At 42.9% G+C, this 57671-nt stretch carries 40 protein-coding genes, 1 tRNA gene and 1 pseudogene (1 of these 42 running past the window's edge); 26 read left to right on the top strand and 16 right to left on the bottom strand.

Annotated features, from left to right (window positions below; all coding sequences use genetic code 11):
* The 5 genes in view from pqqB to JMW94_RS09415 are tightly spaced (at most 21 nt apart) and all read left to right on the top strand, a layout consistent with a single transcriptional unit that may run on beyond the window.
* A protein-coding gene (gene pqqB / locus JMW94_RS09435) for a pyrroloquinoline quinone biosynthesis protein PqqB (protein ID WP_087815441.1) crosses the window boundary here: on the top strand, positions 1–63 show its 3' portion. The gene continues 849 nt to the left of window position 1, outside the view; only the last 63 of its 912 coding nucleotides appear in the window; the start codon falls outside the window, past its left edge; its stop codon occupies positions 61–63.
* A gap of 21 nt (positions 64–84) precedes the next feature.
* A complete protein-coding gene (gene pqqC, locus JMW94_RS09430; protein ID WP_087815586.1) occupies positions 85–843 on the top strand; it encodes a pyrroloquinoline-quinone synthase PqqC in 759 nt (252 codons plus the stop codon).
* A complete protein-coding gene (pqqD, locus tag JMW94_RS09425) occupies positions 840–1124 on the top strand; it encodes a pyrroloquinoline quinone biosynthesis peptide chaperone PqqD (RefSeq protein WP_068407047.1) in 285 nt (94 codons plus the stop codon). Before pqqC ends, pqqD begins: the two co-directional genes overlap by 4 nt.
* Positions 1121–2287 (top strand): pyrroloquinoline quinone biosynthesis protein PqqE, encoded by a 1167-nt coding sequence (pqqE, locus tag JMW94_RS09420; RefSeq protein WP_087815439.1) that lies wholly within the window; start codon positions 1121–1123, stop codon positions 2285–2287. The genes pqqD and pqqE overlap by 4 nt, the downstream gene beginning before the upstream one ends.
* A 2-nt stretch (positions 2288–2289) precedes the next feature.
* Positions 2290–3339 carry a dipeptidase gene (locus tag JMW94_RS09415; protein ID WP_087815437.1) on the top strand — a complete coding sequence of 350 codons (1050 nt, stop codon included), beginning with the start codon at positions 2290–2292 and terminating at the stop codon, positions 3337–3339.
* 321 nt (positions 3340–3660) lie between these two features.
* Here JMW94_RS09415 and ppc read toward each other — a convergent pair whose 3' ends face one another.
* The 4 genes from ppc to JMW94_RS09395 form a co-directional block, all read right to left on the bottom strand.
* Complete coding sequence (gene ppc, locus JMW94_RS09410) at positions 3661–6435, bottom strand: phosphoenolpyruvate carboxylase (protein WP_201604163.1); 2775 nt, start codon at positions 6433–6435, stop codon at positions 3661–3663.
* A 270-nt stretch (positions 6436–6705) separates the two neighbouring features.
* Complete coding sequence (lldD, locus tag JMW94_RS09405; protein WP_068408375.1) at positions 6706–7848, bottom strand: FMN-dependent L-lactate dehydrogenase LldD; 1143 nt, start codon at positions 7846–7848, stop codon at positions 6706–6708.
* Between the two features lie 127 nt (positions 7849–7975).
* Positions 7976–9682 (bottom strand): D-lactate dehydrogenase, encoded by a 1707-nt coding sequence (dld, locus tag JMW94_RS09400; RefSeq protein WP_068408377.1) that lies wholly within the window; start codon positions 9680–9682, stop codon positions 7976–7978.
* A 65-nt stretch (positions 9683–9747) separates the two neighbouring features.
* Positions 9748–11451 (bottom strand): L-lactate permease, encoded by a 1704-nt coding sequence (locus tag JMW94_RS09395; protein WP_201604161.1) that lies wholly within the window; start codon positions 11449–11451, stop codon positions 9748–9750.
* A 294-nt stretch (positions 11452–11745) separates the two neighbouring features.
* On the opposite strand from JMW94_RS09395, the gene JMW94_RS09390 reads away from it, so the two are divergent.
* Positions 11746–12651, top strand: coding sequence for a LysR family transcriptional regulator (locus JMW94_RS09390; RefSeq protein WP_201604159.1), 906 nt, complete (start codon positions 11746–11748; stop codon positions 12649–12651).
* 109 nt (positions 12652–12760) lie between these two features.
* On the opposite strand, the gene JMW94_RS09385 is transcribed toward JMW94_RS09390, so the two are convergent.
* Positions 12761–15151: a TonB-dependent receptor gene (locus JMW94_RS09385; RefSeq protein ID WP_087815429.1), complete on the bottom strand. Its 2391-nt coding sequence runs from the start codon at positions 15149–15151 to the stop codon at positions 12761–12763.
* Positions 15152–15714: 563 nt separating this feature from the next.
* Between JMW94_RS09385 and JMW94_RS15000 the strand changes: the two genes are divergently transcribed.
* Positions 15715–15840 carry a hypothetical protein gene (locus JMW94_RS15000; RefSeq protein ID WP_265088312.1) on the top strand — a complete coding sequence of 42 codons (126 nt, stop codon included), beginning with the start codon at positions 15715–15717 and terminating at the stop codon, positions 15838–15840.
* A gap of 35 nt (positions 15841–15875) precedes the next feature.
* Here JMW94_RS15000 and JMW94_RS09380 read toward each other — a convergent pair whose 3' ends face one another.
* Together JMW94_RS09380 and JMW94_RS09375 are read right to left on the bottom strand one after the other, a co-directional pair.
* Positions 15876–16391 (bottom strand): hypothetical protein, encoded by a 516-nt coding sequence (locus JMW94_RS09380; protein ID WP_087815427.1) that lies wholly within the window; start codon positions 16389–16391, stop codon positions 15876–15878.
* A 340-nt stretch (positions 16392–16731) separates the two neighbouring features.
* On the bottom strand, positions 16732–17688 hold the full coding sequence (locus JMW94_RS09375; RefSeq protein ID WP_201604157.1) for a hypothetical protein: 957 nt from the start codon (positions 17686–17688) through the stop codon (positions 16732–16734).
* 239 nt (positions 17689–17927) lie between these two features.
* Here JMW94_RS09375 and JMW94_RS09370 point away from each other — a divergent pair, with 239 nt between their 5' ends.
* The 12 genes from JMW94_RS09370 to JMW94_RS09315 all read left to right on the top strand — a co-directional run bounded on the left by JMW94_RS09370 (position 17928) and on the right by JMW94_RS09315 (position 34149).
* Positions 17928–18941, top strand: a complete 1014-nt coding sequence (locus tag JMW94_RS09370; RefSeq protein ID WP_201604155.1) for a LysR family transcriptional regulator — start codon at positions 17928–17930, stop codon at positions 18939–18941.
* Positions 18942–19227: 286 nt separating this feature from the next.
* Positions 19228–20526, top strand: coding sequence for an NRAMP family divalent metal transporter (locus JMW94_RS09365; RefSeq protein ID WP_413786192.1), 1299 nt, complete (start codon positions 19228–19230; stop codon positions 20524–20526).
* A 354-nt stretch (positions 20527–20880) separates the two neighbouring features.
* Positions 20881–21771, top strand: a complete 891-nt coding sequence (gene prpB / locus JMW94_RS09360; RefSeq protein ID WP_087815419.1) for a methylisocitrate lyase — start codon at positions 20881–20883, stop codon at positions 21769–21771.
* Positions 21772–21864: 93 nt separating this feature from the next.
* Positions 21865–22518, top strand: coding sequence for a DUF2059 domain-containing protein (locus JMW94_RS09355; RefSeq protein ID WP_087815417.1), 654 nt, complete (start codon positions 21865–21867; stop codon positions 22516–22518).
* Positions 22519–22646: 128 nt separating this feature from the next.
* Positions 22647–23786, top strand: a complete 1140-nt coding sequence (gene prpC / locus JMW94_RS09350) for a 2-methylcitrate synthase (protein WP_087815415.1) — start codon at positions 22647–22649, stop codon at positions 23784–23786.
* A 343-nt stretch (positions 23787–24129) separates the two neighbouring features.
* Positions 24130–26763 (top strand): Fe/S-dependent 2-methylisocitrate dehydratase AcnD, encoded by a 2634-nt coding sequence (gene acnD / locus JMW94_RS09345; protein WP_201581786.1) that lies wholly within the window; start codon positions 24130–24132, stop codon positions 26761–26763.
* Positions 26764–27000: 237 nt separating this feature from the next.
* The gene (locus tag JMW94_RS09340) at positions 27001–27678 is read left to right on the top strand and encodes a tetratricopeptide repeat protein (protein WP_087815410.1); all 678 of its coding nucleotides are present in this window, start codon (positions 27001–27003) and stop codon (positions 27676–27678) included.
* A gap of 13 nt (positions 27679–27691) precedes the next feature.
* Positions 27692–28933, top strand: a complete 1242-nt coding sequence (gene prpF / locus JMW94_RS09335) for a 2-methylaconitate cis-trans isomerase PrpF (protein ID WP_201581320.1) — start codon at positions 27692–27694, stop codon at positions 28931–28933.
* Between the two features lie 14 nt (positions 28934–28947).
* Entirely contained in the window at positions 28948–29886 is a 939-nt protein-coding gene (locus tag JMW94_RS09330) for a 5'-nucleotidase (RefSeq protein ID WP_087815406.1), read from the top strand.
* Between the two features lie 22 nt (positions 29887–29908).
* Entirely contained in the window at positions 29909–31762 is a 1854-nt protein-coding gene (locus JMW94_RS09325) for an ABC transporter ATP-binding protein (protein ID WP_227681708.1), read from the top strand.
* A gap of 71 nt (positions 31763–31833) precedes the next feature.
* Positions 31834–32460 (top strand): GNAT family N-acetyltransferase, encoded by a 627-nt coding sequence (locus tag JMW94_RS09320; RefSeq protein WP_055125822.1) that lies wholly within the window; start codon positions 31834–31836, stop codon positions 32458–32460.
* Positions 32461–32604: 144 nt separating this feature from the next.
* Positions 32605–34149 (top strand): bifunctional 2-methylcitrate dehydratase/aconitate hydratase, encoded by a 1545-nt coding sequence (locus JMW94_RS09315; RefSeq protein ID WP_201581319.1) that lies wholly within the window; start codon positions 32605–32607, stop codon positions 34147–34149.
* Positions 34150–34266: 117 nt separating this feature from the next.
* Here JMW94_RS09315 and JMW94_RS09310 read toward each other — a convergent pair whose 3' ends face one another.
* Positions 34267–35058 (bottom strand): SDR family oxidoreductase, encoded by a 792-nt coding sequence (locus JMW94_RS09310; protein WP_087815398.1) that lies wholly within the window; start codon positions 35056–35058, stop codon positions 34267–34269.
* A 240-nt stretch (positions 35059–35298) separates the two neighbouring features.
* On the opposite strand from JMW94_RS09310, the gene JMW94_RS09305 reads away from it, so the two are divergent.
* Together JMW94_RS09305 and JMW94_RS09300 are read left to right on the top strand one after the other, a co-directional pair.
* Positions 35299–36663 carry a DUF2868 domain-containing protein gene (locus JMW94_RS09305; RefSeq protein WP_087815396.1) on the top strand — a complete coding sequence of 455 codons (1365 nt, stop codon included), beginning with the start codon at positions 35299–35301 and terminating at the stop codon, positions 36661–36663.
* Positions 36664–36792: 129 nt separating this feature from the next.
* On the top strand, positions 36793–38436 hold the full coding sequence (locus tag JMW94_RS09300) for a DUF3482 domain-containing protein (RefSeq protein WP_201604153.1): 1644 nt from the start codon (positions 36793–36795) through the stop codon (positions 38434–38436).
* 41 nt (positions 38437–38477) lie between these two features.
* On the opposite strand, the gene JMW94_RS09295 is transcribed toward JMW94_RS09300, so the two are convergent.
* The 3 genes from JMW94_RS09295 to JMW94_RS09285 form a co-directional block, all read right to left on the bottom strand.
* Entirely contained in the window at positions 38478–39503 is a 1026-nt protein-coding gene (locus tag JMW94_RS09295; protein WP_201604151.1) for an ArsA family ATPase, read from the bottom strand.
* 33 nt (positions 39504–39536) lie between these two features.
* Positions 39537–39830: a cory-CC-star protein gene (locus JMW94_RS09290; RefSeq protein ID WP_193007426.1), complete on the bottom strand. Its 294-nt coding sequence runs from the start codon at positions 39828–39830 to the stop codon at positions 39537–39539.
* Between the two features lie 112 nt (positions 39831–39942).
* Positions 39943–41622 carry a carbon starvation protein A gene (locus JMW94_RS09285; protein ID WP_201604149.1) on the bottom strand — a complete coding sequence of 560 codons (1680 nt, stop codon included), beginning with the start codon at positions 41620–41622 and terminating at the stop codon, positions 39943–39945.
* A 296-nt stretch (positions 41623–41918) separates the two neighbouring features.
* On the opposite strand from JMW94_RS09285, the gene JMW94_RS09280 reads away from it, so the two are divergent.
* On the top strand, positions 41919–42587 hold the full coding sequence (locus JMW94_RS09280) for a hypothetical protein (protein WP_055125814.1): 669 nt from the start codon (positions 41919–41921) through the stop codon (positions 42585–42587).
* A gap of 102 nt (positions 42588–42689) precedes the next feature.
* Positions 42690–43253, top strand: a complete 564-nt coding sequence (locus JMW94_RS09275) for a hypoxanthine-guanine phosphoribosyltransferase (protein WP_045447249.1) — start codon at positions 42690–42692, stop codon at positions 43251–43253.
* Positions 43254–43333: 80 nt separating this feature from the next.
* Here JMW94_RS09275 and JMW94_RS09270 read toward each other — a convergent pair whose 3' ends face one another.
* The 4 genes from JMW94_RS09270 to JMW94_RS09255 all read right to left on the bottom strand — a co-directional run bounded on the left by JMW94_RS09270 (position 43334) and on the right by JMW94_RS09255 (position 55294).
* Complete coding sequence (locus tag JMW94_RS09270) at positions 43334–43852, bottom strand: MepB family protein (RefSeq protein WP_083475789.1); 519 nt, start codon at positions 43850–43852, stop codon at positions 43334–43336.
* Positions 43853–43889: 37 nt separating this feature from the next.
* Complete coding sequence (gene recD / locus JMW94_RS09265; RefSeq protein WP_201604147.1) at positions 43890–46100, bottom strand: exodeoxyribonuclease V subunit alpha; 2211 nt, start codon at positions 46098–46100, stop codon at positions 43890–43892.
* A 74-nt stretch (positions 46101–46174) separates the two neighbouring features.
* Positions 46175–50704, bottom strand: coding sequence for a UvrD-helicase domain-containing protein (locus JMW94_RS09260; protein ID WP_201581313.1), 4530 nt, complete (start codon positions 50702–50704; stop codon positions 46175–46177).
* A gap of 69 nt (positions 50705–50773) precedes the next feature.
* Positions 50774–55294 (bottom strand): exodeoxyribonuclease V subunit gamma, encoded by a 4521-nt coding sequence (locus JMW94_RS09255; RefSeq protein WP_201581312.1) that lies wholly within the window; start codon positions 55292–55294, stop codon positions 50774–50776.
* Positions 55295–55750: 456 nt separating this feature from the next.
* On the opposite strand from JMW94_RS09255, the gene JMW94_RS09250 reads away from it, so the two are divergent.
* The 3 genes from JMW94_RS09250 to JMW94_RS09240 all read left to right on the top strand — a co-directional run bounded on the left by JMW94_RS09250 (position 55751) and on the right by JMW94_RS09240 (position 57282).
* The gene (locus JMW94_RS09250; protein ID WP_201581311.1) at positions 55751–56272 is read left to right on the top strand and encodes a hypothetical protein; all 522 of its coding nucleotides are present in this window, start codon (positions 55751–55753) and stop codon (positions 56270–56272) included.
* A gap of 69 nt (positions 56273–56341) precedes the next feature.
* The gene (locus tag JMW94_RS09245; RefSeq protein ID WP_201581310.1) at positions 56342–57139 is read left to right on the top strand and encodes a hypothetical protein; all 798 of its coding nucleotides are present in this window, start codon (positions 56342–56344) and stop codon (positions 57137–57139) included.
* A 67-nt stretch (positions 57140–57206) separates the two neighbouring features.
* Positions 57207–57282, top strand: a tRNA-Arg gene (locus JMW94_RS09240).
* 275 nt (positions 57283–57557) lie between these two features.
* Here JMW94_RS09240 and JMW94_RS09235 read toward each other — a convergent pair.
* A pseudogene (locus tag JMW94_RS09235) lies at positions 57558–57671 on the bottom strand (IS5/IS1182 family transposase); the annotation flags it as partial.

Below are 57671 nucleotides of genomic sequence, written 5' to 3'. Positions count from 1 at the left end.
GCTGCTGAATTAAAAAGACACGGTGTTGAAGTGGCTTTTGATGGTATGCAGCTTGAACTGTAAGGCGAAGATAATATGAACAGCATGCAAGAAGAGAAGACCGCCCTTAGCGTAGAGGCGTTTGAACAAGCGATTTTGGCTAAAGGTCAGTATTACCATATTTACCACCCTTTTCATATCATGATGCATGAAGGACAAGCGACCCAACAGCAGATTCAAGCGTGGGTCGCCAACAGATTCTATTATCAAATCAATATTCCCTTGAAAGATGCGGCAATCATGGCGAATTGCCCCGATCAGCGGGTGCGTCAAGAGTGGATTCAGCGCATGATTGATCAAGATGGCGTGTATCCTGATGGTGGCGGTCGTGAAGCATGGTTGAGTCTGGCAGAAGCGGTTGGTCTTAGCCGCGAACAAGTGATTTCTGAAGAATTGGTGTTGCCGGGTGTACGTTTTGCAGTCGATGCTTATGTAAATTTTGCGCGTCGTACCTCATGGCGAGAAGCAGCCAGCAGCTCACTGACAGAGCTTTTTGCCCCGCAGATTCATCAATCGCGCTTAGAGTCTTGGCCAAAACATTATCCTTGGATTAAAGAGCAAGGTTATACCTATTTTCGCTCGCGCTTAAGTCAGGCCCGCCGCGATGTTGAGCATGGCCTAACCATTACGCTCGACTCATTCAAAACAGTTGAACAACAAGAGCGTATGTTAGAGATTCTACAATTTAAACTGGATATTTTGTGGACCATTTTGGATTCTTTGAGCTTGGCCTATGTCCATAATCAAGCCCCTTACCAAAGCGTCACTGATGATAATGTCTGGCATAAAGGATTGTTCAAATGAGTTTACCTGAACTAGATCATTCTATCGTCCCAGTATGGCGTCATGGTTATCGCTTTCAGTTTGAGCCTGCACAGAACGCTTATGTGTTGCTGTATCCTGAAGGGATGATCAAATTAAATGAGAGTGCCAGCATCATCGGTCAACACATTGATGGTCAAGCGTCCATTGCTGATATTATTAAAAAGGTGAAGGCTATGTTTGGTGATATACCTGAAATCGAGCAAGACATTATCGAATATATGTTGGTGGCTCAACGTGAACATTGGATTGATTTAGTATGACTGCACCCGTCGGACTGCCGCTATGGTTACTCGCTGAGTTGACCTATCGTTGCCCCTTACAATGCCCGTATTGCTCCAATCCCATTGACTATGCTCAGTACAAAGAAGAGCTGACGACAAAGGAATGGTTTGATGTGTTTGATCAGGCGCGGCAAATGGGCGCGGTGCAGCTTGGGTTTTCTGGCGGTGAGCCACTGGTGCGTCAAGACTTAGAAGAAATGGTCGCTTATGCGCACAAGCAAGGTTTTTATACCAACCTCATCACCTCAGGTATGGGACTTACTGAAGCTAGAATCGCGAGTCTAAAAGAAGCAGGCCTTCAGCATATCCAAATCAGTTTTCAAGCCAGTGATCCATCGGTAAACAATCTCTTGGCAGGTTCGAAACATGCTTTTGAGCAAAAGTATGAGATGTCACGTCTGGTCAAACAATACGACTATCCGATGGTGCTTAACTTTGTGATTCATCGGCAAAACATTGATCAGATTGACCAGATTATTGATCTGTGTTTAGAGCTGGAAGCGGATACGGTCGAGCTGGCTATTTGTCAGTTTTATGGTTGGGCTTTTGAAAACATAGAGGGTTTGCTACCAACCAAAGCGCAAGTAGTCAGTGCAGAACGCATTACCAATGAATATCGTGAAAAAATTGAAGAACGTGGTATCAAATGCAAACTTATTTTCGTAGTGCCTGACTATTATGAAGAACGTCCGAAACCTTGTATGGATGGTTGGGGCAAGATTTTCTTAACAGTAGCACCTGATGGCACAGCGCTACCTTGCCATGCTGCCAGACAAATGCCAATACAGTTCCCTAACGTACGCGATACCCAGCTGTCAGATATCTGGTATGAGTCTGCGAGTTTTAACCAGTTTCGCGGTGACGATTGGATGCCCGACATCTGCCAAAGCTGCCCAGATAAAGAGCGGGATTACGGTGGCTGTCGTTGCCAAGCGTTTATGCTGACTGGAGATGCAAAAAACGCCGATCCTGTGTGTGGCAAATCACCTTATCATTATCTGATCGAGGAAGCGCGTATCAATAGCGAGACGCCTGTACCTTTTGAGGAATTACGTTTTCGTAACCCTAAAAACTCTAAGCGGCTAAGTAACAAACAGCTGAATGAAGAACAACTGATACCTACTCGTACGGTAACGGATTGAATATGAACGCTCAACCTGTAATATTTGATGGACATAATGATCTGTTAACTCGCCTGTGGCTGAGTTCAGCTGTCGATCCTGTGCACGATTTCATTTATGGCACGTTACCGGGACATTTGGATTTACAACGTTGTCAGAAAGCGGGATGGATGGGCGGATTATTTTCTATTTTCCTGCCGCCCTACGCTTATGTGAAAAACAACCATCCTGACAAGTTAGCCAATCCATCACATTCAGACTTCACTCCGCAAGAAATCGTCGATATCTGCTGTGCGCAATTAGCACTTGCACAGCAATTACAGGCAAGATCTGATGGTCAAATCCAGATTTGTACTTCATTAGAACAAATCCAAGCTTGTCAGCAGAATAAGCAACTGGCCATCGTTTTGCATTTGGAAGGTGCTGAGTTTTTGGCTATACAGCCTGAACTGCTGGATGTGTTTTATGATGCAGGTCTTAGAAGTATAGGGCCACTCTGGAATAGAAAAAGCCTCTTTGGTGATGGCTTAAATGCCTCCTTTCCTCATTCTCCCGATACAGGATCTGGTCTCACGGATCAAGGTAAAGACCTCATTCTAAAGTGTCGTGAAAAACATATGCTAATCGATGTGTCGCATATGAATGAGCGTGCTTTTTGGGATACGTTAGAGATTATTGATCAGCCCATTGTCGCGACACACTCTAATGCACACGCGTTATGTCAGCAAGCAAGGAATTTGACTGACCAGCAACTGGCTGCCATTAAACAAAGCGGTGGTATGGTTGGGGTGAACTTTGATGTTGCATTTCTTCGTGCTGACGGTCAACGCAACACGCAAACTTCAGTTGATGTGATTGTCGATCATCTTGATTATCTAGTTGACCATTTAGGCGAAGATCACGTCGGTTTTGGCTCTGATTTTGATGGTTGTCTATTGCCAGATGAGTTATCTGATATCAGTCAAATCTCTATGCTGATTGAGCACATGCAACAACGACATTTCTCCGATCCACTCATTGAAAAGATTACGTCAAAGAATTGGTTCACTGTGCTGGATAGGATATGGCAGTGATAATCGAGCTTTTTGAGAGGCAATATTTTTTTCTAACATCTTGTCTCAATTGCTGCCTAATTAATAGACTGTAGTGGCATAATCAAGCATCTGTTTCACCAAGTTACATACGGGTCGTCTCGATAGCTGGTAGCTGACTGACCCCTACCGTCAAATCCGTATAAAAAAATTCGGGAGATTTTAGTTAGGGAGCCTGACGATAGAAACCCACCCACATCTAAATTAGTTGACCCTTACACCTTTTCAACCTTCTTAATTTAATTAAAGGAAGTCAATGTATTTAGGTCATAAGTTAGATATCTGAACGTAATTCTCTATTAATTAACCCGTATTGCGTAGACCCGCTGCCAAAGCATTGATACTACGGATTAATGGATCTTCAACAGCAAGATCATCGTCATTATCTGTAGCGTCTTTTTGTCTGGCACGTTTTAGCAACTCGATTTGGATGTAATTAATCGGATCTAAATAAGCATTTCGCCATTGCAGTGATGCGGCAAGGTTTTGCTGATGCGCCAATAACGATGTTTGGTTAAGCAAAGAGTTCAAACCTGAGAAGGTTAGATGATGCTCATCGATTACCGCTTGCATAATCTTTTCACGTAATCCCTCATCTTCACATAACTGGCTATAAGCCTGAGCAATGCTCATCTCAGATTTGGTAAACGCCATTTCAATATTGCTAATAAATACGTTAAAAAATGGCCAGCAACTGTTCATCTCCCTCATTAAAGCTTCGTCTTGTTTAACGCTATGAAGAGCACTACCTACGCCATACCAAGCTGGTAGGGTAAAGCGCGCTAAAGACCAACCAAATACCCAAGGAATCGCCCGCAAGGTTGTCTTACTTGGCAGACCTTTGTTGCGGTGCGCTGGGCGTGAGCCGATATTTAATAAAGAGATTTCCTGCACTGGCGTCACTTGTGAATAGAACTGATAAAACCCTTCGGTATGGTCAGTAAGCGTACGATAACTTTGTTCACCCGCATCGGCTAGACGCGCAAAGAGTGCTTCATAATTTGGTAGTTCAGGCGGTTGCACCACAAATCTTGTTGAGCACGCTTTAAGCGTACCAGTGATGCCCATGGTAAGCTCAAATACAGCAGTATCGGTGTTGGCATATTTGGCATAAAGGACTTCGCCCTGCTCGGTGACTTTAATTTCTCCATGCAGTGTCCCTGCGGGCTGAGCGGCAATTGCATTATGCGTTGAGCCACCGCCACGACTGACAGAGCCACCGCGCCCATGAAACAGGCGTGTTTTGATGCCATATTCAGCAGCGATACGATTGATGGTTTGCTGCGCGCTATAAAGCTGCCATGCAGACGTAATAATACCGCCATCTTTTGATGAATCTGAATAACCTAGCATGATTTCTTGAGTATTATCTGAGTGTTGTAGCAACCTTCGGTATAGCGGATTGTCCAACACGGCAGGTAAGATCTTATCGATATTTTTAAGATCTTCGATGGTTTCAAACAAGGGTGCGACGGGTAAGTCAGCAGACAGCTGACCTGCACCATCAACCCTGCACAAGCCTGCAAAACGCATCAGTAGTAAGACTTCTAATAATTGACTGGCATTGTTGGTCATCGAAATCACATAACTGCCGAAAGTATCTTGCCCGACCAGCTTACGTAATGTGGCCACTGAGTTCATCAAGGCTAATTGTTCACGGGTTTTATCCGTTAAATTATCGGTATAGATGAGCGGTGTACCAGGCTTTGCAAGTAAACGCGTCAACCACTCTTGGCGCTCGGTTTCACCCAGCGTTTGATAGTCTGGTAAGTTCGAGGCATTGGCGAAAATATCGGCGATCACTTCGCTATGATAAGACGATTCTTGGCGAATATCGAGCGCTGCTAGATGAAAGCCGCAGGTTTTGACCAGACGAATCGTATCGAGTAATAGCCCTTCGCCATGAGCCTTGTCATGAGTATTGACACTTTTTCGAATGATGCGTAAATCTTCTAACAACTCTTGCGGGTTGGCGTAAGCATCTTTTTCAGCCTCGCTATCACTACCTTTGCTTTGAATATGGCTATTAGTCGATTTTATTTTGGCAAGAATAATCGATAACAGTCTTCGGTACGGCTCATTGTTGTAATCGTCAGTATTGTAATCAAAGACTCGTCTGTCGAGCTCACGATAACTTTCAATTTTTGTATACACGTCAGGTTCGATAGCGACAATTGTATCGCTGTGAATCAGTTCACGACGCAATTTTTTGATTAATACTTGGTAATGGCGCAAAACGGCATCGGCATGCATCAGCACTGCCATTTCTGTGGTGTCATGAGTGACAAAGGGATTGCCATCTCTGTCGCCACCGATCCAAGAGCCAAAGCTCATGAACGCAGGTAATGGATAATCTGTTAACTCTGGATAGATATCAACAATGGCGTCTTTAATATTGCGATAAACCTTGGGAATGGCGTTGAATAAACTGGCATTGAAATAGTGTAAACCATTATTGATCTCGTCATAGACTAAAGGTTTACGCGTCCGTACTTCATCAGATGAGCATAATAAATCAATGGTTTGCGCCGTTTGTTCTTTCGCTTGCTCATAGGCGAAACTGTTTTCAGGAAGATTATTCAAAGCATCGCTATGCTTGAATAAACTCTGCAATAGATTCATCGTCGTACGGCGACGCGCTTCAGTCGGATGGGCGGTGAATACTGGGATAAATTTTAGTTGCTCAATCAGCTCTTGCATTTGGGCGGGTTCAATATTGCGCTCACGACATTCAAGCAGCGTACGCCGAAACGAGCCTTCCCAGCTATGTTCCGATTGCATACGCAAGGCTTGACGTTGTTCTCGTAAGTAATTTTCTTCACTGAGATTGGCTAAGAAGAAATAGATAGAAAAGCTGCGGATGACATTTTTTAAGGTTTGGTTGTCTAACGAGGCAATAAAGTCGATGAGTTGTTGCTGGTTCGCTGCGTTAGGCGCCCGGCGTTGCTGGATAAAACCTTGGCGTAGGGTTTCAATCGTGTTGAGTGTTTGTTCGCCCGTTTGCCGAGAAATCGCCTCTCCTAGAAATGAGCCTAATAAGCTGATGCGTTCACGTAGTACGTCGTTATCAATAGTCATCCTTGATCTCCTGATCAAATTCATTCAAATATAGTCGTGCGGTCTTAAATGTAGGTTTTCTATGGTGTAAGCCATTTAACCTGTTTATGTGGATCTCGAAGCTCTCGCTTCTCATCAGCCAAGACGTTGTCAGCTTTATGTATTAATCATTTATTTTTTGGTGATACTGGGTCAGCCATTCCTGTAATGGTATATCTGTCTATCCCTAGTCAGCCAACAATATTATGAGTTTCATTATTACGATTGATGGCTAAACTAACGGCTTCAAGTTTAATTCTCCAGCTTTACTAAACAGTCAGAATTAATATCAGCAATCGTTTTGGCACCAGTCAAGGTCATTGCGACGCGTATTTCTTTATCTAGCAGTTCTAACAAATTGCTTACCCCTGCACCGCCATCCGCTGCTAAAGCATAAATAAAAGCGCGCCCTAGCATGCAAATATCAGCGCCCAAAGCCAACATACGCACAATATCTAAGCCATTACGTATACCAGAGTCGGCTAAAATTTTAATCTCTCCTTTAACTGCATCGGCAATAGGAGGCAGAGCACGTGCACTGGATAAAACACCGTCCAGCTGTCGCCCACCATGATTCGATACGACTATGCCGTCGGCTCCAAAACGCACCGCATCTTTGGCATCTTCTGGGTCCAAAATACCTTTGATGACCATAGGCCCATCCCAGTACTCGCGAATCCAATCTAAATCTTTCCAAGAAATAGAGGGGTCAAAGTTATTACCTAGCCAGCCTATATAGTCTTCCAATCCTGTTGGCTTACCTAAATAAGTAGAGATATTGCCCAGATCGTGCGGACGGCCATTTAGCCCTACATCCCATGCCCATTGCGGATGCGTCATAGACTGTAAGTAACGGCGCATAGCAGCATTTTTACCGCTCATACCAGAGTGCATATCTCGGTAGCGTGCCCCTGGTACTGGCATATCTACCGTAAAAACCAAGGTCGAACACCCCGCCGCTTTGGCACGCTCCAAGGCATTTTTCATAAAACCTCGGTCCTTTAATACATAAAGCTGAAACCACATCGGACGGTTAATTTTAGGCGCTACTTCTTCAATCGGACAAACCGAAACTGTCGACATGGTAAACGGAATGCCTTTTTGATCGGCTGCCATAGCGGCCTGCACTTCTCCGCGGCGGGCATACATACCTGTCAGACCCACGGGTGACAACGCGACAGGCATAGACAGAGTTTCATTAAATAACTGCGTCTCGAGACTAAGCAGTGACATATCATTTAGTACACGTTGTCTAAGGGCAATTTTCGATAAATCTTCAACATTATGTTTTAAGGTATATTCCTCATAAGCACCGCCATCTATATAATGAAATAGAAATGGTGGCAGTCGGCGCTTGGCAGCAGCCCTGTAGTCGTTTGGAGATGAAATAATCATACGCTTGCCCTTATTCTGTTAAATATCTATGTAATATTTTTGAATCTCTAATTATTTATTGATTAGTGCTAAACGATGGATGCAATTGGCTTATTTTTGAAGCGGCAAGCTCAACCCACACTCACTATTACACACAGCACGAGCAGTTACGTTTGGTTTTCGACATTTTACCGATGCCGGGATTAAAGCTATTGGTTGGGTCTAGGCTTTTATAGAAATTCTGCAAATCAGGCTCTGCTTCGTATAGATGCCCTACATTATGCTCAGCAGGATATTTGGCTCCGCGTGCGCTCAATAGCTCTAACATCATCTTTTTAACAAGGTGTGCATCACTGCCCTTCTTCAAAATATAATCTTGATGAAACACATAGCAAAAGAAGTGTCCGTAATACAGCTTCATCTCTAAGTGTTTTTCAATTTCTTCAGGTAGGGTTTCAAGCCATTCTAATTCATTACGCGGTATGGCAATATCTAATGCCAATATCTCACCAACTTCTTTTTCATGTATGATTTCATAGCGTAATGCGGCACCGGCTGCCGCAAAACGATTTAAAAGCGCGCTTTCTGACTCTTCCTGGCTACATTCAAAATAGTTACCCGTGTCTGAAGCAGCAAAGAAGGTCTTCAGAAAATCCTGCGCCTCTGCTATCCCTTCATCACTCATTTTTAAGATTAGGTGATGCTCATATTGTTCACGATACTCAATCATGCGCTTCGGTAAATGCTTTGGAAATAGAGTAGCGATGAACTGCATGACTTTGTCAGTAAAATGCTTTGGCATCCATGACCACTTATGAAATTTAGCGTCAATAGCGCCTTTGATAGAAAACAATCTAGGTAAGGCATCTGTGCCGAGATGCTTAATACTTAGGAACGTGTCTTTACCGTATTTAGCGGAGACATCAAATATATCACGATGCATATACTCGCCCACTTCAGGGATATTGTCGAAGCTTGATAGTATCTGCCTTCTGAGCTGTGCAAGCTCACTCACACTGTTAGTGCCTATGTAAAAGGTTTTCTCTTTTGCCGCTATTGGATAAGTGTCAAGACGTACTGCAAACACCGCAAGCTTGCCAGCGCAGCCACTGGCTTCATACAGTCTGCGCTTGTCCGCATTAAAGCGACTGGGCGTGCTTGCATCAACGTCTTTTACTCTGGCGATGTACTCTTTGTCAGATGCGAGCTTGCCACTATCAGGTAATTCTCTTTTATCAAAATTACCATTTTGCAAATTAGTCAGTATTTCTTCTGGCGTATCACCTAGCTCTACGTCTAGATGATTAACCAATACCAGCTGTCCTTGTTCGTTTATTTGGGCAAACAACGCAAGCTCGGTATAGGCAGGCCCTCTTTTGACCAAAGCCCCACCAGAGTTATTAGATATACCGCCAATAATAGACGCGCCTAACGTCGAGGAACCGATGACGGAATGAGGCGCTCTATTGACAGCATTAAGCTGACTTTGTAGCTGATGCAATGTCGCACCAGGCAAGCTGATCACTTGCTCGTTGTCATTCACCAAATACAACTGGTTCATTGCAAGCGTATTAATCACCACAACTGGTCTATCGTAGTCATTACCGCTCGGTGTTGAGCCTTCAGTCAGACCTGTCTTAGCCGCTTGCATGATAATGATGCAGTCGCCTTCAACGCATACTTCTAGGCTACGCCAAATCTCCAGCAGTGTTTGCGGAAATAAAACGGCTAAGGCACTGCCACCACCAGAGCGCCACCCCATTCTATAGTGCTCATTTTTCTCTGGATCAGCCTGTACATTACTAGCACCCAGTAATTGTGTTAGCTTGTCTAGTACTTGATCAGGACTAAGCATGCCTTGAGAATCGCGATTTGACGAAGATATATGATGCTCCTTATCTTGTGATTGTGTGTCATTCATCATGCTAAGGGCCCTTGAAAACCAAAAATGTAAATGGCGGCCATGACGATGATGCCACAGAACAACACATAATATAGGGTAGGTAAAATAGTACGACGAAGCGTCGAGCCCTCCATACCAAGTAAACCCACCGTAGCTGATGCCGCCACTACATTGTGTATGGCAATCATATTACCGGCTGCCGCACCAACAGCCTGAGCCGCTATGATTAAAGAGGGTGAAATATTTAAGCTCATCGCCGCTTCATACTGAAATTGACTGAACATCATGTTAGATACGGTATTAGAACCCGCGATAAAGGCTCCTAACGCTCCAATGGTTGGACCAATCAATGGAAAAACATTGCCAAAAGTACCTGAAAACAACTCTGCACTGGCGACTGGCATACTCGCCACATCTGATAAGTTTATGCCGGAATTGATAAAAATTCTAACCATTGGAATCGTAAAGATAAGTACAAAACCTGCCCCTAGTACAGTTTTGCCTGATTCTTTAAAGGCACTGTTTAATGCGCTGACGGACTTTCTAGTTTGAAAAGCGGCGGCAACCAAAGCACTAATTAGTAACAAGCCACCTGGTAAGTATAAAGGACTAAAACTGGCACTGATATCTGTCTCACCTAAAATCGAGGTTAGGTCTACTGCCACACTGTTAAGTAAAGACTGAAAGCCTGTAAATACTCTTGAAAACACCAGTAAAAGGGCAACCAGTAAATAAGGGAACCACGCCATAAGGGTGGACATCTTCTTATCACTCAAGGTCAGCGTAATATCTTCTTTACTGACCACTAACTTACCAAGCCATTCACTCGGCCAGTTTTTTTGCGGTTCAAAATCCCATGTGGTTTTTGGCACCAAAAACCCTCTTTTAGCAGCATTAACAACAATAGTAATACTGACCAAGCCACCGACCAGTGACGGAAACTCTGGCCCTAAAAAAACACCGGTTATCATATAAGGGATTGTAAATGCCAAGCCTGCAAAAATCGCAAACGGCCAAATAGCGAAGCCTTCTTTCCAGCTTTTATTCTCACCAAAAAAGCGGGTGAGCATCATCACCATAAACAGGGGCATAAACGTACCAATGACACCGTGAATAATGGCGACTTGACTGGTAATCAGTTGTAAAAATTCGCCCCACTGTACTCCTTCTTGTGCCAGTTGAGCGCTAATGGCAGCTTTATCTAACCCATCATTTACCCCTATCACAATAGGCGTACCGACCGCACCAAATGATACAGGTGTACTTTGTATCATCATTCCCATCAACACTGCACCCAGCGCCGGAAATCCTACTGCCACCAGCAAAGGCGCTGCAATAGCGGCAGCTGTACCAAAACCAGAGGCACCCTCAAGAAAGCAGCCAAAGCACCATGCAATAATAATGGCTTGCACACGCCTATCTGGCGATACATTGGTAAACCCAGCACGGATAACGGCGATTGCACCAGTATGTTTTAATGTATTCAACAAAAAAATAGCACCAAAGACTATCCACAATACCGAAACCGTAATGACCAAACCCTGAATAATAGATGATGACACTCGGTTAAGCGTCATATCCCATATAAAAATGGCAAGCGCAGCGGTAACCACTAAAATTATTGGCATTGTTTTTTTAGCTGACCATTGCAAACCTATCAGAAAAATACCACAGAGAACGATTGGCAGTAATGCCAAAAGCCCATATATTGTTTGATTCAAAATTACATCCTTTTGATTGTGTGATCTTCCCTGAACCAAGTCATCGAAGCCTTTATTTTGACGAATCTATGATGACTAAGTTGTATTAAATATTCACAAATAGGGACTGCTTATTTACTAAAGCTGTCTTGTAGACAAAGCCGAGCACGACTTGCGACAGTTTATGTCCCAATGTTAAAAACGCCCTGGAATAGTCTACGCCTTGTTAATTCATTGATATATTGCATCAATGGACAATGTTATTTTCCTTTTTTGCTATAATTAGAAACACATTACTGCAATTGGAGAACAAGTGTGACCAAAGCTGACGACATGATTTTATTCGTTCAAGTTGTTGAAGAAGGGTCATTTTCTAGAGTCGCTGAAAAATTATCATTGACGAACTCAGTAGTGAGCAAGCGCATTGCGAGATTAGAAGAGAACTTAAATACACAACTGCTTTATAGAACCACTAGAAAGTTGAGCTTAACCGATGCAGGCAGGGCGCTTTATAACAAAGCTAAAATTGCTAAATCCGCCTTTCAAGAAGCTGAAAATGCTGTCACGGGTTACGGCGAAGATATGAAAGGCCATATACGTATAACTATGCCTGTGGTCTCTGCGAATTTTATATTTAGCGAATCTATTGCCGAATTCTGTAAACAACACCCTGAAGTATCAGTAGAGTTACAAATTACCAATCGATTGGTTGACTTGATAGAGGAAGGATTTGATTTGGCACTAAGGACCGCTGTGCTTGAAGATTCTTCACTCATTGCAAGGCGCCTTATAGATAGCCAGTGGATTATATGCGCGACTCCAGCCTATTTAAAGCAACATGGTACGCCTCAAACTCCTGAACAGTTACAGAATCATGAGTGCTTAGTTTACAAGTTTGATAATACGGCTAACAGTACATGGCCGCTATATATAGACGGCAAAGAGCAATTAATATCTGTCCATGGTCGGTTTCATAGCAATCATCTGAGTGCAATTAAACAAGCCGCGCTTAGCGATTTAGGTATCGCTTTTTTACCACAAGTGTTGATCTATGAGGAGATACAGAAAAATACACTCACGCAGATTTTACAATGTTTTACCAGCAAGAAGCTTGGCCTATATGCGGTTTATCCTAAGGCCAGACAACCGGATCAAAAGTTAAAACTGCTCGTTGCACATTTACGAGACTCATTACATCAAAAACAGGCTTACTACTACTAAGTAATAAGCCTGTTTTTGATGTATATAAAAAAACTAATAAAGCGGTCTTAAAATTAAAGAGATAGTGAAGAGTTTTTTATGGGCAATAAAAACTGGTCTGATATTATTTTTAATAATCCACAGTGTAGCTCAACCCGTAAGTTGTACCCGATGCAGGCAAACGATTCAAATCGCCATAGGTTGTTTGATGATAGACCGTTAGATAATCCTTATTGAGTAAGTTATAAATCCCATAGTCTACTCGACCTACCGGCATTTTGACTTGTCCTAATACATCAAGTGTCATATAACCTGTGACTGGTAATGCACTAGAATCAGGATCTTTTTGTTGATCCTTAAAGGCTTTATTATCACCGCCAATTGCTAATGCTTGTAGACGTACATTGCTGCCTTCATCGAAGTTATATTGTGTAAATGCCGTGCCTTTAAGGGGTGTCAAGCGTACGGCATCAAGCTCCAACCAATCACCATCTTTATCATACTGACCACGAGTATAGGCAACACTGCCACCCAATTGCCATTGATCATCAATATCATGGCTGAGCGAACCTTCTATTCCGTAGACGCGCTCATCAGTATCGACCACTTCTACCGTATAGTCATTGGTAAAGCGTACCGTTTTATCTGATTTATTATAAAAACCGCTCAATCGTGCAGCAGTATTGCCATGCTTGCCCTGCCAGCCCAACTCGTAATTGTCGATTGCGATAGGTTGTACATTGTCTGAGTTGACGACAAAGCCTGCCCGTACATCACGTAGCGCACGCTGAATGTCAGCAGTGGTAAAGCCTTGTGAAAAATTGGCAAATACTTGGTCATTTGGGGTTAATTGATAGCTGGTACCGATATTAAATAGGGTTTTATCGTGGTCTGTATTGCCCTTTTCCACTTGACCAGCCTGATAGTCAATGCCATAAGCATCGCTGACACCACTGATGCGAGGATCATTAAAATACTCTTCGAGCAATTGCTCATAAATGGGCGTGAAAGTAGCCGTTTCTGCTTTCAATTTTTGATAGCGCACGCCAGCACTGGTATGCCATTTATCAGTGATATCTATATCGGCATTGACAAAAGCGCCCCATTTATCAATGGTGGTATCTGGTCCACCATTATAAGATAGTCCGTTGGTTTGAGCGCTCAAACCATTACTAGCAAGAAACGTGTTTAAGTCTTGCCCTTCATAGGTTTGCTCACTTTTTTCGCGTTCAAAATCAGCCCCATAGCTAAACAGTGTCTTTTTACCCGCAATTTCACTATCCGTTTGCATAGCGGCACGCAAACCCATCACCTCAATATCTGCTTCTGATTGAGTGACGAATGTTGCTGCGCTCAACAGCTTACCTAGCGTGTCTTTATCAGTCAGACCATTGGCAGCCCAAACTTCAGCTGCTTGGTCTGCTGCACTTTTCCCAGAAGGGTAAAAACGGCCTTTTTCGTCTCGATAGTACCCTGTGACGCTCAAATTTGAGCCTGCAATATCATCATTATTATAGTTAAGGTTCACTGATGTTTTGGTGGTATAAGGCTCGTTTTCTACTTCAGCGCCATCAATCGCTTTTAAAGATGGTGGTAATTTTTTCGGTTTTAATAATACTTGTAAATTTTTACCATAATCTGGACCATAGTCAGTATCCTGCTCATCATTATAGTAAGTCACTGCCAAATCAAGACGTTGGCTGTCAGTGAGCTCTATACCCAAGCTACCGTTAATACTTAGCGACTCGGTATCTTGTTGGTCAGTTTGATTGACGTCTGGACTGATGCGATTATCGTGGCTATCGAATTTGCCGCCCTTACGATCATAATCCACATCTAGGCGACCATAGACTCGCTCACCGCCATAACCCAATGTTTGCCCCACATGATAACCTAATGAATCTGAGTCAAAATTACGACTGCTACTGACGCCGACTCTGGTTTGCCTGATAGAGCCATAACCTACCATAGATTTTGTGACGAGATTAATCAGACCACCAGCCGCGCCAGCCCCATAAATACTGGTCGCACCAGAGAGCACCTCTACCCGCTCAAGCTGCGCAGGGTCGATACTGTTTAGCTCGCGTGAAAGGCTGCGTGAGCCACTCAATGGCACACCATTCAGCAAAAACTGCACGGGACGGCCATGCATGGTAGTGCCATAGTTACTGGTTGAGCCGCTGCTTGCCCCCAAACTTGGGATCAGCTGAGCCAATATATCTCCAGTAGTACGATTGCCTGTCGCCTGCATTTGTAGCTCATTTTCGGTAATTACCTGTGTGACGGCGGGCATCTCACTAATTTTTTGTGCCAGAGCCGTTCCTGTCCTTGCTTTAGCAGTGACCGTAATGGTATCTAAAGTCACGTTTGGTAACTCACTTGAGGCGGCGTTGACAGCTAAGTCTTCTGAAAGAATCGTATTTGAAGCGATGTCCATAGCACTGACATTGTTTTGTGCATATAGTTGCTGGCTGATACAAAGGGTAAGAAAGGATAGAGCAACTTGATGGTGGCGTTTCATATTCACTTCACTTAATTGGAGGATCAAAGAGTGGTAAACGTTATATTTAGCTAATAATGCTGTGTGTACTAACTTTGTGAACAATATTGTAAATGATAATCATTTTTGTTTCTATAATTATTTACAATATCGAAAACCCCTAGTGCTTCCGAAAAAATACTACTCCAGCGTCACTCAAGATTTGATATCTAAGCGGTATCCATAATTCAATTAATAGCTTTCTATATGGCTCAACACTGATATATTATTCATATCACCCAAGCGCCTGAACAAGGCTTCTTAGAGCATATGATGGCTTTGGTACGATAGAAGATGCCAAACGTACCAGAACGCCAAATGAGATTGAACTGACTATATTGCCGTCCTCTCAAAAGGCAAACTCATTGCTATTTTTATTTCAGTGGCTTTGTTAGTTTGCTTAATTTCGACAACGATTAGCGTAGTAGTCATGAGCTGGATGCTCAAGCTAAGGTGATTGTGATCTTGGGACGAGCGGTGGAAGCTGCTGGCGACATTGTGATCTTGGGACGAGCGGTGGAAGCTGCTGGCGACGTCGATGTACTATGGATTTAGAACAACAATTACCAGAAGTGGCACGCCGTGGTAGTACGCTACTGCTGGTTGCAGATGGTCAGCAGATATTAAGTGTCATTGAAATTAAAAATATGGTTAAGTCCACTATCAATTAGCATTAACCAAAGTGACTGTTAGCCTATAAACTTGATTATTTTTCCTCACGGTATAAGATATTTTTTGCTTCTACTCTAAAATCTTCATGACTAATGGCAGGCTCAATGCTAGCTGTATTTAGGTTCACACGTGAGACAGACGCTTCTGCCTCACGATATAAGATATTCTGTGCTTCCTGTCTAAAATCACCATAACTAATAGCATTCTTGGCTTGAGCATGCTTAGCTTCAACATTAGCCTGATTGTGATTATTTTTAACTTTTGCTAGCTGTGAACTATCTGCTGCCGTCTCGTTGATTTGATGAGTAGCTACCGTAACAGGTACATGAACACTTACCATGGATGTTTGAGGGATTGTTGAAAAAAAACGAGCCGACACGAATATAGTCGTTAACAACAAGACGCCCACTATGGCAAACCATTTTACATGACTCAGCAAACTGCCTTTTGCTAGCTTTGCGGTGTCGGTTGCTAATAGTGGCTCGTTATTAGAATTACTGGATAAGCCAACACTTTTATTGATATCATTTTTATTGTCTGAGATAGTCATAATTCAATACCGAGTCAATCCATGTTATGAACGGCCTATCACCGTATCCTTGATCTTAGGATACGGGCTCTCGGGTATGTTGCAATGATTTTTGGTATGAGCGATAGAATTGACTGATAAGCGGCTTGAAAGCACTATTATTGTATGGCTAGTTGCTGATGAGCAATTTGAAAAATGGTGATAAAAATGAGATGAATTGCAGTCTAATAAGCAAAATAGCACAGGTTATCTCGAGGTATTAAGCAGATATTTAACACTGCTTGGCAAAATTCAGTCCATTTGAATTGAGAATATGCCTTAGATTAAATGACTAGTTGAAATGATGAATGTCCAACAGACCCTAATCATTGGTCTCACGATACAAGGTACTTTGGGATTCTTCTCTAAAGTCATCATAAGTGATGGCTGCCTCAGCTGCTGGCATGGTCGATGGGGCTTCAGTAGTCTCTACCCCATTAGGATTAGTGTCTGGATTCTCAGTGGGGAATTCCTCTGGTTGCGATATCACTGTCGATTTGTCTATCGCGCCTGTATCAGCAGAAGGTTGGTTGTCATCGGTTACTACTGCTTTGCCAGTGCTAACAGCTGGTGCTGCATCTGTCGTTGTTGTTTTCGTCTCTGCACTATCAGGTGCAATCGTTTTCGTTGAGGTCGATAGAACACCGGTGAAAATCAGTGTTGCTACAATAATAGCAATCAATAATGAGCCAAATATCATGCCAATAATAAGCGGTTTTTTGCTACTTACTTGCTTTTCCTTTGATTTTACTAATTGTTTAACAGTGGCATTGTCATTTACAGTCTCGTTATCATTAGATAGTTGTTCGTTTCTAACTTTTTCAGCTGCTAATCTTTCTGAATCTTGACGTTTTAAATCATCAGCATTCGCGCTGTCAGCGATATATAAAGAAGATTTATCGTTACTTGCATCAGAATCTAAAGAGTTGTCAGTATTAGCTAGCGGTGCATGATTTGTCGAAAAACCCTCGTCTTTATCGTCATCAGAAAAATCTACATGAATACCTGTGCTCACGCTTTCTTGCTCTAAATTAGCAAATAATTCTAGCTCTGTGGCGCTTAATGGCTCATACGATGAAAGATGGTTGGTATTCTTTAGTGGTTTTAATGCATTTTCTTTGAAAGCAGGGTTATCCTCATTACTATCAACATTTTCGACACGCGTGATGAAACGCTCGTAGATATTATCTTTACGCATACGCTTACGTGGCTTAGTATTAGCAATTTTGGCTAAATTTGCCTCTAACTGCTCATTAGGGCTATTTTTTTTGTCGCTCATGAAGTAATACCAAACCAGTTTTTACCGCGAAAAAGTAGATAACAGCTAGAATTAAGAATAAAGTTTTTATTGTTTGCTAAATTGTAACACTAACGTTAATAAACAATATAGTAGCTCGCCTCGTTCGCTTCAAGCATAATTTGTCGCTTACTGCTCTTATTCGGATAAAATAATCAAAATAGCCAAGAGAAGATAAGCCACAAGCAACGGTGACATCATAAACAAGTGAGCATAAAGATATGGATTTAAAACAGCTCAACGCTTTTATTGCTATCGCAGATTCACGGAGCTTTAGTGCCGCAGCGACTAAAACTGGATTGTCACAACCAAGCTTGAGTCGTCTGCTTAAACAGCTTGAAACGGATATGGGTGTGGAATTGGTCGATCGCTACCATAGACCGCTACATCTGACCGAAGCTGGTACATTCTTTTACGACAAAATCAGCGCCATATTGACAGAGATTGATACCGTCACCAGCATGACGCAGCGGCTATCTACGCCCAGTAGCATGCTGAATATTGGCTTTGTCCCATCCGTGCTTTATGGATTGCTTCCTGAAATTATTGCCATGCTAAAGCAATCCAGCCCCGATATCGAAGTCAATCTCAAAGACATCAGCTCATATCAACAAATAGAGGCGCTCAAATCTGGTGAGATAGACATCGGATTTGGGCGTTTCCCCCATCAAGATCCATGGATTCAGCAAATACTACTGCGTCATGAACGTTATGTCGTCGCCTTACCAAAAGCCCATCCTTTGGCGCATATAAAGGAGCAGCGATTGATAGACTTAGCAAACAATCGACTGATTCTCTACCATCAAACCCATTTACCGATAGCGACGACCGTAAGATCAACCAGCGCAAAGCTGGATAGTAATACAAAATCCAGACGCACAAGCGCTGAGCAATCCACACTTAGTGCGCCTATTACTGAACCTTTACTACACTTATTCGCACAATACGGTATTTCGCCTTTTATGACTACGACGGTGAGTGACTTGCAAGTAGCGCTAGGCTTGGTGGCGGCTGGCGAAGGCATTACCCTTGTGCCTGCTAGCCTAAAGACCGTGCGTACCGACCAAATCAGTTATCAACGTTTAGTACACGAAAACGTCACCTCCCCTATTTATCTACATACACTCAAAGATTTCGTTCATCCCAGCATTTCTGATTTACTGAGCGCCACCTATCAGGTATATGAGCAGCGCGGCATCACTTATCGGCAGCAAAAATTTGTGTCACAGCCTTAAATTATCAGATATTGGATGGATATTGTGTTATAAAGAACCGCTAAAAAATAATCAGCCTTAATACTTGATATTATCAACTGATTATGCTAACTAAAAAGAATGGCAATGCAAACAAATAGTAATAACAACTAGAATAATCATTCTCCTGACTGGCTTCGGTGTGCTAAAGTCGATACAAGATGAATCGTTTTATATTTAAGCAGTTTATAAAGCGCTTCTCTCATGATCATTGGCAAGCTGACACAGGTAAGTGATAATTTGCCGTTTTAACCATTTAGAGGTATTCATGACCACACAACCACTCAATAACCCACGCACCAACCCAAATGCCACTGACGATACTGCGACCTCGCCGCAAGAAGGCTTTAGCTGGCGCATCTTTGGTCCCGGTATTTTGATGGCAACCGCTGCTATCGGTGGCTCACATTTGATTTCATCGACGCAGGCTGGCGCTATATATGGCTGGCAACTGGCCATTATGATTATTTTAGCCAACGTTTTTAAGTATCCATTTTTTCGCTTTGCAACCGACTACGTCTATGACACTGGCGAGAGTTTAATTGCAGGCTATGCCAAACGCTCAAAAGTATATCTGTGGGTATATTTTATACTCTCTATCCTATCAGCTGTCATTAGTACGGGCGCAGTCTCATTAATAGCAGCGGTTATCTTAGGCTTTATGCTACCCGCCTCTCTTGGTCTTTCGACGATGGCGCTGTCATTAATTATCGTGGCGGTTTCTTGGTTCTTTTTAATTGCGGGTCACTATAAGCTGCTCGATGGTGTGACCAAATGGATTATGATTGCCTTGACGACTGCGACCGTTGCTGCTGTCATCATTGCTGCTGGCAAGCCGACAGTCATGGCTGCTGACTTTGTTGCCGCCTCTCCTTGGAATTTAGCAACTTTAGGTTTCATCGTAGCACTCATGGGCTGGATGCCAGCACCGCTTGAGTTTGCCGCCATTACCTCGATGTGGACATCTGCCAAAGTCAAAGCCGATCACACCACCCATCGCCAAGGTTTGCTTGATTTTAACGTCGGTTACGCCGTCTCAGCAATTTTAGCCTTATTTTTCTTGTCATTAGGCGTGTTTGTACAGTATGGTTCAGGACAAGAAATTGAGCTGGTTGGTGGCGCTTATATCAATCAGTTGATCAACATGTATACCGCAACCATCGGTGAATGGTCACGTCTATTGGTCGCTTTCGTCGCCTTTATGTGTATGTTCGGCACGACGATCACCTGTGCAGACGGTTATGGCCGCGCCAACGCTGAGTGCTGGCGTCTAATAAAAGGAGAAAGCGAAATCAACAAAAAGCAAATCGCTTTTTGGACGACCTATGCTATCGGTGGTGGGTTGATGATTATAACTTTCTTTACTGGACAATTAGGTACTATGCTTAAGTTTGCCATGATATCAGCATTTGTCTCAGCGCCTATCTTCGGCTGGTTGAATTATTCACTGGTGAAAAACCATAAAAAACTGTCTTTTGGCATGAATGCACTCTCTATCGCGGGACTCATCTTCTTAACGGGTTTTGCGCTGTTATTTGTAGCCAATCTTGCTGGACTATTTGGCTAGATATCGGTTTTAAAAATATCTATTTATATCATAAAAGCCCTTTTAGCTTAGCTATTAGGGCTTTTTGGTAAGCTAAAACCATGAATCGATAAAAATAAGCGCAACCGCTATTGTAAATAAATGTAAATCATGGGCTATACGTGTCTTTGCAAATTCAGCAATATGAATAATAGCTTAAGCAAACCATTACTTTATAGATAATGCTATTCATATGGTGAATAATATTAATTTTAATAAACTATTTATTTAAATTATTTAAATTATTGTGCTCAAACAATGCTTTGCACTCACTGATTATTGAGTATAATCGAACACAATAACGATAATACTATCTCTCTATGCAAGGACACTCACATGACTCTATCATCTGCTGGCGCACGCTTTCGCAGTGCCCTCACTCAAAAAAATGATAACAACCAGCCACTACAAATTGCAGGTGCTATCAATGCCTATACTGCAATGATGGCAACCCAAGTCGGTCACCAAGCGTTATATCTCTCTGGTGCTGGTGTGGCAAATGCCTCATTTGGTCTTCCTGATTTGGGTATGACTAGCCTTGATAATGTGCTAGAAGATGCACGCCGTATCACTGACGCAGTTGATACGCCGTTATTAGTCGATATCGACACTGGTTTTGGTGGTGCGTTTAACATCGCCCAGACCATCAGAAAAATGGAAAAAGCGGGCGTGGCAGCGGTACATATCGAAGACCAAGTGGCGCAAAAGCGCTGTGGTCATCGCCCAAATAAAGAAATCGTCAGTATTTCAGAAATGGTTGATCGCTTAAAAGCGGCATTGGATGCCAAAACGGATCCTGATTTTGTGGTCATGGCACGTACAGATGCGCTATCGGTAGAAGGCTTAGACGCTGCTGTCGAGCGCGCCGTTGCCTTCCAAGAAGCAGGCGCAGACATGATTTTTGCCGAGGCGTTAACCGATATCGAAATGTATCGTAAGTTCACTGACGTATTGGATATCCCAGTACTCGCCAACATGACAGAGTTTGGTCAGACCGACCTTTACACCACTGATCAACTGTATAGCGTGGGTGTAGAGATGGTGTTGTACCCGCTATCAGCATTCCGTGCGATGAACAAAGCGGCATTAAACGTTTATCAGCATCTATTGACTGATGGCACCCAAGAAAAAGTTGTTGATACCATGCAAACCCGCATGGAGCTGTATGATTTCTTAAATTATCATGAGTTTGAGCAGACGCTAGACAAGCTATTTGCTAATAAGTAGTTAGGCATTCTTCATTGGCAATACTGAAAAGATAGCTCACCTTTGAGTGTGTTATTTTTTCGAAATCCGTCTTCATTTACTTTTAGGTTATTTATGCCATTTTTTACTGCTAATACTGCTCTTAAAACGTCACTACTGAGCAGCACGCTTGCGGCGCTATTATTCATGACGGGCTGTGATAAAACACCAGAAACCGCTGATGATACGACCAGTGGTGCAAGCACTGCTGAAGTTGATACTACCAAACAGGCTCCTGCACCTGCCACTCAAGATGACTTGGTCATGACGACGATTACGCTAGATACCGTCGACAGTCTATTGTTCGCACCAGTTATCAATAGTGGTGCGCTCAGTGCAGAGCAAGTCAGCTGTCTCGAATCACGCGACAAAGACTTGGGTAAAGCCGAAGTCGATAGCTTCTATAAGAGTCAGTTTACCGATGCAGAGTTACAAGAGTTGGATGACTTTTATACGTCAGAGGTAGGGAAAAAGCTGATTACGTTTGGTAATGAGCAACTGCGCGTCATGAATGGTGAAGAGATTGCAACACCAATGGCTGACCCTACTCCAGAGGAGATGACTGAGATTCAGACATTCATGGAATCACCACTGGGTGTCAAGTACATGAAAATCAATAATGCAGAAGGCGAAGGCAGCGCAATGGAAGTCTTGAACGTTCCTATTGAAGCCGAATTCAAGCGTTGTAATGTCGATTTAGATGGTCCACAGCCTGAACAGCCTGCGTAATACTTGACTGGCGCTATAGTCAGTCATCAACTGACAAATTTATTATTAGAAACTTAGAAACTTAGAAACTTAGAAACTTAGAAACACCGGTTTTCACCCAAAAAGCTACCCACAAAAGGAATTTCATCATGGCAGCACAAAACCCATCAACAAAAGTATTGTCAGGCGCAGGTCTGCGCGGACAAGTAGCTGGCAAGACCGCGCTATCTACCGTCGGCAAGTCAGGATCAGGTCTGACCTATCGCGGTTATGATGTATCAGAACTGGCAGACAAATGCATATTTGAAGAAGTGGCTTATTTGCTGCTATACGGCAACTTGCCAAACCAAACCGAGCTTGATGCTTATCAAGCCAAGCTAAAGACCCTTCGCGGTCTACCACAGTCATTAAAAGACGTGCTTGAGCGTATCCCTGCCGAATCGCATCCGATGGATGTATTACGTACAGGTTGCTCTATGCTGGGTAACTTAGAAACCGAAATGAGTTTTGAGGAAGAAAACGACCAAGCAGATCGCATGCTTGCGGTATTCCCTTCTATCATCAACTACTGGTATCGTTTTACCCATGACAATGTGCGTATCGAAACCGAAACCGATGATGCGACCATTGGCGGTCACTTCTTGCATCTGTTAAAGGGTGAGAAACCAAACGAGCTACACACAAAAGTGATGAACGTCTCGCTTATCCTCTACGCAGAGCATGAGTTTAACGCTTCAACCTTTACGGCACGCGTTTGCGCCTCTACGCTATCTGATATCCATTCTTGTATAACAGGTGCGATTGGCTCATTGCGAGGCCCTCTTCATGGCGGCGCGAATGAGGCGGCAATGGATATGATTGAAGGCTTTAGCTCACCTGATGAAGCCGAAGAAGAAATGATGGGTATGCTGGCGCGTAAAGACAAAATTATGGGCTTTGGTCATGCCATCTATAGCGAGTCAGATCCGCGTAACGTGGTGATTAAAGGCTGGGCTGAAAAACTGGCAGCGGATGTTGGTGATGAGGTGCTATACCCAGTATCAGTGCGCTGTGAAGAAGTCATGTGGCGCGAGAAAAAACTGTTCTGTAATGCCGACTTTTTCCATGCTTCTGCCTATCACTTCATGGGTATCCCAACCAAACTGTTCACGCCAATCTTTGTCTGCTCGCGTCTAACGGGCTGGGCGGCACACGTATTTGAGCAACGTGCTAATAACCGCATCATTCGCCCAAGCGCAGAGTACACTGGCGAAGAATTGCGTCCAGTACCAGATATGAATGCGCGTTAAGCTTATTATTAAGTAGCTGTTATTCAGTTTTGAATGATGATTGTTCAGTGCTTTTTGCCAAATAATTACTATCAGCTAGCAATAGTGCTGGCTGGTAACGATATGATGATTGAGCCTTATTGTCTGTTTGGGCTTAATCGTCATACGCTGTCTTTTTCATATAAACATTTCTTTATATAAACCACGTCTTTTTACTTTTCAATATCGCTTCTTTAGCAAAGCCTATAATAACGAACGATGATTTTGCTAAAGGAATGACTTTTACCTAATATTGACGTTTAACGATTTATTATAATTAGCCAACAGCCAAAGGTGACTTATGGACAACGCCCTCGTACAACAAATGAACGAACAATTCAAAAAACAGCTTCCAGATACTGATCTTTATTACTTTGACACCCGTGAGGCTGTCGAGAGTATCGAAGCTGGTGCTTATGACAAGCTACCATTCTGCTCAAAAGTACTGTGTGAGAACCTAGTACGCCGTTGCCCACCAGAAGAGTTAACCGATGCGCTTAAGCAGCATATCGAAGGCAAACAAGATTTAGATTTTCCTTGGTACCCTGCCCGCGTGGTTTGTCATGATATTTTGGGTCAGACGGCGTTTGTTGATTTGGCTGGTCTACGTGATGCCATCGCTGAGCAAGGCGGTGACCCATCAAAAGTAAACCCTATTGTACCGACTCAGCTCATCGTTGATCACTCGCTAGCTGTTGAGCATGCAGGCTTTGAAGAAAACGCTTTTGAGAAAAACCGTGCTATTGAAGAGCGCCGTAACGATGACCGTTTTCACTTTATCAACTGGTGTCAGTATGCCTTTGACAATGTAAACGTCGTGCCACCGGGTAACGGCATCATGCATCAGATCAATCTAGAAAAAATGTCGCCTGTTGTACAGGTCGTGCACAATAAAGCCGGTGAACAAGTCGCTTTTGCTGACACCTTGGTCGGTACCGATAGCCATACGCCAATGGTTGATGCTTTAGGTGTTATCTCCATCGGTGTTGGCGGGCTTGAAGCTGAGAGCGTCATGCTGGGCAATCCATCGTATATGCGCCTACCGGATTACGTTGGGGTTAAATTAACCGGCAAACTGCAAAAAGGCATTACCGGTACGGATCTCGTACTTGCGATGACTGAGTTCTTACGTGATGCAGGCGTGGTCTCTACTTATATTGAATTCTTCGGTGAAGGTGCACGTCAGCTAAGTGTTGGTGACCGTGCTTCCATCTCTAATATGACGCCAGAATATGGCGCAACCGCGGCGATGTTCTATATCGATGAACAAACCATCGACTATCTACGCCTAACCGGTCGTAGTGAAGATCAGATTAAACTGGTTGAGCAGTATGCCAAGCAAGTGGGTCTATGGGCTGACGGCATGGAAAAAGCCGAATACGCCCGCGTCCTAGAGTTTGATTTGTCAGCTGTCGTCCGTAACATGGCGGGCCCTTCACGTCCACATGCTCGCGTATCAACCACCGATTTGGTAGCAAAAGGTATTGCCCACGGTGCTGATGAAAAATTACCAGAACCCAAAGACGGTATGATGCCAGATGGTGCGGTGATTATCGCGGCTATTACCAGCTGTACCAACACCTCAAACCCACGTAACATGGTCGCTGCAGGCCTCGTCGCCCGTAACGCCAATGCTAAAGGCTTGTTACGGAAACCTTGGGTGAAATCATCTTTAGCACCAGGCTCAAAAACGGTCAAAATGTACCTAGAAGAAGCCGGCTTGATGCCAGAATTGCAAGAAATCGGCTTTGATGTGGTTGGCTTTGCTTGTACCACTTGTAATGGTATGAGCGGCGCACTTGACCCAGATATCGAAAAAGAAATCATTGATAATGATTTGTTCACTACCGCCGTGTTATCAGGCAACCGTAACTTTGATGGTCGTATCCACCCGTATGCCAAGCAAGCGTTTTTAGCGTCGCCACCATTGGTGATTGCCTATGCTATAGCCGGTAATATTCGCTTTGATATCGAAAAAGATTCATTAGGTAAAGATCAAAACGGCAATGACGTTTATTTAAAAGACATTTGGTTTGATGATGACGAAGTGGATGCCATCGTTGCCAAAGCCGTGAAGCCTGAACAATTTAACGCTGTTTATATTCCGATGTTTGACGAAGCCAAAAAAGACACGGGTAAAGCATTAAGTCCGCTCTATAACTGGCGTGAACAGACGACTTATATCCGCCGTCCGCCGTATTGGGAAGGCAAAATGGCAGCGATGAATAAGCTAAAAGGCATGCGTCCATTAGCGGTATTGGGTGATAACATCACTACTGACCATTTATCACCGTCTAATGCGATTTTGGGTGACTCAGCTGCTGGCGAGTACCTTGATACCATGGGTCTGCCAGCAGAAGACTATAACTCTTACGCAACCCATCGTGGCGATCACTTAACGGCGCAGCGTGCTACCTTTGCCAATCCTAAGCTATTGAATGAGATGGTACGTGACGAGAAAGGTGAAGTAATACAAGGTTCGCTTGCTAGAGTAGAGCCTGAAGGTCAAGTCATGCGTATGTGGGAAGCAATCGAGACCTATATGAATCGAGAGCAACCGCTTATCATCATCGCCGGCGACGGCTATGGTCAAGGCTCAAGCCGTGATTGGGCTGCTAAAGGTGTGCGTTTAGCAGGCGTTGAAGTAGTGGTTGCTGAAGATTTTGAGCGTATCCATCGTCAAAACTTGGTCGGTATGGGCGCGCTACCCTTGCAGTTTAAAGAAGGTGTCAATCGTAATACGCTTAATATCGATGGTACTGAAGTATTTGATATCGAAGGCGAAGTGTCTGCCGGCGGTGAGATGACATTGGTCATTAACCGAACAGATGGTACTGTCGATAAAGCCTCAGTGAAATGCCGCTTAGATACCGCTGATGAAGTTAAAATGTATAACGCTGGCGGTATGCTCCAGCGCTTTGCTAAAGAGTTTATCGATGGCACGTTAGATATCGTTTAATAGAAACGAATAAACAACAGCGATAGCTGCCGTACACGTGACAAAAGCCAATGTTATATTTATATGGCATTGGCTTTTTTAGTAGTCTCACAATAGATTCTGATACTCTTTAGTCTTATTAGGCTTCTATCCATTAAATACATTACTTATCGTACTTTATTTAAATGAATTTTCTTAAAAAATAAACATTTGTTTTTCTATTTAGTATAATTGTCATTTTTTATCATAAGAAGTGGCATGAAAAACATCAATAGAACTTTTATTATTTTGATTTCTGTATTGAATCTTAGCGGTTGTAGTAGTCTCACTGATTTATCAATGGTAGACGTCTCTATTTCCATTGTCGTTATTGCTATTATTATTGGTTGTTGGGTTTCTAATGTACGTACCGGCCGCGATATACAAGAATCCGTTGATAGTATTATACAAATTCGACGGGAACAACTTGAAATGGCTAAGTCCGATTTGAGACCTGGCATTGATGAAGGCGACCCAGTTTCGCAGTATCTCTTGGCGCTTAAATTTCATACTGGTGATGGTGTCGGTCAAGACTTAGTAGCAGCGTGTTACTGGTACAGTTTGTCCGCTGAAAGTGGATTTATTCATGCCGTGACAACTTTAGCCCTTATGTATATAAAAGGACGGGGTACCAAGCAAGATTTGACTAAAGCTGCTAAGCTTTTGTCTATTGCCTCAAAAGAAGGCGATCTGCAGGCACAGAACTTTTTAGCAGCAGCCTATTTAAACGGATGGGGTGTTCGAAAAAATGAAGAAAAAGCACGTTATTGGCTGCAACAAGCAGCTGCACAAAGCTCTGAAGAAACCAGTGAGTCTTTAAATATGTTGTCGCCGCAATCTATTGAATCATTAACAATGGTCATTCAAAACGGTGATGAATATATCGTACTAAAATAATAGGAATAAAAAAATGACCCGACCAAACCCTGCTTTTGCCCCACAACTATCTGTCCCCGCCACCTATATGCGTGGCGGCACCTCAAAAGGTACATTCTTTAAACTATCTGATTTACCAAAGCGTTGCCAAGTTGCTGGCGAGTCGCGCGATAAGTTTCTGCTACGTGTCATCGGTAGCCCTGACCCTTATGGCAAGCAAATAGATGGTCTAGGCAATGGCAGCTCTAGCACCTCAAAAACGGTAATCTTATCTGAGTCTTCTAGCTCAGACCACGATGTGAACTATCTGTTTGGACAAGTCAATATCGCCAAACCAATGATTGATTGGGCTGGTAACTGTGGCAATTTAACCGCTGCGGTAGGTGCTTGTGCCATTAATATGGGTTTGGTCGATGCCGATAAAGTGGCTAATAGTATTAATGAAAGTACGGATAACGTCATTTGCGAAGTACGTATTTGGCAAGAAAATATCGGTAAAACGATTATCGCTCATGTACCTGTTTATACTGATGAGCAAGGAAAAGTGCAAGTACAAGAAATCGGCGATTTTGAACTAGACGGCGTCACCTTCCCAGCCGCCGAAGTCAAAATCGAATTTATTGATCCCGTTGATTCATCAAGTGACATGTTCCCCACTGGCAACTTGGTCGATGATTTTGATGTCTCTGACTGTAGTCTAAATACTGATAGCGTCAAGGCAACTTTTATTAGTGCTGGTATCCCAACCATCTTTATGAGAGCAGAAGATTTGGGCTTTACCGGTACTGAGTTGCAAGGCGACATCAATGGCGATGGTGAGCTACTTGCCAAGCTTGAGATGATTCGCGCAAAGGGCGGCGTGGCGATGGGGCTATTTAAAGACGTCAGTGAAGCGCAAACCAGTCAACATATTCCTAAAATTGCTTGGGTTGCCCCTGCACAAAGCTATACCGCTTCAAGTGGCAAAGCCGTTCATGCCAATGATATTGATCTGGTCGTACGGGCGATGAGTATGGGTCAATTGCATCATGCGATGATGGGCACAGCAGCGGTCGCTATTGCCGCCGCAGCGACCACGCAAGGGACATTGGTCAATGAAGCAGCAGGTGCAGGCGAGCTGACCGAGGTGCGTTTTGGTCACCCTTCAGGAACCTTACTTGTAGGTGGAAAAACCGAGCAAGTCGATGGACGCTGGCAAGCCAAAAAAGTCTCGATGAGCCGCTCGGCACGCCGTATTATGGTTGGTGAAGTGTTTGTACCAGCGGATGCTTTTTAGTTAAGGAGACTTAAATGGCTTACGATCTTACAGAAAAACTAGTTATCGGTATTTCATCAAGCGCATTATTTGATCTTAAAGAATCAGATAGTATATTCAGGACAGAAGGCGAGCAAGCCTATAGAGAATATCAGAGAAAGAATCAAGATGATGCTCTTAATACTGGGGTCGCCTACCCTTTTATCAGGAGACTATTGAAGCTAAATGAGCTGCTTAAAGATCCGTTAGTAGAAGTTATTTTATTATCACGCAATGATCCTGACACCGGCCTCAGGGTTATTAACTCAATTGAACATTATAACCTTTCTATTACTCGTGCGGTTTTTTTGCAAGGTCGATCAGCACACGAATATATTCCAGCCTTTGATATTGAATTATTTTTATCTGCTAATGAGGGAGACGTTAAACAAGCAATAGAGGCAGGTTACCCAGCAGGTCAGATTTTACATGGAGATATTTCTGATAATATTGAAGATACGCAATTGAGAATAGCATTCGATTTTGATGGCGTGATAATCGACGATGAATCTGAAAGTGTTTATAAAGAAAATAAAAACCTTGATGAGTTTCACCTCCATGAGTCTACTAAGGTTGATATAGCTCATAATCCAGGACCACTAAAGAATTTTATTGACCGTATTTCTCATATTCAAAAACTTGAAAATGATTATAAGCTTGAAAACCCTAATTATGAACCAATGGTAAGAGTCTCTATCGTCACTGCAAGAAACGCACCTTCACATAAACGTGCAATTAACACAATGCGTGAATGGGGTATTCTTGCAAATGAAGCTTTTTTTATGGGCGGAGTAGACAAATCAAAGGTTCTTGAGATATTAAAGCCTCATATCTTTTTTGACGACCAGATGACACATTTGAAATCATCTGGTGTATTGCCATCAGTTCATATTCCTTTTGGAATCGCTAATAAAGTAGTACATAATGAAAGCTAATTACTAATATTCATAAAAATACATGCCAACATCTCCCCAGCCACGCCATGTGCAGTTAGATAAAAAGCCGCCACTCAAAAAAACGGAGCGGCGGGCTCTACTATGGGATATCCTCAAAAAGCTTGCCGTTTTTGCCGCGCCATATAAAGTTTTAATTATTGCCACACTGATACTAACGGTGCTTGGCTCCTTTACAGCGCAAGTTAATGCCTTTGTGCTGCGCTATGCAGTTGATACCTTGACCGAAATTGCCACGCTTGCCGAGCCGTGGCAGGCAGGCGTGCGTATGCTAGGTATCATCAGTGCCGTACTCTTAACCAAAGAGATACTGTCGATATTTATCTCTTTTGGTCAGCGCTTTTATGGTGAGAAAATTCGTATCAATCTCTCGCGTGATTTATCGCAAAAAATCATTGAGCGCATCCTCACCTACCGCATGGCATTTTATACCAGTAGCGAAAACGACAGCGGCAAGTTGCAAACGCGTATCGATTATGGCGTTAGTAGTCTTACAAGCTTAGTGCAAAACTTCTTTATCGATATGCTACCGCTGTTTGCCAGTGCGATCGTCTCACTCATCATTATGTTTTCGACCAATTTTTGGATAGGCTTGGTCGGTCTTATTATCATTCCCATTTATTTCTTCATCAGCCAAAAACAAGCGCGGCGTCTACAAGGATTCCGTCGGCAGATGCGTGGCTATCGAGAAGCCAAAAGTGGCTTGGTTATCTCCTTGATCAACTCCATCAGCGTGGTAAAATCCTTTGTTCGTGAGTCGATAGAAGCAGAAAAACATTTAACCATTCAAAAAGACATGACTGACAATCAGCTGCGCATTCGCAGTATTGGTTTTATTTATGATGCGATAAAGACCTTTATTGAGCAGATTGGTGTGGTGGTAATCATTCTGCTGACGTCCTACTTTGTTTTAAAAGGCGAGATGACCATCGGTATGATTTTATTCCATGTCATGCTATTCCAAAACGTCGCCGCCCCTATCCGCCAATTGCATCGTATTTATGATCAGATTAATAATGCCCTGACTTACGCTGAAGGCTTCTTTGATATATTAGAAGATGAAGGCCAAGTTGAAGATATCACGGGCAGAAGTAGTAAAAATTTAAAAGGTCATATTGAGCTGAAAAACGTTGATTTCACGTATCCGAATGGCACGCAAGCGCTAAAAGATGTCAGCTTTACTATCAAGCCCAATCGTATTACTGCGCTGGTGGGTTTAAGTGGTGCTGGCAAGAGTACGATTATCAGCTTATTGGTAAAGTTTTATGCGCCAGATAGCGGCACCATATGGCTAGACGGACATAATTTAGCCGACTGCGATACTCATGAATTGCGTCAAAATATTGGCTTGGTACTACAAAGTAATCATATATTTTCCGGTACGATTAGCGAAAATATCCGCTATGGTGATATGAATGCGACTGAGGAAGATATTATCATTGCAGCAAAAAAAGCCTCCATTCATGAGCAAATTATTAATTTAGCAGAAGGCTATGAGAGTACAGCAAAGTCATTGTCTGGTGGTCAACAGCAGCGTATCGCGCTGGCACGGATGTTTTTAAAAGATCCACCCATTGTGTTTTTGGATGAGCCAACCGCTAGCCTCGATGCCATCGCCAGCCAACAAGTGAAGAAAAGTCTAGATCTCATCAAAAAAGATCGTACCGTGATCATGGTCTCGCATAATATTGCCCAAATTATCGATGCGGATGACTTGGTCGTGATAGAAGATGGTCGCGTGGTTGAAACCGGTACGCATGAAGCGCTATACGAGAAACACGGCAAGTATTTTGAGATATTCAATGCCATGTCGGACAGCTTAAATTTGGATAAAATCAGCCAGACTCTAAAGGGTTAGGAATGGTTAATCTGTGCCTAAATCGTTATAATGCCAATCTTTTACCGCCTATATCCAGAAGCTAGCCCACTATGACTTGTGAATTTTCTATCAAAACCTTTGATGAGCTGACCTCAGTTGATCTGTATCATATTTTAAAAGCCCGATCACAAGTGTTTGTGGTTGAGCAAAACTGCGCCTATCAAGATATGGATGAGGTGGACTTTGATTGCCTACATCTTATCGCGCATCAAAACGAGGCGTTGGTAGGCTACTGCCGTATCATTCCGCCTGAATTTAATAAATTAAAATCCAATATATCGGTCGCCGACCCTACGATTAAGACCAATCATACTGCTATGCCTGCCATCGGTAGAGTGTTGGTATTATCAGAGCACAGAGGTGACGGTATAGCACGGCAGATGATGATTCATGCCATAGCGCACTGCCGTAAAAAATATGGTAAGAAGCGCCCAATTATACTCTCTGCACAAGCCTACTTACTTAGCTTCTATGAGTCCTTGGGGTTTGTACCTGAAGGCGATCATTATCTCGAAGATAACATAGAGCATGTGAAAATGGTTCTATACGTTGCCAAGAAAAACAAAGTACAAAAAGAGCGTACTGAGTCTGCCTCCACAACGAACAAAGTATTAAGTTTTCTGCTGTTTATCATGGCGGCTTTATTTGTGTTAGGTCTGCTATATTTGATGATTTAAGCGCGCCACAAGGTTTTAATTTTTAACATAATTCAGTTTGGTTGTTTCATATTGAGTATGCTACTTTTAAATGATGGCTAATTTAAAAAAATGACCGAGATAATGGGTCAAGGAAGTAGCACACTCAAGGAAGAGGAGACAACCATGTCAAATGATAATTTAGATACAACAAATTCAAATAAAAATGATGCAACGGTAGAAAGCAATGTCCGTCCAGAATATGACATTGAGATTCAAAAGATTGCTGATTATGTACTTAATTATTCGATAGATAACGACTCCCCCAATAGCGCAGATGCTTGGAATACTGCGCGTCATTGCTTGATGGATACGCTTGGTTGCGGCCTGCTTGCGCTACGTTTCCCTGAATGTACTAAGCATCTGGGTCCTGATTGTGCCGATCAGCTTACCCCTAATGGCGCGCGTGTGCCTGGCACCTCTTACCGCCTTGACCCTATCAAAGCCGCCTTTGATATCGGCTGTATGGTGCGCTGGCTCGATTATAATGACACGTGGCTGGCTGCTGAATGGGGACACCCTTCGGACAATTTAGGCGGTATCCTAGCAGTCGCCGATTATATCAGCCAACAAAGTGTCAGTCGCAATCATCCGCCATTAACCATGCGTGAGGTGCTTGAGGCTATGATTATGGCGCATGAGATTCAGGGGGTACTTGCACTGGAAAACTCATTCAACCGTGTGGGTCTTGATCATGTGTTTTTAGTTAAATTGGCCTCTACTGCTGTGGTCGCCAAGCTCTATAAATTGCCACGTGAGCGTATCATGGCTGCCATCTCGCAGGCGATCGTCGATGGTCAGGCGTTGCGTACCTATCGTCATGCACCCAATGCCGGTAGCCGTAAATCTTGGGCGGCAGGCGACGCTACCAGTCGTGCGGTACGCTTGGTTGATATTACCCGTCGCGGTGAAATGGGTATCCCTGGGGCACTCTCCGCACCGCAATGGGGTTTTTATGATGTATTGTTTAGCCATACCAACAAAGACTTAGCCCTTAAACCTGCAAACGAGCGTCATTTTACTTTCCAGCGTGAGTTTGGCAGTTACGTGATGGAAAACATTTTATTTAAGTTAAGCTTTCCTGCCGAGTTTCATGCGCAGACTGCTTGTGAGGCTGCTGTTATTTTACATCCACGCATTGATGACAGAATCGACGATATTGAAAAAATTGTCCTGACCACTCATGAATCCGCGATTAGAATTATCTCTAAAGAAGGCACATTGGCCAACCCTGCTGATCGAGATCACTGCTTGCAATATATGGTCGCGGTGCCTTTGCTAACTGGAGATTTAATGGCAGAAAATTATGAAGACGATTATCATGCGCAGCACCATGTTTTGATCGATGGTCTACGCCGCAAAATGATCGTAGAAGAAGATGCGGGTTATTCAAAAGATTACCATGACCCAAGCAAGCGCTCGATTGCCAATGCCATTCAGATATTTTTTAAAGACGGTAGCAGTACCGACAAGGTTGTTGTCGAATACCCTATCGGACATAAGCGCCGCCGCAAAGAAGGTATTCCTGTATTAGAAGCCAAGTTTCGTGCCAGTTTAGCAACGCGTTTTATCGACAGTCGCTGTCAGGATATTTTTGCGCTTTGTAGCGATCAAACCCGCTTAGAGCACACACCTGTACATGAGTTTATGGACTTGTTTATGGCGAATTAAGCATTTGCCTATTTGAAAATTACCTTTATCTTATCAATAACATAGCGCGTGTTATTGTCTTTAATATAATGACAACGACACGCCTTTTTTTATCCATTAATAGCTAGCTTCTAAAAACTACCAAGGTATGGATTCCCCTGCCCAGTCAACAAAGCTTCCTGATTGCAACGCTGTCATACGGTTAAGCACTTCTAATAAGCATTCCACACTATAGGCTGGCGAGAACAACTGACCTTCGGCCACATTACCTTGAAAAGGGGCGGATAGTTGCGTATTTACCGTTCCTGGCTGCATGACAACCACGCACACGTCTTTGAGCGAGCGACTCCATTCAATACTCAGGTTTTTCATACCCATATTGAGTGCCGCTTTACTCATACGATAGCTATACCAGCCGCCCAGTTGGTTGTCACTGATACTACCAACGCGTGCAGATATCGTCGCAAAGATTGCGGGCTTATCATTACTACGCGCAGATTTGGCTAATAGTGGTCTAAAATGCTTGGCAATGAGTAAGCTGGCTAAGGCATTCACTTGCATGTTTTGTAAAAAGAAATCAGTCTCAACCTGACGCAGCGCTTTTTCTGGCTGCTGCGTCGCCGTATGTAATAACCCTGCACAATTGATAATCCAATCAATATGAGTGGTTTGCTGCTGAATAACCTCGGCTGCTTGTTGGATACTCTGTTCGTCGCAGAGGTTCATGGATATCCAATGCAGATTGTCAGCCTCAAAATCAGGTACATTGTGATGATAAGTTGCAAAAACATGAATACCCTGTTTTCCACAATTATCGGTATTCGCATTCTCATCCTCATTGCCACTGGCAGTACCATTTAATAAGTGTTCAATCATCGCTCTACCAATGCCGCCTGTACCGCCAACGATTAGATACGTTCTGTTATTCATGATGATTCCTTTTTTGGATTCTCTTTAACAGCGTTTTTTCACCCTCTGTTTTTTTACACTATTGTCATTATCATTTTGTTCATTATTCATTTTGGCTGATTTTTATTGTCTTTACCATGATAAAAATGCTTAATAAATGTTCATTTTTTAACATTTGGCGAAGGCGTGTCCTCATATATACGCTACAATAATCAAGAATTATCTCCTACATAAACGCCTTTATATGGATGTTATCGCATTATGCTATCACCCCAAGATCAATTGACTGAGTTGGTACGCACGCTTGAGACGCAGCAACATGTCTTTGCCACTGACCCGCTACTTATCACGGAAAAACTACAAGGTGAGGATGGCAAACCCATTCAAAAATTGCACCGCCGAGCCTCACGCATCGATAGTAATGGTGTGCTGGCACGAGTATTGGGCAAAATTGACGGGCGTATCAAAGGCATCATGGTGGTCATGAGCGTGGTGTGGTGTCTCTCGGGATTTTTGGGATTATTCACCTTACTACAGACCAATGTGGTGAATTTCTTTTATGTCTTGGTTTGCTTGCTGGGTTTTCATACTATTATGCTGTTAGGCTGGCTGGTGATGAGCATGATTAATCAAGGCAAGCCGTCTTCGAATTGGTTTGCCAATTTTGTCAGTCCCAATTATCTGATACGTGGCAAGGATGATGTTACCAAGGCGGCAGTCGGTTTGTACGAACGCCAATTACAGCATAGCGGGATGCGCTGGTATTTGGGGCGCTTTAGTCATCAGTTATGGCTGGCAACGTTGACGGGCATGCTGCTGGCGATTATCTTCCTGTTGATTGTGCGTCAGTATAGCTTTAGCTGGGAGTCGACTTTACTATCCGATCAAGCGCTAATTACTTTGACACAGGTACTTGGCTGGTTACCAAGTATGGTTGGGTTTGATGTGCCAAATAGCAACGCTATTGTACAGAGTCGCTTGGTGACTGATGCGATGCCATTGACTGTTGCGCGGCAATGGGCAGGCTTATTGGTTGGTAGTTTGCTGATGTACGGTATTGTACCAAGAGCGATTGCTTGGGCGTTTTGCGCATTGATGTTCCGTCGTAAAAAGATGCGGTTGGACATCAAGCAGCCTTATTATCAAAAGATTTTAAACTTTTGGCAACGTCAGGTGGTAGATGCTGATGACTTTAAAGAAGTGCCTGCGTCTATTGCGCCAAAAGCAGCTGTCAGCGCTGGCAAGAAGCTGGTTGCTTTGCTTGAGTATCCATCAGAGCAAGATAACTGGTGGCTTGCAGGTCTGGATGCCAATATTAATAATAGCGAGATAGAGAATTTCGGTATCGTTGATGATCGTGACGATATGGCACGTCTGAAGACGTATTTAGACAATCATCCCGTTCAAGTACTATTAGGTATTCATAGCAAGGCCTTACCTGACCGTGGTACGCTACGCAAACTTGATCAAATCGCCCGCCATGCAAAAGATGGGCTCATTGTGCAGTTGCTGAGTGATTCAAGCGCTTTAGAGTTAACCAAGCAGGTTGCAGACAATCAAGATGTTCGTTATCAGCAGTGGCAAACCGCCCTTGCCGCTCGGAAAATTGGTCTAGTGAATAATTGATTGACTAGCCAAAATGGGATTATCAGTTACTTAAGACAAATGGTTAGTATTAATACCGAAATAGCGCATAATTTGTTCTACAATAAAAGCCACTGTATGTTTGGTCATTAATAAATATAAGACGATATTATGAATAATGATAATAAAAAAGAGAATTATGAACACAATAAGCCTGCTGGTCTCTTTGCAGATAAGGCTTATGAGGCAACCCCTAACCCTAACACCGCAAACAGCACTTTAAAATCAGCTGTAACTGAGTCAGTGGAAACTCAAGACAATCAACCTTTATCAACTGAACCATTAACAACAACGACAAGTATGACAAGGAAAACCATCGCCAGTGGTGAACCGCTAAAATTGGCCGTCGTTGGTCATACCAATACGGGCAAGACATCCATACTACGTACACTATTGCGTGACGTCTATTTTGGTGAAGTCAAAAACGAAGCCGCAACTACCCGTCATGTAGAGCAAGCCAAATTAACAGACAGCCAAATGGGCGAAGTGTTGGTGGTATTGTATGACACACCGGGTTTAGAAGATGCGTCAGGATTGATGGATTGGTTGGAGGACAATACTGCCAGTCGGCGTGATGGCATTGAGCGTTTGCAACAGTTTTTGGCAGCAGACATTGCCCAAGGTGGTGATGCGCTAAATAGCAATGAGGACTATAGCCAAGAGGCCAAAGTGATTCGGCAGCTGCTGGCAAGTGATATGGCCATTTATGTCGTCGATGCACGTGAGCCAGTACTCGGTAAATATAAAGACGAGTTAGCTATTTTATCTTGGGCAGCGATTCCTGTGATGCCAGTATTTAATTTCACTGACGCTCAAGATGCCAATATAGATGAGTGGCAGACCATGCTGGCAAGACGTAATTTACATATCTCAACGCGCTTTGATTCTGTTGCCTTTGAATTTAACGATGAGATGCGTCTATGGCAAAATCTTGCGACTATGCTCACTCACTCAGAGATGCTTGAGCAGTTGATGGCACGTCGTACTGAAGACTGGGCACAGCTAAATGACGAGGCCAATATTATCATTGCTGATTTTTTAATCAATGTTGCTGCTTTTGTTCGTGAGATTAGTGAAGATGACGACCCAATGCCAGTATTACAGCAAATGCAAGAAGCTGTTCGCCAAAGCGAACGTGCGATGCAGAACAACTTGCTCAATTTATATAAGTTTTATGACAATGACGTAGCAGCAACGCCACTTGAGCTAAAAGCTTATCAACAAGATCCGTTTGACCCTGAACTGCTAAAAAGCTATGGCATACGCACCACTTCTGGAGCAGCAGCTGGTGCACTATTAGGCTTAGGGATTGATGCGGCCGCTCTTGGTACAACCTTGGGGTTGGGTGCTGCCATTGGTGGTATCGCAGGTGGGCTGTTATCTAATACCAGTAGTATTGCCGATAGAATCACTGGGGTAAAACGTTTGTATATCGACCCTGCTACCCTAACCTTGCTGGCCACTCGAGCCATAGATTTATTGACAGCATTGCGCCATCGTGGTCATGCTGCAACTGATGCCACGCAATTGCTGTATAAAGGTGAGAAATCCAGTATTGAACAGTCGTTAGATGACGAAAGCGCCACTGTCACACCATGGCCGACACATAAATTGCCCAGTGAGCTAAAAAAAGCTCGTGGTAAACCGCAGTGGTCATCACTCAGTAGTGGTAAATCTGAACAAGCTCAATTATTACGCGCAGATATGGCATGGTCGCTGGCAAGTAAGCTGTCGTCGTATCAAGGTCAGCCATAGTGCATAAACATGTTTGAGATAAAATTTCTTACTGACGGGCTTTATGATGCTGGGCTTACTAATGCACTTAAGGCAAAAGTACCGCGTACGTCCGTTTGTTGCAGATATATTGGGTATAGCGGATACTTGGGAAAGCTTTGCTCAATATCTTGCATTAATTGTTGCTGGCGCTCAGCTCGATGACGCCAAAACGTATCAGACTGGGTCGGTGCTATCAACTGATTGATAACGATGGCGGCTGGCATGAGCTTACTGTCTTCTAAGTGCTCTATCGCCCGCTTGGTTTCAGCCAGTGGCAGTACATCAGCCGTCATCACTAATACAATGGCGGTTTGTGTACGGTCATGCAGTAGCAACCCTGCCTGACGAAACAGCTGCTTGCGTTTCTCTAGTACGGATACTGCCTGCTCCCAGCGATCATTCTTCTTTTCAGCAAACGGATTGGCTAAATCATTGTCATTTTTTTGCTGGTTTTTTTGTTCATGACTGCCTAAATGATTTGCCACTGAGCGAAGTTTTGCCTGCCGCCGCTGCTGCGCTAGCAATCCATCCGTCCATGCCCCCATCATTTCAGGCAGCACTAATAAACGCAGTGTATGTCCCGTCGGTGCGGTATCAAAAATAATATGCTCATAGCCGGCATCTGCTGCTGCAACCAAGTGCTGACACATGGATTCGAGCATCGCGGCTTCTTGTGCGCCAGGTGCTGATTTTGATAGCCGTAGATGTTCGCGAATTTTTGGCATCATGTCTGGGTTTGCATAGGAAGTAATGGTGCGTTCAACTTGGGAAAAATGCTCATCGACGATGATATCAGGGTTTAGTTCAATAGCATCTAGACAAGAAGTTACTACTGTTTTTTGGTTTTTGAGCGGGACGTTTAACACATCGCCCAAGCTGTGTGCTGGATCGGTCGAGACAATCAGTGTCTTTTTGCCTTGGTTGGCATAATAGCTGGCAAGTGCGGCGGCAGTGGTGGTTTTACCGACACCGCCCTTGCCACCGATAAATATAATCGGCTGCTTTGCCAGTTGCTCTACCAATGCGGGTAAAGGGTGTAATGCCATACTTGTATCTCATTTTAATGAATTCAAAGGAAACTAGCAGCAACCTACGTGGTCAAAAGGGCATCTATCCATACCCATTCTGGTATGCCATTCATGGAAGTTTTCTAAAAACAAAGGCTGCAACTCTAGCGTATAAAAGCTTGCCGGATTGTCGATACCTAAGCTTTCCGCAAACATGAGTAGCATGAAAAAATCTTCTTCATCACGCGCGGCGCGTGCCATTGTCTGACGATAAGGCGCATGATAAAACTCGTTTAACCCTGCCGCAAATCTTTGCCACCATGGCTCAATATTTTTTATAGGCTTTGTCATATCCGTGTTTTCCATAATCACTCTTCTTTTTCGGATGCTTATTAACTATCATGCCTATATGAGACAAAAAACGCCAGCAATTGCTGCTAGCGTTTTATCTGACATTTCATTAATTATTTAAGAGGGTTTAGAGATTACTTTTGCCTCTGTGTATCGACCATTCTTTACGGAGTACTGATAAACTCTCAAACGTTACTAAGATTGTGGCTATCAAGATAATGATATCCATAATAATAAGTAACCAGTTACCGTCATTGAAAAAGGTTTTTAGCTGAATCAATAACGCAAAAACCGTCATGACCAGTAAGAATGACAATGGCCCCAAGGTATACCACACAGGTCTGCCTTTACGTAACAATATAACGGTAACAATCATCAAGGTTAGTGCAGCCATTAGCTGATTCGTCGTGCCAAATAACGGCCAAATAATCATACCGCCAGCACCATCGATGCCACCAGCACCAAAAGCTAACAACAAACAGCTACCAACGGCAAGCAATGTTGCCACCACACTTTTATTTAGAACAGGTAGTTTATAAATTTCACCAAACTCTTGGAAAATATAGCGTTGCAAACGTACTCCAGTATCCATCGTGGTGCCAGCGAACAATGCTGCCATTACCGTCAGCATCGTCTGTGATAAAACCATATCAATGCCGACGCCTGCATTCAGTATGGTTGCACCGCCATCAATAAAGGCACCAATAGAGCCATCGCCAAATTTTTGATAAACGGCTTGCCAGTCGCCAAGGGTTGCAAAGCCTGCTGTTGCCGCGAGTATCGCACCAAGTGCCAGCATCCCCTCACCCATGGCACCGAAGTAACCAACGAATCGCACATCCTCTTCTTTATCAATCTGCTTAGACGTCGTACCCGTTGCCACCAAACCATGAAAGCCTGAAATTGCACCACAAGCAATGGTGACAAACAATAAAGGCACCATAGATGGTGTACCGATTGGCAATGCCGTGTTTATCGCTGGCGCGACAATATTCGGCGTCGCAATAAAGATGGCGGCATATAACAAAATTAGACCGACAAATAACTGTAAGCCATTGATGTAATCGCGCGGCTGCAAGAGCATCCAAACTGGTAATAAAGAAGCGATTGCCGCATAAGCAAACAAGATAATAATCCAAACGGCATTGTCAGGTAAGCCTAAGAATGTCTCAGGTAATACGACAGGGAACATAGGACCAAGATAGATAAGCCCATATAAAGCCGTGACCCCAATGATTGATACCCAAACCAGATGCATCTTGTAGCGATAAATACACTGACCGATGATAAAGGCGACTATCAAAGCACCCCAAACTGGCAGCACAGCGGATGGGGTTTTTATCATCATATTAGCAATAGCGACACCAAATACCGCATTTACCATGAGTAATAATAAGAAGATAACGATCATCATCAAGCTACGTACACGTGTACCCATGACGGTACCGGCAATCGAGCCAATCGATTGACCTCGATTGCGCATACTAGCCCAAATGGCTGACATATCGTGGACACCTGCCATAAAAATCGTGCCCAATACTACCCAAATGATAGCAGGCACCCAGCCCCAAATAACGGCAATGGCAGGACCAATAATCGGCGCTGCTCCTGCGACTGAAGTAAAATGATGTCCCCATAGCACGTATTTATTGGTGGGAATATAATCCACCCCATCTTTCATAGTATGCGCTGGCGTGGGGATACTGTTATCCAATGCCAAGATTTTAGTAGCGATAAATTTTGAGTAAAACAGATAACCGCAAAGCATCGCGGCAACAGCAAACACTAGCACGATTGCACTATTCATCTTATCTCTCCTTAGACAAGTAATAGGTAGCCTTATAAGTTCAAGCTTTTTAATTTAGAATATAAAAAATATGTTAAATTAGTCGGCGACTAGTGACTTAGCGCACCTGTCCAAAGGCTGTTTATAGAAGTACTGTGGTATCATCATCCATTAATAAGGCTTTGCATTCTATCGTTAGCACATGTCACTAGTCAGCATATGGTGAGTCTTTGACTGCAACCCATTTAGATACTAACTGATTTAACGACAAATGTAACGCTGGTTAAACATGAAAAACAACAAATAAAGGAAGCACCATGGCGCATTATTTTGGGTTTGTACCTTCAGATAAATTGAAAGCATTAATCATTGACGCTGAGCAAGTGATTGCCTCAAATGAGGAGGTCGAATACTACCCATATCGTGATGCCCTGACGCATCAAACAGCACGTGATCTAATCGACAATTTGTTGATTGGATTGGTAGATATTATTCCAAACCCTGAACGTCAAGCCTCCATGCGAAAAATTGTTGGCACAGTTGAAAAAGCGACAGATACGCTGCTTAACATCTTACTCGGTAAAGAGAATAACGAAGAAGTAATGCCAAGCTTTCACTTCTTGAGAGATCGGGCGACGTTTATTGATAATGAAGGTGTAAAACGAGTGGGTTTCAAATTATCTGATGCAGATGCGCAAACCATTGAAAAAGGCTTTGCTGCTATCACACCTGAGCAAGTAGATATGAAAGCATTTAAAACAGCGCTTGAAACCATGAATGAAGAGACATTGACTCACTTTATCAGCCGCTATGCTGAAACGCTGAAACTTGGCATGATTAAACGCAAAGCTGTCCCAGTTGCCAAAGCCGCCATTGATAAAGGCATGAGTATGGCCTTAAATAAGTTGCTACCCGACCTACCGGATCGCTCTTTAAATCGTTTAGCAAACTATTACCGCCCTTTCATCGTAGAAAAGCCGGAATAAATGCCAGTATTTGATTAATTTTGTCTCAAAAGACAGATGGTATTGGGCAAATTCACTAAAATTTGCTAAAATAAGCGGCACTTTTTACCGAAGGCGCACCCGATGACCCAAATCAGCAACCAAGAAATTGAAAAAACATTACGCAACTCAGAGTGCCTTATCAGTAGCATCGAAGTAGCCGCTGCTTATGAGCGCCTTGCCGCCCAGCTCAACCTACATTATGCTGGTTTAAACCCAATCGTTATGGTTGTTATGAATGGTGGACTTATTCCAGCTGGTCAACTATTGACTCATTTGACATTCTATCATCGCATGCATTATATTCATGCATCGCGCTATCGTGATAATGCAGGCACCAATGAGCTAGATTGGAAATTCAAACCTGATGTTAGTATCGAAGGTGAGCATGTATTGCTGATTGACGATATTTTTGATGAAGGTATCACGCTAAAAACAGTTGTCGAAGAATTAAGCAAAGAAAAACCTTTATCACTTGAATGTTGTGTGTTGCTTAATAAAGAGCATGATCGTAAAGTTGAAGATTTTGATGTTGATTTTGTCGGTATCAATGTTGCAGATCGTTATGTCTATGGCTGTGGTATGGATTTCCATGGTTATTTGCGTCATCTGCCTGGCATCTATGCCATCAAAGAAGACAAAGTTTAAGTTCTACATTTGAGTTCAAAAAAAGCATCCAATTTGGATGCTTTTTTATTGCTTGGATTTTGCACTTACTGTTAATTTTGCTACTCATACAATGCCCGTATTTTTTCTGTAGGCAGTATGTTTGTACCAGTCACCACGAAGAAATAATCGAGTTGCCAATTCTGTGTCTTCTTAGCAGTATTACTGGTTGGATTATCCCAGCTAGGATACACCCTGATACCCATCTTACCTTTTGTAAAATGAGACTGAAGAATATTATGTCTAAGCAAGACATTTTTTGGAAAAACAAACTGCCCAAATGTATGCTTATCTTTAAATGTCGTGACTACCAATAAGTCTGGTGACGAATCATATTGAAAAGGTTGATTAATACCTTTGGAATCTTTTTCCCAAAAGGTAACGAACTGCCCTACTTTGGTAGGTGTTTGTTTAGCTACTCTGAATCTAACTGTTTTGACAGCCCGTCTGTTCATTAATTCAAATGTACCAGCAGCATATTCTAGATTTTGTTGTTCTTCTTGAGTTGAAGCAATAATCAATTGGTTGGGCTTATAAATAATTTCATTAATATGCTCTAGCACAGTATCAAAGGTATACAACTCTAGTCCTCTTTTTATATTTCTGAGCATTTATCTATTAATGCTTAGAAAACTGTAATGCCAAACCTGTATGGCGCTCAGTAGGTGTTTGAACAGCCTTTTCAAAAGCAGATTTTGTACTATATATGGTTACCTGTTTCTTAGCACGGGTCACCGCCGTATAAATAAGCTCTTTGCTTAGCAATCTAGCATGACTATTATCAAAAGTAATAGCCACATGATCAAACTCAGACCCTTGTGACTTATGAATGGTCATTGCATATGCGGTGGCGATGACTTCTTCATTTAGTAAATTAACGGCAATCCCTTGTGTTTTATTTTCAAAAAACACTTCTAGTCGGCTTCTATCATCGCTAGTCTGCAAGCAGAAACCGATATCACCATTAAACAATCCTAATTCATAGTTGTTTTGTAGAACCATGACAGGACGGCCATGAAACCATGTGTTTTGGCCCAGTGGTAGCTTTAGCTCAGCAAGATGCCACTGCGTGAGATAATTATTAATATAATGATCGCCCCACTCGCCATTATGGCCAGCACTTAGAATTCTAAACTCATTAAATGTTTCCATTAGTGATGTAATCGTATTTTTTACTGATTCTGGCATGGATTTTTCTATTGGATTTTTTAGGAGTTCTTTTATTTTATTTATATACTTAATATATTTTAATGATATCTTTAGAATAATTTTTTTATTACTTAGGCTATTTCTTGTCTTATTATCTTTAAGCTCATTTGTTTGCAGCGTATTTACATAATGAAAACTCAAGGCTTCATCCTGCCTTAACAGCTGCCAGATGGCTTGCGTATCTATCTCTGCCTGATTAATTTGGTAGGCAAGTTTGCCAATACCTGATTCTGCGCTAAATCTGCGGCTTTCGGTTAACTCTGCATGAATGGGTTGTAACAGTGGAATACGGCACAAGTCAGCCAACACTGCTCCTGCATCTACCGCTGCTAGCTGGTTCGCATCGCCCAATAGTATCAGCCTTGCACCTGGTTTTACTGCACTTACGAGATAATTAGCCAACTCGACCCCGAGCATCGACGCCTCATCAACGATGATGATATCTTCGCCAAGTGGATTGTTAGTATCGTAGCGCGGTCTGCCCGTCCGACCAATACCTAACAAGCGATGGATGGTTTTAGCTTCTTGTAACTGTAGATCAATATCTGCTGTATCGAGAGCAGCTTGTAAAGATTCTTGCATGCGCTGGGCAGCCTTACCAGTCGGTGCTGCCAATGCAAGACTGGCACTGTCCGTACTGAATCTAATATTTTCAGCCCCGTACCCCCCACTCTCTGTCGCTTGTTGCAGCGCAATGACTAACTGAGCCACGGTATAGGTTTTACCTGTACCTGGACCACCAGTAATGATGCTAAATGCATTATTATTAGCCACATTAATAGCTGCTATCTGCTGATCGTTTAAATTTTTTGGTATTGATATATTTAGAGGGGTTATCTGTTGATGCAAAATAGTATTAATGTGCTGTGCTAAGTTAAATTCTGCTTGCCAAGAACGATGTAGCCAAAAAGTTAGTGCTAGCTCTGTTTCATTATTAGTCTGATTTTCTTGAATTTTATATATGATAGGCTTATTTTTGCTTAGGCTATTTACTTTATCTTTATTATTAATGCTACTATTAACTTCAGCAAACAAATCGTGTTCGTTAACTAGGCGTATAAAAAAACTTAAGTCCGTATTTTTCAATAAGTGATATAGCGTAGCAATCATGTCAAAACGCTTGGTTAGTACCTCTTTTTCGTGGTTGCTAAGCACCAATTGCATCCACAGCTGATCTCTCTTATCAAATAGCGTGTCTAGCAATACGAATAGCGACCTTTCAGTTATAGAGTCATCTTCTGATTGCGTATTTAGTTTGGTATCTATCAGCGCAAAGATTGGCATTGCTAGCATCTCTAATAACTGTTGCTGCCAAGCATATAGCGTAACTGCCTCATCATTGATTTGACCTTGCAATGCTTCTTCATGCTCAGAGGACTCAATGGTTAATACGGTATGCCCCTCTTCCAAATGAGTCGCTAACATAACGAATAGAGCGGTGAATAAATTACTTTCTTCTGTTTTATCGACTTGCTTGCTATTAGTATTAGCTTTTGCATCCGTTGCCTTATACGCTAAATACGTTTGCTCGCGGCGTAGCAATATATAATCACTGATGTTACTAGCCCAGCTTTGTTGTAGCCCAATTACTGCCTTGCTCTCTTTTTTATTATTACTCATAGTATGCTTGTCTCTATGTTGAAATAGTTAATCGATATCATGTTTTTTAGCATTTAATCATTACTTCTAGCCTACTAATCGGGCATGCCAAACAACGCATCCAAACCTTTAATAAAATCGATTGGAATATCCCACGTGACTAGTCCATAGCGGTCGTTGTGCATTGAGTGGCTATTATCAGCCTCTTTAACATCTGGTGATAGATCATCAGCTGCTTGAGAATTGGGATCATACACACCTCGTAAAAAAACATACTCCACAGCGCCTAAATACTTATCTTCATTGCCTGCATAATCATGTATTCTCATTGAAAGGAATCGATGTAAAGCTACTTGATAAATCGCTGCTTGTAGCCAGTACCCTGCCTTGGACATTGCTTGCTTAAGTGTATTTTCATTATAATCGCTTAGGCTATTTCCTAGAAAGTTGCTTTTATAATCGACAACGTAATACTTACCAGCATGTTCGTACACTAAGTCAATTTCGCCGCGTAAATAACGATACAAATGCGCTTTGTTTTGCGGAATAAGAGTGACGTGTTTGTCCATCTCATTAGGGAGATATTGTTGGAAGAGTTTAGTGATATCCTGTACTTTAAATTTCTCTGACAACCCCATATTGAACTCTAACTCAGAAAACCGCTGACCTGCATTAAGAGAGTTTAATGGTTGATTGGAGGCCAATAGCGGCGCATGTAGCACCTCTTCAATCCAATTGATTAGTGCCTCATGCTTGGTAGCATCTATTGAAGCAAGATCAAGTGAACCAGTATTAAATGAACCGTCATCGCCTTGCTCTTGCTTCTTCGCTTGTGATCGACGGCTTTGCTGCTCAGCGCTACTATAAACTAGAGGCAGTTGATAGCTGTTGATAGCTCTATCGATAACCTGAGACCACTGCGCTTTATTGCTGAAATCAATTTTTTCAAATATCTCATGCAAAAACGTACCCGCATTAGCACCTTTAACAAAGGTAAAGCGGATATCATCTTCTGATTTGAGATTTAACCCATCGACTTCTTTAAGAAACGCGTTACTACTAAGTAAAGGCTCAACCGACACTGAAGTGTCTGCCATATCAATGTCTATAGCATCATCCATACGCTCATCCGCTATCGACATCGCTTGTGTAGATTCATCGAGCTGACGTGCCAAAGCGGTAAAGCTGGTCTTAGCCCAGCCATAAAAATAATTGGTTTTCATCACCTCTGCAAAAGGCGCGTATTCAATAGTCTCTGTGGCAGGCTTATGAGCATCTAACTCGGTTTCGGCTAGCTGAACATTGTCATTTACGCCTGCTGATTTAGCAGCATTGCTTACGTAGTTATTGTCATAGAACTCATTAACCTTATGCCCTCTGAGCATGCCTATCGTACCTTTAAGTCTATCTGGTAGTTCAAACTTTGCTTCTGGCGATTCAAACCAATAAAACACCGGCTTTAACTCAAACCCTGTCTTATTGTTAGGATCTCGCAGCACAACATAAAGCTGCTCACTGGCGCGAGTAAAAGCCACATAACCAAGCCGTCGCAGCTCATCAAAGTCTTCTTGAGTTTCGATATTGGTGTAATAGTCCTCTGTAGTCGCTGAGCCTTGTATCGGTGAGAAGCGGCGCTGGTTTCCCGTTGATTCACTATCTATCGACTGCCGCACTAGCGCTGAAGGCGCTTGTTCGGCATTGTACAAGTACAATCCATAGTCTTCTTTATTGCCTGACTTCCTACTGGCATCACCCATTCCCAGTACATAGACAATGGGAAACTCAAGTCCTTTGGACTTATGAATGGTCATCAGCTGTACGCCAGACTCTGTCGGTAGCGGATATTGCTTAGCCCAATCACTATTGGGCGCTGCATCTATATTTTGTCTAAACCAAGCCAGTAGCTCATGCTCGCCCATACCTAAGCCATATTGCGCCAAAACATCCATCACATGACGCAAGTCCATGATATGGCGATCGCCTTCTGGATGAGCCGCTAGCGCTTGCCAAACGCCTTGCGGCTGTATGGGATTTTTATCTAACAAGTAATGCAATGCTGACAAAATACCAAAGTGCTGCCAACGCTGTGCGCCTTCTTTTAGATAAGTAATAAAATCTTGATAACTTTTTTTATTATCAGTAGCCTCATTAACTGAGGTATCCTTCGAATTAGAGTTGTGTGAATGGGCGCTTGTGGTACTGCTGCTATCAGTAACTCCTGACTCATGATCCGTCATCATGGCTTTGATGTTTTTAATACTCAGTCCATACAGATGACTTGTCAACACCCGATTAATCATGTCATGACGATACGGATATAGCATGGCACTCAGCAGCGCCGCCACATCTTCTGCCATGATGGTTTCAAAGATACTGACATCACTGGTGGTTAAAGTCGGTACATTAAGCTTAACCAACTCATCCTCAACCCGTTTTAGATCTTTTTTGGTACGTGCCAGCACACCGATATCACTAGGCTGAATAGGCTTGCTTTTTAAAGTCTGACCACTACTAAGCAAAGTCGCAATATGACGCGCCGTGATTTCATGCTCATCGTACTCAAGCTCTTTGTCTTTATCATATGGTAAGTGTAATACGCTCACTGGCTGGGCAGAGAGCACCTCAGTCACTAAAGTAGTGCTGTGAGCGTCTGGTTCATTAAACCAAGACAGCCGATTTTCTGGTTTTGCCGCTTTGATATGCTGGTAATAAATACCTGCGCCTAATTGAGCTAATTTGTTCTCGCCAGTGGTTACATCAGCCATGCCGAACCAACAGTTTAGGGCATTAATCACACCAGCATTTGAGCGGCGGTTAATATCAAGCGTCCAAAGCGTGCTTTTATCAAATTGAGCTTTCATGTAGTTATAGTTGGCCACATCGCCACCACGAAACCCATAAATAGCCTGCTTGGGATCGCCAACCAATAATAAAAATTCATGGCTGGCTTTTTTAGTAGCTGACTGTTTATCATTATCAGCAGCCTTGCCCTTTTTCTTTGGCAAATAGATACTTTCAATCATAATGGCTTGCGCGCCATTGATATCTTGTGATTCATCAATCAACGCCACAGGATAGTGGTGACGGATATAACGTGCCAGCTTCTCTCCTTGACGACCCGTTAATGCTTGGTTTAAACGTACCATTTGCAGGCTAAAGGTCGTCTCACCTCGCTCTTCCAAAATAATGGGTAGCCTGTCACGTACCGCAAGCACGATATGACGGTTAAGATTGGCTAAAACAGTCATTATGTATTCGTCTAGCTTTTTACTTTCTTTAATATAGCGTTTAAAGTCACGAACGACCTGCAACTCATTAAATATCAGATTAACTCTTTCACCATCTTTTGGTTTATAGAATTGCTTACCTACGTCATCAGTTTTCTGAAAAGCTTGTATTAACTTTCCTGTATAAGTTTTTTCGTCTGATATAAATTTGTAAGCGGCTGGACCAAAATCTTTTAATGCTTGAATGATTTTCGGCCAAGAGTCTCTGTTATTTTGTAGCTGTCCTTTTGGAACGTCATAGTACTCGCCGTCAGGTTTAAAAAAGATATCAAGCTCATCGCTGCGCTCAATGATAGTATTTATAAGCCGCTCATAGCCCTCAAACGAAAAGTCATTTACTACAATCTCATCAATCGGTGCTGAAATAAAGTTAAGCGAGCGAGTCACATATTTTTTATGATCACTCACGGCAGTCAGCTTACCTTGCTGATCCATAAGCGCATACAGTTTAGGCTGCTCATGATGCAAGCGGCTTTGAAACTGACGCAGCTCATCATGAATAATACTATCAGTCACCTGCTCGATACTGCTGTCTTCGATAATAGCCATACCTTGCTGATGACCCGTCTCGCTACTGTACTCCTTCAGCCATTTTTGCGCCAAGCTATCGAGCGTACCCACAAACAGTTTATCCAACGTGGTTAAAACCAGTGCGGTACGCCTGATAGCTTCCGTCATTGGATAGCTGTACACGTGATCCAGCAAATAACCGACGAGATGCAGGTTAATGGGATCTTGCATGATGCCATCCAAGCGCACATATTTAGCCTGTGCTACCAACCAATCTTCACGGTCTTTTTTTGCTTGCGCACGCTTTGTGGCAGCAGCTTGCTTATCAGTAGCAAGGTCTTGGTTTAACTCATCAGCGCCTATCTCAGTATTTAAATCCGTACTTGATTGTTTGCCCTCTTGTTTATCCTTATCGCTTTCAGGCATCACCTGCAATATATTGGGATACAAAGCCTCCTTATTACGAATATCAGCACTTAAGCTATTGACCCACTGCAATAATTGATAAAAATCCACCAAACGATCATGAATACGCTGACGCATCTCAGCGGCAGCGGCTCGCGTAAAGGTAGTAGCAATAATTTGCTCTGGCGCACGTCGTGCTTCAATTAGCAGGCGCAATACAATGCCTGTCAGCGTCCAAGTTTTACCAGTACCAGCAGACGCTTCAATCAGGTGCTTGCCCGTTAGGTCAACATCAACTGCTGGTATCACATCAGCCTGACGCTCACTCATAGGATCTGAGTGAGGCGCATCTGAGTGCTCATCGAATAAATGTGGCTGTGCAGAAAGTTCAATGATATGGGTTGGATCAGTCAAGTCTGTCATATGGGCGCATACTTTTAATTATTATTTATTAGATCAGGAGAGCAGAAATCGATTATTCTAAATGACTAGCTAGCCATCTAAGTCAATTAACGCATTAAACATCGGCTTGTACAATGGTCGCGCCAAGGTGGTCAACGCCCCTGACAAAGCCTTAAATGCATCTTGATCACGTAATACGTACTGCCAAATGGCATGCTGAGAGCAAGTATCATATACTGTGTCTGTATGATAGCCAGACCGTAGCCAATCTGAAAAGTCTGCTCGTTTTGGCCAATAACTGCCGCCTTCACTATCTTCAGATTTTGAACACTGATCAAGGTAATTGAGTGCATATTCTGGGAGTAATGTAATAGGCACTTGTCCAGATAGCTTGGAAAAAATCGCCCATTTTATCAGTTCAATCACAGCGTCTTCATAGACAATGGGGCTTAGTTTAAATGCAATTACTTTGTCATATTTTTTGATTTGCGAGCTAGGCTTATTAAAGCGCCAAATACTCACCCCATCATTGAGTGCCACTTGCTCAGCAGTGGTACGTCTGGCCACTTGCCAATACAAATGTGATAACCAAAATTTGAGTAAATGCCTAGGACTGGCAGAATTGGGCAATATGTTTAACCACTGCTTGGGTGATTGCTGAGCATAAGGCATGCCCGCCTGAATAATTGATATGGGTGCTAATATAGGTACTGAGCCTTTGATCTTAATGATTTTCGGCAACAGCTTAAGCAGTGCTTCTATCTCTTTAATATCTGTCTGGCTGTTTGACCCGTTATCAGTGTTATTCAGTATATTTTTTAGCTCTATCTGAACAGGGTACTCGGCGGTTGGAGTTAGTAGCTGCAAATCAGCCCCTGTCGTACCCTCTATCCCATCTTCATGGGGTACAATATTTTCGCCAAAATCATTAGCTATTAACTGCTCTTTAAATTCCAAACATTGCTGTTGCAGTTTTTGTTGTTGATTGGGTAGCGTGGTTTGGCGAGCGACACCAGCTGGCATAATTTTTTGATACATCAGAATCGGAGTAGTGCTTTGGGTCGCTGTATTAATGCCATTCGCCTTAGTCTCATCAGTGACCAACTGTTTAATCAAATGATCTTTAATTTGATAGGTAGTCAAACTGTTTAGAAATAATGGCTCTTGATGCGACAGTGCTTCTTCACCTTGTACCACATGCACCTTTTGAGCCCGTAAGAACGCTTTGGCAGGATGGCGCACTTGGTAAGCCAATGCACCTTCAACATCTATCTCCCCAATATTAAATACGCTATCAGATACAGCTTGGGAGAGCACCTGAGTCATATCACTGATATTGCTAGTATCAACAACAGCCTCTAATGCCAATAGTTCAACCAATGCAGACAAGGTTTGAGTGTTTACTTGACCGAGCTGACCCAAGCCTTGACCAAGCATCTTAGCGATTGCTTCGTACTGTGTCTTTGTGGGCAAGCCAACCAACTGTACCTGCTCACTAGACACTCTGCCCTTTAGTGTATCAAACACCGCTTGCCAAAGCGGCGCAGGCGGAAATTGCTTTTTTTGCGCCAATTTGGTTTTGCGCATGGCTTTACTTAAGAGAATGTCCAGCTCATCAATCATCTCAAAAGGGCTGGAATCCTGAGCATTGATATTAATGTTGGCATTAGCATTGTCATCAATATCAGAAGACGCTTGCTCAGAAACATTCGTACCTTCAATTTCTGTTTCAAACAGACTCTCATGAAAAGGCAGAGCAGGATGCTCAGTCACCAACCACTGCTTAATCAATTTAGGCAAATAGCGCTTGAGACTTTCGGTGGTTGGGTCAACATCCTTAGGTAATGTCTCAAGCGAGTTCACCTGCCATTGCACTTCGCCTTGCAAAAACTGTAATAGCTCACTCACTGGATTGGCTGGCAGATGCTCATGAGTGTCCGTCAAGCTTTGACCGTTGTAGAACATCCAGCATGCACTGCGCGCGCACAGCAGGGCATCTAAAAATGCACCGTTGTCATCGTCCTCACTGACTCTGTCACCGCGGCGAGCATTGGTCGCTTTCATCAAATCATAGCGGTTGTCACGATCACGCCCAGGGAACTCTGAGAGATCCATGTTGAGCATGACCACCAACTCAAAAGGCACGTTCCTTAAAGCACCAAACTTACCAAAGGTAATAACACCAGTAGGCTCAGCACTGACTTGCTGACTTTCAAGCTCGTTTTCAATACTGTCTAGCATAAAGCTCAACTTTAGTGGCAACTGCTCCACACCTGCCAGCCTTTGCTCCACTTCTCTGTTGTCGACATCACCACTCGAGTACTGCCTATAGTGACGATTGGCTCGCAAACTTGATTTAAAGCCATTCATCGCATTGTAAATGGCGCGCATGGTACGCGTTTGGTCCACATCGCCAAAGTAGCGATGAATCACTTGTCTCTCAATCTGATCGAGCCAGTCTTCCGCTTTCATTTTTTGTATATGGTCATCCCGTCGTGCGACCAAACCGGTATAAATGCGGCAAAGCGCTTCAACAATCAACGCATCATTTAAGCTGACTTGTGGTAGCGGTAAAGTCATTTCTGGTAAGGCAGTGCTTGGCCATACATCTTCATTTAGAGCATATAAGCAATCACTCAACTCAGCTTCTGGCATGACCAGACCTAGGGTCAATCTGTCTAACGCTTGCGCAAAACTAAAGCGATAGTCATAGTCATTACTATCCAAAGTTTGCTTAAGATGCAGCTCATCAAAACCGCGAATAAAGCCTGCCTCTACCAATAAATCACAGCCACGGCTCATTTGCTCATGAGTCAGTCCAAAGCTTTCAAACAAGGGCGGCAACATCAACCAGTCTAAGACTTCAGCCGCTTCAAAACGGGCGCTATGGCTACCCAATAGCTTATAAAAACCAATAATAGCTTCCCATAACTGGCGAATGTCCGCATCAACAACACCTGTCACTTTAGCGGGCAAGGTCAAACCATCTTGACCTTTACCATTAACAAAGATAGAACCAATCAGCGCATGATGACGCTCGACATCGGGTAGCAGCACAACAATGTCAGATATATGACGTTTCTTTTCACCAAGTTTGATAGGTTCATTTAACCAGCGACCAATCATAATACGCAACACTTCAAGCTGGCGCTGCAAACTATGACACGAATGAATGCTTAGGCTATTATCTTGAGAAGAGATTGCCCAAAAACGGTCTTTCTCAAAGCGTTTATTCTCTAACGCTTCATCTTCATACCAGGCCGCTCCTTGCTTCTCTTCATTGAAGCTTGGCTCTATCTGCTTACTTACCGCTTGCGAGACTTTAGCAGCCGTCGCTTGTTGGGTCGATTGCTCATCAAGCATCAGCACATCGTTCTGCAAACGCTTTAACAGACTTGGATTGTTTTGGCTGTTTTGAACGCTACTAGCATTATCAATATACTCAGCAGCAACCTCATGATTAGAACCAATGCTCAGCGTATCATCAAAATTATCTTGCCATTCAACCAGTGCATCATCGTACTGCTCATTACCCGACAAGTTAGCAAGCATGGCAAACGCATCACGCGATTGCTTACCCAAACGTGACAGCAAGCTATGACCATAATCACGCAAGAACACACTCTCAGGGTTAATAATCTGTTGGCGCTGTAACCATGATTTATCAACAATATCTGCCCAAAACAGCTTCGATGGGTTGTAATGCAATAACGTGATATTCATGTACTTCGATAAACGCTGCAAAAAATCTAGCTCGGTCTGTGGCAACTGCTGAATGGTAAAAATGCGCAGTACTTTGGGCAACTGAGCACGCTCATTCGCCTTATTATCTTTCAAAGCCGACCAGAAGACATCTTCAAGTGCCACACGGTGTAGATGAACATCAGCAAACAAATGCGACCATAAAAATCGTTGCGCAGCCTCTAACTCAATATAATGCTCAACCAGCCACTCAGGCGTGCCGCGTACATACTTATCAAAACGCAGTGACAATGCATCTTTCTCCGCTATCAACTCATTCACATTTAGCGGTTTGTTGTACGACCATAAATCTAGCCAATCCTCACGGTGTGTTAAGTATCGGTTAAACACTCTTGCCAAATCGCTTGCCAGCTGCCAAATACGGGCGTCTTGTTGCGTCTTGTCTTTTATAATATCCTGTCGCACATTATCTTGATAAGTATCTGCCTGCGGCTCATCAATCAAAGACGCCAGCAATGGATGAACCGGATGTTTTTCATCTGCAACAATCGCCTCTTGATAGTAGGTCAAATAGCCAAACAATCGCCACTGCATGACCGTTGGTGACAACACCGCCACTTCTGGCACATTTAAGGTTGCCGCTTCGGAGTCATTCTCTAACAAATACGCGTTATGGCGGGTTAACACATCCTGCATGAGCGTCCACTGATACTGACCCCAAAACTTAGTACGTACCAAGGTACTAATCCCAGCACGACTGGCAATGGTTTTGTCCAACCAATCGCCCAATACCATTGAGGGCACAATGACAATAAAAGGCTCAAAAACAGGCTGATCCTTAGACTGATATTGCACAAGCAGTTGATCAACAAGGTTTTCGGTGCGGTGCGATTGAATAATGGTAAACATAGAAGATAGTCTGATTGAAGTTATATATGAGTGATAGTGTGATGTAGACGGTCATGAGTGCCTGAAATGGAATAACATTTGCGTTAGCTTTCTAATACATATTGGTGGCTGCTAAGGAATACCACGAAGAATACTCACCAATCTATGTTTCGCGGTCGTTACTACAATGTATTTCTGCTAGCATGGCTGTCATAAACACGATGCAAATGACAACAACGATTAACTATCATTGCATCATCAGTGATTATTTATAACAATCATAAAATAGGCTGCTGATTAGTGTGCCATCGATAGCTATCGTTTACTAGTATATGTGCCACTATTATAATATCTTACGACAGATAGTGTCGCATTGATAAGTCTCATATTTATGAATAGAGAAGTCAGTGCTGCTGTCAGATTAACTGCTGTAATTTTTATGTCCATAACCCTTTTTTAACGGAATAACTTAATACTATGCCCTTGCGTCCCATTGATGCCATTTTCGTTCATCCTAAACGACGTCTATATGTTGTATACTATCGCGGTGAATTGTGGCAATTGCCACGTATGAAAATTGACGACAGATCGTGGCAAAACAGACAGCCCTATACTGATGATAGTCGCTCGCTTTATTTGAGCATCCATCAAGCCATTAATGACCCCATACTTGCACAAAAACTGCGAACATTGAATCTGCCTGTCGCAGTGCGTGGGAGCACGCTGCCACGCTTTGAAGCATGGTGGGAAGCCCATGGTTTTGAATGGCTTAAAGACAAGCTTACGATGGGCGAATCGCCATTGGCTGCACACCAAATAAAAGCCATTGACAATGATGTTACCTCCCCCTCAAACGATCAACCTGTGCTATCCAATCAAAATAGTACAATTGGTCATAAGAATAATAGCGAGAAAAAACTTTTACCTGATTCAGAAACCGATGTTTTTGCAGATATGCTTGCGGACTTAGCAGATGAAGTGTTACACCAACAGCTTTAAAAATAATACGTTATACATCGCATTTTATGTAAACTTGACACAAACCCATTAAGAGAAGAGCAGTAACATATGAGAGACTACAAGCTGCTACTGGCTGGGCTAATTTTACTGCTGCTGATAATCTTTATTGCAATCTTTACGTGGTTATGGAGCAGTAACCGTAAAAATATAGATCCCCTACCGATCATGGCAAATGCAAATGAGCCGTCAGCCTCCACTCAAGACGAGGTAAATACCCTCACCGACAGTACGCTGTATATAAAGGCAGAAGAGGATTTACAAGCACCCTTGGACGATATCATCGTTAGCTTCGAATCTCGTTATCCTCATGTGCAGGTTGTGCCAAGTTATGTACCCGCCAGCGACCTCTTAACATTATCAAACGCCAATCCTAACTATAATAAACACTCTGAATTTGGCGCTGATATAGACATGATCGTCGCTAACGACAGCCTATCTGCAGACCGCCTCACACCGTTACAAGCAGAGCTAAAAGCGGCTCAAGATAAAATAAACCAAGACAAAGAAAATATCAGCAATACTGATGATAAAAAAGTAGATACTGCTGAGACTCGTGCCATTGAAACTGACAATGCAGAGGCACGTACCCTAAATTCTTTCAGCTATGCACTGAGAGGCAAGCAAGCGCTTGAAGGGGTTATTTTGACAGAGAATACTGCTGCTATTAACTTCCGTAATTTTTTACTTTCGAGTACCGGACAAGATATATTAGAAAAGTACGATTATTATAATATCGAAGGTTATAAAAACAGTGTAAATGACTTGTTTAATCCAACATCACGTGCACAAGAAGCAGCAAATGCCAACACTGTGAATGTCGCTGATGCCTTGAGTAATGGCAAGTAATGATAAAATCTTTATATTTTGTTGATTGCTTTTATGAGCGATTTTTCCTACAATGTTATTCCAAAATGCGCCTATAGCTCAACAGGATAGAGCAGTTGCCTCCTAAGCGATCGATCGGGGTTCGAGTCCCTGTAGGCGCACCATATAACAAAACATATCACCCCGTAAGCCTTATACTACGGGGGTTTTTGATGTCTTATCGCATAACTGACAATGTATTTTCATAAAGCATACCGTCAAAACACAAAATATCCGGCATCGCTTATTAACCCAATCAATTCATGCTTTTAGGATGTCCAAACTTATTAAAGGTATGAGAATAATTTTCCATCTTCAAAACACAAAAAAGCCTTTCAAGCTTTATATTTCATAGCTTGAAAGGCTTTATCAATCGCATGCTTTTATCTAGGGCGTGTCATCAATTAAGCCAAACGACACAAGAAACTAGATGAACCGCACTTAAGAAATGACAGGCTAACTTGTCATAGCGAGTGGCAATCGCACGATACTGCTTAATCTTGGCAAAGAAGTT

Source organism: Psychrobacter immobilis (assembly GCF_904846185.1).
Taxonomy (GTDB): domain Bacteria; phylum Pseudomonadota; class Gammaproteobacteria; order Pseudomonadales; family Moraxellaceae; genus Psychrobacter; species Psychrobacter immobilis_B.
This window is presented reverse-complemented; position numbering and strand designations above follow the sequence as displayed.

What these genes read in the sequence shown, in the direction of transcription:
- prpB (WP_087815419.1), top strand. Translation starts at nt 20,881, where the DNA reads ATGACTCTATCATCTGCTGGCGCACGCTTTCGCAGTGCCCTCACTCAA.
- JMW94_RS09375 (WP_201604157.1), bottom strand. Translation starts at nt 17,688, where the DNA reads ATGAGCGACAAAAAAAATAGCCCTAATGAGCAGTTAGAGGCAAATTTA.
- JMW94_RS09250 (WP_201581311.1), top strand. Translation starts at nt 55,751, where the DNA reads ATGCCCTTGCGTCCCATTGATGCCATTTTCGTTCATCCTAAACGACGT.
- JMW94_RS09370 (WP_201604155.1), top strand. Translation starts at nt 17,928, where the DNA reads ATGGATTTAAAACAGCTCAACGCTTTTATTGCTATCGCAGATTCACGG.
- pqqE (WP_087815439.1), top strand. Translation starts at nt 1,121, where the DNA reads ATGACTGCACCCGTCGGACTGCCGCTATGGTTACTCGCTGAGTTGACC.
- JMW94_RS09280 (WP_055125814.1), top strand. Translation starts at nt 41,919, where the DNA reads ATGGCGCATTATTTTGGGTTTGTACCTTCAGATAAATTGAAAGCATTA.
- JMW94_RS09340 (WP_087815410.1), top strand. Translation starts at nt 27,001, where the DNA reads ATGAAAAACATCAATAGAACTTTTATTATTTTGATTTCTGTATTGAAT.
- JMW94_RS09365 (WP_413786192.1), top strand. Translation starts at nt 19,228, where the DNA reads ATGACCACACAACCACTCAATAACCCACGCACCAACCCAAATGCCACT.
- JMW94_RS09290 (WP_193007426.1), bottom strand. Translation starts at nt 39,830, where the DNA reads ATGGAAAACACGGATATGACAAAGCCTATAAAAAATATTGAGCCATGG.
- prpF (WP_201581320.1), top strand. Translation starts at nt 27,692, where the DNA reads ATGACCCGACCAAACCCTGCTTTTGCCCCACAACTATCTGTCCCCGCC.
- JMW94_RS09260 (WP_201581313.1), bottom strand. Translation starts at nt 50,704, where the DNA reads ATGACAGACTTGACTGATCCAACCCATATCATTGAACTTTCTGCACAG.
- ppc (WP_201604163.1), bottom strand. Translation starts at nt 6,435, where the DNA reads ATGACTATTGATAACGACGTACTACGTGAACGCATCAGCTTATTAGGC.
- JMW94_RS09255 (WP_201581312.1), bottom strand. Translation starts at nt 55,294, where the DNA reads ATGTTTACCATTATTCAATCGCACCGCACCGAAAACCTTGTTGATCAA.
- JMW94_RS09325 (WP_227681708.1), top strand. Translation starts at nt 29,909, where the DNA reads ATGCCAACATCTCCCCAGCCACGCCATGTGCAGTTAGATAAAAAGCCG.
- JMW94_RS09310 (WP_087815398.1), bottom strand. Translation starts at nt 35,058, where the DNA reads ATGAATAACAGAACGTATCTAATCGTTGGCGGTACAGGCGGCATTGGT.
- JMW94_RS09315 (WP_201581319.1), top strand. Translation starts at nt 32,605, where the DNA reads ATGTCAAATGATAATTTAGATACAACAAATTCAAATAAAAATGATGCA.
- JMW94_RS09320 (WP_055125822.1), top strand. Translation starts at nt 31,834, where the DNA reads ATGACTTGTGAATTTTCTATCAAAACCTTTGATGAGCTGACCTCAGTT.
- prpC (WP_087815415.1), top strand. Translation starts at nt 22,647, where the DNA reads ATGGCAGCACAAAACCCATCAACAAAAGTATTGTCAGGCGCAGGTCTG.
- JMW94_RS15000 (WP_265088312.1), top strand. Translation starts at nt 15,715, where the DNA reads ATGGATTTAGAACAACAATTACCAGAAGTGGCACGCCGTGGTAGTACG.
- JMW94_RS09295 (WP_201604151.1), bottom strand. Translation starts at nt 39,503, where the DNA reads ATGGCATTACACCCTTTACCCGCATTGGTAGAGCAACTGGCAAAGCAG.
- JMW94_RS09355 (WP_087815417.1), top strand. Translation starts at nt 21,865, where the DNA reads ATGCCATTTTTTACTGCTAATACTGCTCTTAAAACGTCACTACTGAGC.
- JMW94_RS09245 (WP_201581310.1), top strand. Translation starts at nt 56,342, where the DNA reads ATGAGAGACTACAAGCTGCTACTGGCTGGGCTAATTTTACTGCTGCTG.
- JMW94_RS09385 (WP_087815429.1), bottom strand. Translation starts at nt 15,151, where the DNA reads ATGAAACGCCACCATCAAGTTGCTCTATCCTTTCTTACCCTTTGTATC.
- recD (WP_201604147.1), bottom strand. Translation starts at nt 46,100, where the DNA reads ATGAGTAATAATAAAAAAGAGAGCAAGGCAGTAATTGGGCTACAACAA.
- JMW94_RS09275 (WP_045447249.1), top strand. Translation starts at nt 42,690, where the DNA reads ATGACCCAAATCAGCAACCAAGAAATTGAAAAAACATTACGCAACTCA.
- JMW94_RS09285 (WP_201604149.1), bottom strand. Translation starts at nt 41,622, where the DNA reads ATGAATAGTGCAATCGTGCTAGTGTTTGCTGTTGCCGCGATGCTTTGC.
- pqqC (WP_087815586.1), top strand. Translation starts at nt 85, where the DNA reads ATGCAAGAAGAGAAGACCGCCCTTAGCGTAGAGGCGTTTGAACAAGCG.
- JMW94_RS09300 (WP_201604153.1), top strand. Translation starts at nt 36,793, where the DNA reads ATGAATAATGATAATAAAAAAGAGAATTATGAACACAATAAGCCTGCT.
- JMW94_RS09330 (WP_087815406.1), top strand. Translation starts at nt 28,948, where the DNA reads ATGGCTTACGATCTTACAGAAAAACTAGTTATCGGTATTTCATCAAGC.
- JMW94_RS09305 (WP_087815396.1), top strand. Translation starts at nt 35,299, where the DNA reads ATGCTATCACCCCAAGATCAATTGACTGAGTTGGTACGCACGCTTGAG.
- JMW94_RS09380 (WP_087815427.1), bottom strand. Translation starts at nt 16,391, where the DNA reads ATGACTATCTCAGACAATAAAAATGATATCAATAAAAGTGTTGGCTTA.
- acnD (WP_201581786.1), top strand. Translation starts at nt 24,130, where the DNA reads ATGAACGAACAATTCAAAAAACAGCTTCCAGATACTGATCTTTATTAC.
- pqqD (WP_068407047.1), top strand. Translation starts at nt 840, where the DNA reads ATGAGTTTACCTGAACTAGATCATTCTATCGTCCCAGTATGGCGTCAT.
- lldD (WP_068408375.1), bottom strand. Translation starts at nt 7,848, where the DNA reads ATGATTATTTCATCTCCAAACGACTACAGGGCTGCTGCCAAGCGCCGA.
- JMW94_RS09415 (WP_087815437.1), top strand. Translation starts at nt 2,290, where the DNA reads ATGAACGCTCAACCTGTAATATTTGATGGACATAATGATCTGTTAACT.
- dld (WP_068408377.1), bottom strand. Translation starts at nt 9,682, where the DNA reads ATGCTTAGTCCTGATCAAGTACTAGACAAGCTAACACAATTACTGGGT.